At 68.2% G+C, this 56,642-nt stretch carries 49 protein-coding genes (2 of these 49 only partly in view); 27 read left to right on the forward strand and 22 right to left on the reverse strand.

Annotated elements, in window-relative coordinates:
• Window positions 1–1,299, reverse strand: partial view of an MFS transporter gene (locus tag CFB82_RS24185; RefSeq protein WP_089485582.1) — the 5' portion only. It extends 9 nt beyond the left edge of the window; the window shows 1,299 of its 1,308 coding nt (coding positions 1–1,299); it begins with the start codon at window positions 1,297–1,299; its stop codon lies off the left edge, out of view.
• A gap of 44 nt (window positions 1,300–1,343) precedes the next feature.
• Window positions 1,344–2,528, reverse strand: a complete 1,185-nt coding sequence (locus CFB82_RS24190) for a M20 aminoacylase family protein (protein WP_089485583.1) — start codon at window positions 2,526–2,528, stop codon at window positions 1,344–1,346.
• A gap of 182 nt (window positions 2,529–2,710) precedes the next feature.
• Here CFB82_RS24190 and CFB82_RS24195 point away from each other — a divergent pair, with 182 nt between their 5' ends.
• Both CFB82_RS24195 and ppnP read left to right on the forward strand, forming a co-directional pair.
• Complete coding sequence (locus CFB82_RS24195) at window positions 2,711–3,613, forward strand: LysR substrate-binding domain-containing protein (protein ID WP_046548027.1); 903 nt, start codon at window positions 2,711–2,713, stop codon at window positions 3,611–3,613.
• A gap of 209 nt (window positions 3,614–3,822) precedes the next feature.
• A complete protein-coding gene (gene ppnP, locus CFB82_RS24200; protein WP_006478890.1) occupies window positions 3,823–4,143 on the forward strand; it encodes a pyrimidine/purine nucleoside phosphorylase in 321 nt (106 codons plus the stop codon).
• A gap of 89 nt (window positions 4,144–4,232) precedes the next feature.
• Here ppnP and CFB82_RS24205 read toward each other — a convergent pair whose 3' ends face one another.
• The 4 genes from CFB82_RS24205 to CFB82_RS24220 form a co-directional block, all read right to left on the reverse strand.
• Window positions 4,233–4,568: a hypothetical protein gene (locus tag CFB82_RS24205; protein WP_021162025.1), complete on the reverse strand. Its 336-nt coding sequence runs from the start codon at window positions 4,566–4,568 to the stop codon at window positions 4,233–4,235.
• Between the two features lie 451 nt (window positions 4,569–5,019).
• The gene (locus CFB82_RS24210) at window positions 5,020–6,807 is read right to left on the reverse strand and encodes a chloride channel protein (protein WP_089485584.1); all 1,788 of its coding nucleotides are present in this window, start codon (window positions 6,805–6,807) and stop codon (window positions 5,020–5,022) included.
• 20 nt (window positions 6,808–6,827) lie between these two features.
• Window positions 6,828–7,241, reverse strand: coding sequence for a MarR family winged helix-turn-helix transcriptional regulator (locus CFB82_RS24215; protein WP_043184389.1), 414 nt, complete (start codon window positions 7,239–7,241; stop codon window positions 6,828–6,830).
• A 131-nt stretch (window positions 7,242–7,372) separates the two neighbouring features.
• On the reverse strand, window positions 7,373–8,548 hold the full coding sequence (locus CFB82_RS24220; RefSeq protein ID WP_089485585.1) for an HPP family protein: 1,176 nt from the start codon (window positions 8,546–8,548) through the stop codon (window positions 7,373–7,375).
• A gap of 363 nt (window positions 8,549–8,911) precedes the next feature.
• Between CFB82_RS24220 and CFB82_RS24225 the strand changes: the two genes are divergently transcribed.
• Window positions 8,912–9,880, forward strand: a complete 969-nt coding sequence (locus tag CFB82_RS24225; protein ID WP_089485586.1) for a LysR family transcriptional regulator — start codon at window positions 8,912–8,914, stop codon at window positions 9,878–9,880.
• A gap of 49 nt (window positions 9,881–9,929) precedes the next feature.
• On the opposite strand, the gene CFB82_RS24230 is transcribed toward CFB82_RS24225, so the two are convergent.
• A complete protein-coding gene (locus CFB82_RS24230) occupies window positions 9,930–11,294 on the reverse strand; it encodes an MFS transporter (protein ID WP_089485587.1) in 1,365 nt (454 codons plus the stop codon).
• A gap of 73 nt (window positions 11,295–11,367) precedes the next feature.
• Window positions 11,368–12,306, reverse strand: coding sequence for a 2-hydroxyacid dehydrogenase (locus CFB82_RS24235; RefSeq protein ID WP_089485588.1), 939 nt, complete (start codon window positions 12,304–12,306; stop codon window positions 11,368–11,370).
• Between CFB82_RS24235 and CFB82_RS44105 the strand changes: the two genes are divergently transcribed.
• The 9 genes from CFB82_RS44105 (at window position 12,299) to CFB82_RS24275 (ending at window position 22,061) form a co-directional block, all read left to right on the forward strand.
• Window positions 12,299–12,427 (forward strand): hypothetical protein, encoded by a 129-nt coding sequence (locus CFB82_RS44105; RefSeq protein ID WP_256990456.1) that lies wholly within the window; start codon window positions 12,299–12,301, stop codon window positions 12,425–12,427. The two genes, CFB82_RS24235 and CFB82_RS44105, sit on opposite strands and share 8 nt — an antisense overlap.
• Entirely contained in the window at window positions 12,420–13,328 is a 909-nt protein-coding gene (locus CFB82_RS24240) for a LysR substrate-binding domain-containing protein (RefSeq protein ID WP_089485589.1), read from the forward strand. The genes CFB82_RS44105 and CFB82_RS24240 overlap by 8 nt, the downstream gene beginning before the upstream one ends.
• A gap of 285 nt (window positions 13,329–13,613) precedes the next feature.
• On the forward strand, window positions 13,614–14,642 hold the full coding sequence (locus CFB82_RS24245) for a TRAP transporter substrate-binding protein (RefSeq protein ID WP_089485590.1): 1,029 nt from the start codon (window positions 13,614–13,616) through the stop codon (window positions 14,640–14,642).
• Window positions 14,643–14,645: 3 nt separating this feature from the next.
• On the forward strand, window positions 14,646–16,532 hold the full coding sequence (locus CFB82_RS24250; protein ID WP_089485591.1) for a TRAP transporter large permease: 1,887 nt from the start codon (window positions 14,646–14,648) through the stop codon (window positions 16,530–16,532).
• A gap of 22 nt (window positions 16,533–16,554) precedes the next feature.
• Window positions 16,555–17,625: a LacI family DNA-binding transcriptional regulator gene (locus tag CFB82_RS24255; protein ID WP_089485592.1), complete on the forward strand. Its 1,071-nt coding sequence runs from the start codon at window positions 16,555–16,557 to the stop codon at window positions 17,623–17,625.
• A complete protein-coding gene (locus CFB82_RS24260; protein WP_089485593.1) occupies window positions 17,622–18,644 on the forward strand; it encodes a hydroxyacid dehydrogenase in 1,023 nt (340 codons plus the stop codon). The genes CFB82_RS24255 and CFB82_RS24260 overlap by 4 nt, the downstream gene beginning before the upstream one ends.
• The gene (locus CFB82_RS24265; protein WP_089485594.1) at window positions 18,641–19,465 is read left to right on the forward strand and encodes an amidohydrolase family protein; all 825 of its coding nucleotides are present in this window, start codon (window positions 18,641–18,643) and stop codon (window positions 19,463–19,465) included. The genes CFB82_RS24260 and CFB82_RS24265 overlap by 4 nt, the downstream gene beginning before the upstream one ends.
• A 668-nt stretch (window positions 19,466–20,133) precedes the next feature.
• Window positions 20,134–20,907, forward strand: a complete 774-nt coding sequence (locus tag CFB82_RS24270; protein WP_046548017.1) for a hypothetical protein — start codon at window positions 20,134–20,136, stop codon at window positions 20,905–20,907.
• Between the two features lie 20 nt (window positions 20,908–20,927).
• Entirely contained in the window at window positions 20,928–22,061 is a 1,134-nt protein-coding gene (locus tag CFB82_RS24275; protein ID WP_089485595.1) for a transporter substrate-binding and LysM peptidoglycan-binding domain-containing protein, read from the forward strand.
• Between the two features lie 94 nt (window positions 22,062–22,155).
• Here CFB82_RS24275 and CFB82_RS24280 read toward each other — a convergent pair whose 3' ends face one another.
• Window positions 22,156–23,244, reverse strand: a complete 1,089-nt coding sequence (locus CFB82_RS24280; protein ID WP_069251773.1) for a calcium:proton antiporter — start codon at window positions 23,242–23,244, stop codon at window positions 22,156–22,158.
• Between the two features lie 550 nt (window positions 23,245–23,794).
• On the opposite strand from CFB82_RS24280, the gene CFB82_RS24285 reads away from it, so the two are divergent.
• The 5 genes from CFB82_RS24285 to CFB82_RS24305 all read left to right on the forward strand — a co-directional run bounded on the left by CFB82_RS24285 (window position 23,795) and on the right by CFB82_RS24305 (window position 29,574).
• Window positions 23,795–25,351, forward strand: coding sequence for a 3-hydroxyacyl-CoA dehydrogenase (locus CFB82_RS24285; protein ID WP_089485596.1), 1,557 nt, complete (start codon window positions 23,795–23,797; stop codon window positions 25,349–25,351).
• Between the two features lie 59 nt (window positions 25,352–25,410).
• Complete coding sequence (paaK, locus tag CFB82_RS24290; protein WP_089485597.1) at window positions 25,411–26,733, forward strand: phenylacetate--CoA ligase PaaK; 1,323 nt, start codon at window positions 25,411–25,413, stop codon at window positions 26,731–26,733.
• Window positions 26,734–26,771: 38 nt separating this feature from the next.
• Window positions 26,772–27,572 (forward strand): enoyl-CoA hydratase-related protein, encoded by an 801-nt coding sequence (locus tag CFB82_RS24295; protein ID WP_089485598.1) that lies wholly within the window; start codon window positions 26,772–26,774, stop codon window positions 27,570–27,572.
• Window positions 27,573–27,732: 160 nt separating this feature from the next.
• A complete protein-coding gene (locus CFB82_RS24300; protein WP_069251769.1) occupies window positions 27,733–28,404 on the forward strand; it encodes a MarC family protein in 672 nt (223 codons plus the stop codon).
• Between the two features lie 189 nt (window positions 28,405–28,593).
• Complete coding sequence (locus tag CFB82_RS24305; RefSeq protein ID WP_069251768.1) at window positions 28,594–29,574, forward strand: aldo/keto reductase; 981 nt, start codon at window positions 28,594–28,596, stop codon at window positions 29,572–29,574.
• A 20-nt stretch (window positions 29,575–29,594) separates the two neighbouring features.
• Here CFB82_RS24305 and CFB82_RS24310 read toward each other — a convergent pair whose 3' ends face one another.
• From CFB82_RS24310 to CFB82_RS24335, 5 genes are all read right to left on the reverse strand, one after another.
• Window positions 29,595–30,461, reverse strand: coding sequence for a CPBP family intramembrane glutamic endopeptidase (locus CFB82_RS24310; RefSeq protein WP_089485599.1), 867 nt, complete (start codon window positions 30,459–30,461; stop codon window positions 29,595–29,597).
• Between the two features lie 74 nt (window positions 30,462–30,535).
• Entirely contained in the window at window positions 30,536–31,192 is a 657-nt protein-coding gene (locus tag CFB82_RS24315) for a VC0807 family protein (protein WP_089485653.1), read from the reverse strand.
• Window positions 31,193–31,343: 151 nt separating this feature from the next.
• Complete coding sequence (locus CFB82_RS24320) at window positions 31,344–33,281, reverse strand: sensor histidine kinase (protein WP_089485600.1); 1,938 nt, start codon at window positions 33,279–33,281, stop codon at window positions 31,344–31,346.
• Window positions 33,282–33,728: 447 nt separating this feature from the next.
• The gene (locus CFB82_RS24325) at window positions 33,729–34,793 is read right to left on the reverse strand and encodes a 2,3-butanediol dehydrogenase (protein ID WP_069251765.1); all 1,065 of its coding nucleotides are present in this window, start codon (window positions 34,791–34,793) and stop codon (window positions 33,729–33,731) included.
• A 348-nt stretch (window positions 34,794–35,141) separates the two neighbouring features.
• Window positions 35,142–35,882, reverse strand: coding sequence for a GNAT family N-acetyltransferase (locus tag CFB82_RS24335; RefSeq protein ID WP_089485601.1), 741 nt, complete (start codon window positions 35,880–35,882; stop codon window positions 35,142–35,144).
• A gap of 205 nt (window positions 35,883–36,087) precedes the next feature.
• Here CFB82_RS24335 and CFB82_RS24340 point away from each other — a divergent pair, with 205 nt between their 5' ends.
• Window positions 36,088–36,528 (forward strand): DUF3331 domain-containing protein, encoded by a 441-nt coding sequence (locus tag CFB82_RS24340; RefSeq protein ID WP_069251763.1) that lies wholly within the window; start codon window positions 36,088–36,090, stop codon window positions 36,526–36,528.
• A 24-nt stretch (window positions 36,529–36,552) separates the two neighbouring features.
• Here the strand turns inward: CFB82_RS24340 and CFB82_RS24345 are convergent, their stop codons facing one another.
• The gene (locus tag CFB82_RS24345; RefSeq protein WP_089485602.1) at window positions 36,553–37,755 is read right to left on the reverse strand and encodes a GNAT family N-acetyltransferase; all 1,203 of its coding nucleotides are present in this window, start codon (window positions 37,753–37,755) and stop codon (window positions 36,553–36,555) included.
• Window positions 37,756–37,957: 202 nt separating this feature from the next.
• Between CFB82_RS24345 and pdxR the strand changes: the two genes are divergently transcribed.
• The 6 genes from pdxR to CFB82_RS24375 all read left to right on the forward strand — a co-directional run bounded on the left by pdxR (window position 37,958) and on the right by CFB82_RS24375 (window position 45,739).
• Window positions 37,958–39,430, forward strand: coding sequence for a MocR-like pyridoxine biosynthesis transcription factor PdxR (gene pdxR, locus CFB82_RS24350; RefSeq protein ID WP_089485603.1), 1,473 nt, complete (start codon window positions 37,958–37,960; stop codon window positions 39,428–39,430).
• A 427-nt stretch (window positions 39,431–39,857) separates the two neighbouring features.
• On the forward strand, window positions 39,858–40,703 hold the full coding sequence (locus CFB82_RS24355; RefSeq protein ID WP_089485654.1) for a CPBP family intramembrane glutamic endopeptidase: 846 nt from the start codon (window positions 39,858–39,860) through the stop codon (window positions 40,701–40,703).
• 87 nt (window positions 40,704–40,790) lie between these two features.
• Complete coding sequence (locus CFB82_RS24360) at window positions 40,791–41,693, forward strand: hypothetical protein (RefSeq protein ID WP_089485604.1); 903 nt, start codon at window positions 40,791–40,793, stop codon at window positions 41,691–41,693.
• A gap of 335 nt (window positions 41,694–42,028) precedes the next feature.
• The gene (locus tag CFB82_RS24365; RefSeq protein WP_089485605.1) at window positions 42,029–43,612 is read left to right on the forward strand and encodes a trypsin-like peptidase domain-containing protein; all 1,584 of its coding nucleotides are present in this window, start codon (window positions 42,029–42,031) and stop codon (window positions 43,610–43,612) included.
• Window positions 43,613–43,839: 227 nt separating this feature from the next.
• Window positions 43,840–45,051, forward strand: coding sequence for an MFS transporter (locus tag CFB82_RS24370; protein WP_089485606.1), 1,212 nt, complete (start codon window positions 43,840–43,842; stop codon window positions 45,049–45,051).
• 148 nt (window positions 45,052–45,199) lie between these two features.
• Window positions 45,200–45,739 (forward strand): DUF4303 domain-containing protein, encoded by a 540-nt coding sequence (locus CFB82_RS24375; protein ID WP_089447829.1) that lies wholly within the window; start codon window positions 45,200–45,202, stop codon window positions 45,737–45,739.
• Window positions 45,740–45,809: 70 nt separating this feature from the next.
• Here the strand turns inward: CFB82_RS24375 and CFB82_RS24380 are convergent, their stop codons facing one another.
• The 7 genes from CFB82_RS24380 to cobA all read right to left on the reverse strand — a co-directional run bounded on the left by CFB82_RS24380 (window position 45,810) and on the right by cobA (window position 51,851).
• Window positions 45,810–46,508 carry a fumarylacetoacetate hydrolase family protein gene (locus CFB82_RS24380; protein WP_089485607.1) on the reverse strand — a complete coding sequence of 233 codons (699 nt, stop codon included), beginning with the start codon at window positions 46,506–46,508 and terminating at the stop codon, window positions 45,810–45,812.
• A gap of 125 nt (window positions 46,509–46,633) precedes the next feature.
• Window positions 46,634–47,575 (reverse strand): helix-turn-helix transcriptional regulator, encoded by a 942-nt coding sequence (locus tag CFB82_RS24385; protein WP_069252956.1) that lies wholly within the window; start codon window positions 47,573–47,575, stop codon window positions 46,634–46,636.
• Window positions 47,576–47,694: 119 nt separating this feature from the next.
• A complete protein-coding gene (locus tag CFB82_RS24390) occupies window positions 47,695–48,489 on the reverse strand; it encodes a YkgJ family cysteine cluster protein (protein ID WP_089485608.1) in 795 nt (264 codons plus the stop codon).
• A gap of 61 nt (window positions 48,490–48,550) precedes the next feature.
• Window positions 48,551–49,150 carry a uracil-DNA glycosylase family protein gene (locus CFB82_RS24395; RefSeq protein ID WP_089485609.1) on the reverse strand — a complete coding sequence of 200 codons (600 nt, stop codon included), beginning with the start codon at window positions 49,148–49,150 and terminating at the stop codon, window positions 48,551–48,553.
• A gap of 122 nt (window positions 49,151–49,272) precedes the next feature.
• Window positions 49,273–50,325 carry a CmpA/NrtA family ABC transporter substrate-binding protein gene (locus CFB82_RS24400; RefSeq protein ID WP_089485610.1) on the reverse strand — a complete coding sequence of 351 codons (1,053 nt, stop codon included), beginning with the start codon at window positions 50,323–50,325 and terminating at the stop codon, window positions 49,273–49,275.
• A gap of 5 nt (window positions 50,326–50,330) precedes the next feature.
• Complete coding sequence (locus CFB82_RS24405) at window positions 50,331–50,927, reverse strand: ANTAR domain-containing response regulator (RefSeq protein ID WP_089447824.1); 597 nt, start codon at window positions 50,925–50,927, stop codon at window positions 50,331–50,333.
• Between the two features lie 153 nt (window positions 50,928–51,080).
• Entirely contained in the window at window positions 51,081–51,851 is a 771-nt protein-coding gene (gene cobA / locus CFB82_RS24410) for a uroporphyrinogen-III C-methyltransferase (RefSeq protein ID WP_089485655.1), read from the reverse strand.
• Window positions 51,852–52,514: 663 nt separating this feature from the next.
• Between cobA and CFB82_RS24420 the strand changes: the two genes are divergently transcribed.
• The 3 genes in view from CFB82_RS24420 to nirD are tightly spaced (at most 38 nt apart) and all read left to right on the forward strand, a layout consistent with a single transcriptional unit that may run on beyond the window.
• Complete coding sequence (locus CFB82_RS24420) at window positions 52,515–53,840, forward strand: MFS transporter (RefSeq protein ID WP_089485656.1); 1,326 nt, start codon at window positions 52,515–52,517, stop codon at window positions 53,838–53,840.
• A gap of 20 nt (window positions 53,841–53,860) precedes the next feature.
• A complete protein-coding gene (nirB, locus tag CFB82_RS24425; protein WP_089485611.1) occupies window positions 53,861–56,434 on the forward strand; it encodes a nitrite reductase large subunit NirB in 2,574 nt (857 codons plus the stop codon).
• 38 nt (window positions 56,435–56,472) lie between these two features.
• Window positions 56,473–56,642 carry the 5' end (the start) of a nitrite reductase small subunit NirD gene (nirD, locus tag CFB82_RS24430; RefSeq protein WP_089485612.1) on the forward strand. 178 nt of this gene lie beyond the right edge of the window, so 170 of the gene's 348 nt are visible here — the first part of the coding sequence; the start codon lies at window positions 56,473–56,475; its stop codon lies off the right edge, out of view.

Raw genomic sequence — 56,642 nt, forward strand, 5'->3', positions numbered from 1 at the left:
TGCCTTCCCGGCCTTCTCGTCCATAAAGCGCACGGCAAGCAGCGTCATCGCGCCACAGCCGATCGCGTACCACGCGGGTGCGTTCGGGTTGCCGGTCGCCGCGATCAGCCACGTGACGAAGAATTGCGCGAAGCCGCCGAAGATCGCGACGCCGACGCTGTACACGAGCGCACCGCCGGTCGCGCGCACCGCGCGCGGGAACAGTTCGCCGAGCATCGCGCCCGTCGCGCCGATGTTGATCGCATGCACGATCGACAGCGCGGCGATGATCGACAGCAGCGATGCGGCGCCCGGCCAGCGGTTCAGCGCGATGAACGCCGGGTAGATCGCGGCCATCAGCACGATCCGCGTCCACCAGACGATCCGGTTGCGTCCGTAGACGTCGGACAGGTGGCCGCCGATCGGCGTCACGAGCATCAGGATCGCGCCGGCGACGCAGCCGGCCGTCATCGACAGCCACGTCGGCAGGTGCAGCACCTGCACGCCGTAGATCGCCATGTAGAACACGATGATGTAGTGGATCGACGTGCCGCCGATCGTCACGCCGAGGCCCGCGAACACGGCCTTGCCGTGATGGCGCAGCACGTCGGCGAGCGGCAGCGAGGCGACCGGCTCGTCGTGCGCGGCGGCCGGCACTTCCTCGACGGTGCGGCGCAGCCAGTAGCCGAGCGGCACGAACAGCGTGCCGATGATGAACGGCACGCGCCAGCCCCAGCTTTCGAGTTGCGCGGCATTCAGCGTCGACGTCAGCGCGACGCCGGTCAGCGCACCGGCGAGCGCGGCGAGCCCCTGGCTCGAGAACTGGAACGATGCGTAGAAGCCGCGACGATGCTGCGGCGCCTGTTCGAGCAGCAGCGTCGTCGACGCGCCAACTTCGCCGCCCGACGCGAACCCTTGCAGCAAGCGTGCGAGCACGAGCAGCAGCGGTGCGGCGAGCCCGATCTGCGCGAAGGTCGGCGCGACCGCGATCGTCGCGGTGCCGAGCGCCATCAGCAGCAGCGTGAGGATCATCGCCTTCTTGCGGCCGGCGCGGTCGGCATACATGCCGATCACGAGCCCGCCGAGCGGCCGTGTGACGAAGCCGACACCGAAGCTTGCGACCGCAAGCATCAGTTGTCCGAATGATGAATGCACGGGAAAGAACAGCTTGCCGATCAGGATCGCGAAGAAGCTGTAGACCGTGAAGTCGTAAAACTCGAGCGCGTTGCCGACGGCGGCGGCCGCGATCAGCCGGCGTTTCTTCGCGGCGGTGCGTGCATCGACCGGCGTGCCGGCGAACGAAAGGGCGGACGTTTCCATGTGGGGCTCCCCGGTTGGGCGCGAAACGATGGGATGAAGGGCCGTCAGGCCGCGAGCCAGGCTTCGGCGATGCGGACCCAGTAGCTCGCGCCGATCGCGAGGATGTCGTCGTTGAAGTCGTAGCCGGGGTTGTGCACCATGCAGCCGCCCTTGCTGCCGATCCCGTTGCCGATGAACGCGTAGCAGCCGGGGCGTGCTTCGAGCATGAACGCGAAATCCTCGCTGCCCATCAACGGCGCGGTGTCGGTTTCGACGCGTTCGGCGCCGAGCATCTGGCGCGCGATGTCGGCCGCGAACGCGGTCGGCTCCGCGTGATTGACGAGCACTGGGTAGCCGTAGTCGTAGTCGACTTCCGCCGTGATGCCGAAGCTTTCCGCCTGGCCTTTCGCGAGCGCTTCGATGCGGCGCGCGAGCAGCGCGCGCACGTCGGCGTTCAGCGCGCGCACCGACAGCTTCATCGTGACGGTTTCGGGAATGATGTTGAACGTCTCGCCGGCCTGCACGCTGCCGACCGTGATCACGGCCGCATGCTGCGCATCGACCTCGCGTGCGACGATCGTCTGCAGCGCGACCATGATGCTGCCCGCGGCCGACATCGGGTCGCGCGCGAAATGCGGCATCGCGCCGTGGCCGCCGACACCGCGCAGCGTGATCGTCACGCGGTCGGCCGACGCCATCGCGGCGCCGGTGCGGAAGGCCATGTCGCCGGCCGCGCGGCCCGGCATGTTGTGGATGGCGAAGATCGCGTCGCACGGGAAACGGTCGAACAGGCCGTCGTCCATCATCGCCTTCGCGCCGCCGAAGTTTTCCTCGGCCGGCTGGAAGATCAGGTTCAGCGTGCCGGAGAACTGACGCGTGGCCGCGAGGTGGCGCGCCGCGCACAGCAGCATCGCCGTGTGACCGTCGTGGCCGCATGCATGCATCTTGTTCGCATGGCGGCTCGCATACGGCAGGCCCGTGGCCTCCGCGAGCGGCAGTGCATCCATGTCGGCGCGCAGCCCGATCGTGCGTGTGCCTTGCCCTTCGCGCAGCACGCCGACCACGCCCGTCTTGCCGATGCCGCGATGCACTTCATACCCCCAGCCGGTGAGCAACTCGGCGACGAGATCGCTCGTGAGCGTTTCCTCGAATGCGAGCTCGGGGTGAGCGTGGATGCGGCGGCGCACTTCGACCAGCTCGGGCGCGATCGCGGCGATACCGGGGATGACGGGGTTCACGGCTTGCAGCATGGTCTCTCCTGTGGGGCAGGTGGGGCGTTTGACGCACCTATGACGAGCAAGCATATAAATTTCTTTTGTGTACCAGAAGCTGATAAATTGCTTTGGTGCTCACCATCGGTTGCCGCTCGGGAATACCCTGAGCCGGCTTATGCCGCGCAGCACAGGGTTTCCACGGATCACGCGTCGCCGCCATGAAATACCATCAGCTGAAAGCGTTCGTCACCGTCGCGGAAGAGGGGAGCATTCGCGCGGCCGCGCGGCGCCTGAACGTGTCGCCGGCGGCGCTGACGAAGGCGGTCAAGGAGCTGGAGATCGCGCTCGGCGTATCGCTCGTCGTGCGCACCGCACGCGGCGTGCAGCTCACCGCGTTCGGCCAGCAGTTGCAGGTGCGCGCGCGGCTGATCGTCGCCGAAATGCAGCGCGCCCGCGACGACATCGAGCAGGCGCAGGGTGCGATGACGGGCTCGGTCGCGGCGGCGATCACGCCGGCCGCCGCGGTGACGATCCTGCCCGACGCGTTTCGCGCATTCCGGCGGCGCTTCCCGGTGGCGCGCGTCAACCTGATCGAAGGGTTTCCGGGCGTCGCGCTGCCGCGCCTGCACGATGGCTCGCTCGATTTCGCGGTGGCCGTCGTCGTGCCCGAACTGCTGGCGGCCGAATTCGATCACGCGGAGCTCTATGCGAGCCGGTCGCTGATCGTCGCGCGCAAGGGGCATCCGCTCGCATCGGCCACGTCGCTCGCCGATCTCGTCGAAGCCGACTGGCTGATGAACCCGTCGCCGGAAAGCTCGACGCAGGTGCTGTTCAATTCGTTCGTCGCCTACGGGCTGCCGGTGCCGGCGCGTGTCGTCGAATGCCCGAGCTTCGGGCTCGCGCGCAGTTTGATGATGGAATGCGACCTGATCGCGTCGATGCCCGAGCAATTGTTGCAGGCCGAGTGGGCGCGCGACCAGCTCGCGGTGCTGCCGATCCGCGAGCGCCTGCCGGGCGTCTCGGTGCAGGTCATCACGCGCCGCGACAGCCCGCTGACACCGGCAGCGGCGATGTTGCTCGACTGCCTGCGTGATTCCGCGCGGCGCAAGGGGCTGCGGTGAACCGTCGCCCGCGGCTGGCGATCTTCAATGCATCGTTATCCTGACGATTGGCCGTGCGGCATTGTCATCATCCGGCGGGCACGTGGCTTGCGCCGCGGGCACGCCATTCGGGCGCATGCCGCGCGAGCCGGTATCATAGCGGCCGGCCCGCCGCTTCGGCCGGCCTCCAACAACATCGCCATCCGGCATCCAGCAATCAGAGGCATTTCATGACCAGTGCAACCCAATTCGACAACGTATCGGTCGTCAAGCGCGCGAACGTCTATTTCGACGGCAAGTGCGTGTCGCATACCGTGCTCTTCCCGGACGGCACGCGCAAGACGCTCGGCGTGATCCTGCCGTGCGCGCTCAACTTCGGCACGGACGCCCCCGAATTGATGGAAGTGCAGGCCGGCAAGTGCCGCGTGAAGCTCGACGGCAGCAGCGAATGGCAGACCTACGGCGCGGGCGAATCGTTCTCGGTGCCGGGCAAGAGCCGCTTCGACATCGAAGTGCTCGAGACGCTCGATTACGTCTGCAGCTACCTGTAACACGCAGCCGCGCAGCAAAAGAAAAGCCCCGCCGAAGCGGGGCTTGTCGCAAGCGGATGGCGCAAGGCCATCCGAAGCGCCTGTTCTCGTTACAGGCAGGCGTTGATGTCGCCGGCCGACGATGCATCGCCACCGCGGAAACCCACCCAGGTCTTCGCATTGGCGGCGTTGGCCGGGCGCACGACGGCCGCGGCGCCATTCGGCGGCTGCTGGCCCGGCGCATACACGGCCATGGCGAGGCCGTTCGCGAGTTCATACTGCGACGTCACTTGTTGCTGTGACTTGTCGGCCCAGGTCTTGGCGATGCACTGCGCGACCTGGTCGGCGGGTTTCTGGCTTTGTCCCACGTTTTGCAGGGCAGAATCGGCTGCATGAGCAGAAAATGCCACGGTCAATGCGATGAGCGGTAAGTATTTCGCGTTCACGTTATCTCCCTCGAGTCGTGATTGATTGAGTGGGATGCGCAGCAGGACTGCGTAACAGTGAGATCGCATTGGGCGAGCACGGTTCCGGCTATTCCGAAACAAGTTGTTAACGCGCTTGCCAAACGGCGGCTCCGATGCTGTGCACTTTGCTGCGGCGCGGCATGCATCGTGTGCGGCACGATGTCATGCGCTGCATGGTCGACGCGCTGCCCGGTCGTGTGGTGCCGGTCGCGGCGATCGGCATGCGTGTGCATGCCGTGCCGCTACTCTTTATTTGATCGCGAAGTGGAATGGCTAATTGATGGCCCCGTCGCATGAGCACCATGATGACAAACTTTCGTCAGTCGAATTGTTAACCAACTTTAAACACGAGAATGGGCAGGTGCGATGCGGCACGCGAGGGCGTGCCGCATCGAGCGGAAGCGGTGATGCGAGGGTGCCGCGCGGTGGGTCAGCCGGCCTTGCGCGTGCCGATGTCGCGCAGGTTGGCCGGGACGATCGGGCGGAAGCGCTCGCGCTTCTGTTCGTCGTCGAAGTGCTGGAGGGCGGGCTTGATCAGGTCGCTGCGCGACACGATGCCGGTGATGCGCAGCGATTGCTCGTCGGCGACGACGGGCAGGCGTTCGAGGCCGAGCATCGCGAGTCGCGACGCGACGACGCGGCACGTTTCATGCGCCTGCGCCACCGCAGGCGCGCGGTTGGCGAATGCGTCCGCGATCGGCGTGTCGGCTGCGGCCTGTGCGCGCTGCGCATCGAGCGTCGCGCGATCGACGAGGCCCAGCAGGCGGCCGTTCTGCACGACCGGGTACGCACGGTGCGTCTGCTTCGCGCCGAAGTACTGCGACTCGACGGCATCGAGCGTCGCTGCGCCGTCGATCGCGACGAGCAGGTCGGCCGACGTCATCACTTCGCCGATGTCGTGCCGCTCGAGCGGATCGACGCCGTATTCGCGATAGATGTGATAGCCGCGACGCGCGATCTTTTCCGTCATGATCGAGCGCTTCATCACGATGGTCGCGAAACCGTGCGCGACGAGCGTCGCCGCGAGCAGCGGCAGCAGTGCATTCGCGTCGTGCGTGAGGCCGAATGCGAACACGATCGCGGTCAGCGGGGCGCCAAGCGTCGCGCCGAGCGTCGCGGCCATGCAGACGAGCGGCCACAACGCCGGGTCGCCGCCCGGCAGCATCGGCGACAGCACGGTGCCGAGGCCGGCGCCGAGCATCAGCAGCGGGGCGAGCACGCCGCCCGACGTGCCCGAGCCGAGCGCGATCACCCACATCACGGCCTTCACGATCAACAGCGCGAGCGCGATCTTCAACGCGATGTGCTGATGCAGCAGGTCGCCGATCACGTCATAGCCGACGCCGAGCGCGCGCGGCTCGAGCCAGCCGCCGATGCCGATCACGATCGCGCCGAGCGCGGGCCACCACATCCAGTGCACCGGCAGCTTCGCGAAGGTGTCCTCAACGCGATAGAGCGCCGCCGACAGGCCGCACGTGAGCATGCCCGACAGCAGGCCCGCGACGATGCACGACAGCAGCGCGACGGGCGTCGGTGCGGCGGTGGTCAGCGGAAACAGCGGATCGACGCCGAAGAACACGGCGCGGGCGAAACCGGCCACCGCGCAGGCGAGCGCGACCGGCAGGAAACTGCGCGGACGCCATTCGAACAGCAGCAGTTCGACCGCGAGCAACACGGCGGCGACCGGCGTGCCGAACACGGCCGTCATGCCGGCGGCCGCACCGGCGACGAGCAGCGTCTTGCGCTCGGCGGCCGTGACGTGCACGCACTGCGCGATCAGCGAGCCGAGCGCGCCACCCGTCATGATGATCGGGCCTTCGGCGCCGAACGGGCCGCCGCTGCCGATCACGACGCCGGACGACAGCGGCTTGAGGATCGCAACCTTCGGCGACATGCGGCTCTTGCCGAACAGGATCGCCTCGATCGCTTCGGGAATGCCGTGGCCGCGGATCTTTTCCGAACCGAAGCGCGCCATCAACCCCACGATCAGCCCGCCGATCACCGGCACGACGATCACCCATGCGCCCAGCGCGTTGTTCGCCGGCGAGCGGTCGGCGAACGAGAACTGCTGGTAGAAGAACAGGTTCGTGAACAGGTGGATCAGGCTCAACAGCACGAATGCGGCCAGCGTGCTGAGCAGGCCGATCCCGGCGGCGAGCAACGCGATCCTGGGCAGGCGATCGTTGGTCGCGAAATCGCGTTTGTGTGGTGCGTTCATCGGAGTGGAAAGAGCAGGGGTCAGTAATCGATCTGGGGAACCTGGAACGCGTCCTTGAGTGACTTCAGCTCGGCGCGATGCATGGCCGCGAGACGCGCGAGCAGCGTTTCGCCGGCTTGCTCGAGGTGAACCTCGACCTGCCGGCGGTCCGCTTCGCTCGTCTTGCGCTTCACGAGGCCGAGCGCTTCGCAGCGCGTGACCAGCGCGACGACGCCGTGATGCTGCGCCTGCAGGCGTTCCGCGAGCTCGCCGATGGTCGCCCATTCGCGATGCGGATAGCCCTTGATGTGCAGCAGCAGCAGGTATTGCAGCGGCGTCACGCCTTCGCTTTGCGCGGCGCGTTCGGAGAAGCGCTCGAAGCGGCGCATCTGGTAGCGGAACTCGGAGAGTTGCTGGAAATCGCTTTTCGCCAGCGCGCGTCGGGTATCGTTCATCGGGGCGGTCGGACAGTCAGTTTCGGTGGCGTAAAATATATCACAACATGATATAAGCGGCCGAAATTTGGCGAGCAGAACGCACTCCGCGCTGCACTAGCCGTTACATGGCGTTACGTGCGCCGCATGCGTTACGCGGCCTCGCGCATTTGCGTTTGCCGATAGAGGCCCGTGACGAGATCCGTCTGGGTAATGATCCCGACGAGCCGGCGCGATGCATCGACGACCGGAATATGGTGGTGGCCCGAATGCGTAAACAGCGGGACGAGCGCGGTGATCGGCATCGTTTCCGGCACGCACGCGACGTCGCGCGTCATCACGGTGGCGACGCTCGCCGGCTGGCCGCCGAACGATTGCGGCAGCCGCGCCGACAGGCGGTGCCACAGCGGGGTCGGACGGCGCAGTTGGCGCGTGAGGTCGGCGCGCGTGACGATGCCGGTCAGGCGGCCTTCGCCGTCGACGACCGGCAGCGCTTTCACAAGATGGCGGTCGAGCAGCGCGAGCGCGGCCGTCACCGACGTCGACGGCGCGACTTCGATCGCATTCTTCGTCATCAGGTCGGCGCACGAGAGCTGGCCGAACGTGCGCGTATAGGCTTGCATCTCGGTTTCGCGCAGCAGCGCTTCGAGATCGTCCGGATCGACGTCGAGCCATTCGCCGCGGCGCTTCAGCACCGCATCGAGGTCGCCGCGCGTGAAGCCGCCGCGCGCCGGTGCGGCGCCGCCTGCCTGCGGTTTCGCTTCGGGGCGCACGCCGCCGTGCGGGTAGCGGTGCCCGGTCAGCGCGTGATAGGCGAGCGCGGCCGACAGCAGGATCACCGATTGCAGCGCGATCGGCTCCAGCACGAAGCTGAACCCGAGCGAATGGATCGCCGGGCCGCCGACCACGGCCGTGAGCGCGACGGCGCCCGACGGCGGGTGCACGCAGCGCAGCACGAACATGCCGCCGATCGCGCACGCGATCGCGACCGCGGCGGCCGTGATCGGATCGGCGATCCATTGCGCGCACGCGACACCGACCGTCGCCGCGACGAGATTGCCGCCGATGATCGACCACGGCTGCGCGAGCGGGCTCGCCGGCACCGCGAACAGCAGCACGGCCGATGCGCCCATCGGCGCGACGAGCAGCGGCACGAGGCCCGGCACGCCGGGCAGCAGCCGCATCGTCGCGCCGACCGTCGCGATGCCGACGAGCGCACCCATGCACGAGCGCAGGCGCTCGCGCCAGCCCAGCGACATCGGATGGGGAATGAAGCTGTGCAGCCATTGCCGCAACGTGCGGCGCGACAAAGGGGAGCCTGACGACATGAACGGTAAGCGGTAAAGGTGACGGCGCGGATGCGCGCAGCGACGAGCCGCGAATTATATCGTGTTGTGATACAAATTGTCGCGCTGCATCCAGCCGTTGTCCGCGCACGACGCGCGTTGCTTGCAAAAACCTTTCATCGGATGAAAGTTTGCGGGCCGGGCAATCGCGCAAATTTGTCTGCAGCGGCGTACAATTCGGGCCACTGAATCCCCCGTCATGCCAGAACCCCGTACGCGATGCCCGCTCTCCCGCCTTTCTCCCGGCACGGTGATCGATTCGACGTGGTTCGCGGCTGCGTTCCGTTCCCCACCTGACGCGAGCGCCGCCGACGCCTCCCTACTGACTCTCCCCAAGCCAATTCAATGGACATGCTCGAAAACATGCGCCTGTTCGTGCGCGTTGTCGAAGCCGGCAGTTTTACTGCGGTCGCGAAGGAAATCGACGCGACCACCGCGCAGGTGTCGCGCGCGGTATCGAACCTCGAAGCGCACGTACAGACGCGGCTGCTGCATCGCACGACGCGCCACCTCGGCCTCACCGAAAGCGGCGAACGCTATTTCGAGCGCGCGAAATCGATCCTCGCGGAAATCGACTACGCGAACGCGGAGGCGCGCAATGCATTGCTGCGGCCGAGCGGCAAGATGCGCATCCATGCGATGACGGGGCTCGGGCAGAGTCATGTCGTGTCGTCGATCGTGCGCTACCAGGAGGACAACCCCGACGTGTCGGTCGAACTGACGCTCGCGCAGCGGATGCCGAATCTCGTCGAGGAGGGCTATGACGTATCGATCGTGACGGCGTCGCAACTGCCCGATTCCGGCTATGTCGCGCAGACCTGCGGCACGAGCTGCAGCGTACTCGTCGCATCGCGTGAATACCTGGCGCGCCACGGCACGCCGCAGTCGCCCGACGAATTGCCGAACCACGTGTGCCTGCGCCTCGATACGCCCGCATCGCCGGCAGGCGAATGGCGGCTCGAGCGCAGCGATGGCGAGGAGGCCGTCTACGAGCTGCAGCCCGCGCCGTTCCAGGTCAACGTGCCGGACGCGCTGTGCGTCGCGGTGCGCGCCGGGCGCGGGATCGCGTGCGTCGCGCTGTATACGGTGCTCGACGACATCCGCGAAGGGCGGCTGATCCGCGTGCTGCCCGAGTACCGGCTGCAGACGGTGAGCGTGTATGCCGTCTACGCGACGCGCCGCTATCTCGACGCGAAGATCCGCACGTTCCTCGACCACCTGCGCACGACGCTCACGCCCGCGCTGGAGAATGACCTGCGCGAACTCGACCGGCTGACGACCGAACTGATGCCGGGCGGCCGCAAGCGCGCGTGACGATCAGCGCGGCCGTGCGCCGCGCGAACCGCACGGGCCGCGGCGCGGTTCATGCGCGCGGCGCGATGCGAATCCGCTCGAAGCGGCCCGCGAGCCATCCGTACGCGGCAATGCCGAGCAGCCCGTGCGCGGCGACGAACCACAATGCGCCGGCGAACGAGCCGGTGCGGGCGACGAAATAGCCGATCACGAGCGGCGTGACGATCCCGGCGATGTTGCCGAGGCCGTTGAACACGCCGCCGCTCAGGCCGACCATCCCTTCCGGCGCTGTGTCGGCGAGTACGGCCCAGCCGACCGCCGCGAGCCCCTTGCCGAAGAACGCGATCGTCATCAGCGCGATCACGACCGCGTTCGACGATGCGCCGTTCGCAAGCACGAGCAGCGTCGCCATTGCCATCCCTACGACGAACGGCGTCTTGCGCGCCTTCGACGGATGCATGCCGCGCCGGATCAGCCAGTCCGACAGCACGCCGCCGAGCACGCCGCCCGTGAAGCCGCAGATCGCCGGCAGCGCGGCGACCCAGCCGGCCTCCATGATCGTCATCCCGCGCCCCTTGATCAGGTAGATCGGGAACCATGTGATGAAGAAGTAGGTGAGTGCCGTGATGCAGTACTGGCCGACGTAGATCGCCCACAGGTTCCGGTGGCGGAACAGTTGCGACACGTCATGCCACGACACGCGCGGCCGATGGCGCACGCGGTTCGCTTCGAGATCGACGAGCGCGCCGTGCGCGCGCAGGTAGTCGCGCTCCGCGTCGCTCACGCGCGGGTGGCCGTGCGGCTCGCGATACCACGCGAACCACAGCGCGGCGAGCGCGATGCCGAGCATCCCCATCCACAGGAACACGTGCTCCCAGCCGAGCGCATGCGTGAGCCACGCCATCGCGGGCGTGAACAGCACGACGGCCATGTACTGCGCCGAATTGAACAGGGCCGATGCCGTGCCGCGTTCGGCGGTCGGGAACCAGCACGCGACGATTCTCGAGTTGGCCGGAAACGCCGGCGATTCGACGAGGCCGAGCATGAAGCGCATGACGAACAGCGCGAGCGTGGCGGACGCCCCTTGCACGGCGAGCCAGCCGACCGTGCCCTGCAGCATCGTGAAGACCGACCACAGCAGCAGGCTCAGGCCGTACACGCGCCGTGCGCCGAAGCGGTCGAGCAGCCAGCCGCCCGGGATCTGGCCGATCGCGTAGGCCCACGCGAACGCGGAAAAGACGATGCCGAGCTGCACGGGCGTCAGCCCGAGGTCGTGCGCGACGCCGGTGCCGGCGATCGACATCGTCGCGCGATCCGCATAGTTGATGACGGTGACCGCGAAAATCAGCGCGAGGACCGCATAGCGGACGCGGCCGATCGTGCGCGAGGCGGTGGGTGACGCGGCGAGGGCGGCGCCGCTGGATCGGTTGGGCATGCGTGTCTCCTGGCCTCCGTCGAGCGGAGGCATCCGGTGTTGTAACGAGGGGCGGCCGTGCGGTGCGCGGTGATCAGCGCGTGACGCTGGTCGGCGGGCGCTGGCCCGCGAAGCACGCGGCGAGGTTGGCGAGCACGATCCGGCCCATCTCTTCGCGCGTTTCGCGGGTCGCGCTCGCACGGTGCGGCTGCACGACGACGCGGTCGAGCTCGAGCAACCCGGCCGGCACGTGCGGTTCGTGCGCGAATACGTCGAGGCCGGCGCCGGCGATCGTGCCGTCGGCGAGCGCGCGAATGAGCGCGGCTTCGTCGACCAGCTTGCCGCGTGCAACATTGATCAGGAATCCTTTGGGGCCGAGCGCGGCGAGCACGTCGGCGGTTACGAGCACGTTGCCGTGATCGGCCGATGCCGCGATCACGAGTACCTCGCTGTCGCGCGCGAGCGCGGCGAGGTCGGGCACGAAGCGATAGCCGCTGTCGCGATGCTCGCGCGGGCCGAAGTAGCTGACGGGCATCCGGAACGCCTGCGCGCGCTGCGCGATCGCGCGGCCGACGCGGCCCAGCCCGACGATGCCGAGCCGCTTGCCGGTCACCTGCGTCGCGAGCGGCTGGGCCGTCTTGCCCCAGCGGCCGGCACGCACGATGCGCTCGCCGGCACCGAGGTCGCGCAGCGTCATCAGGATCAGCCCCATCGCCATGTCGGCGACGTCGTCGGTCAGCACGTCGGGCGTCGTCGTCACGTGGATGCCGCGTGCCCGCGCGCGGTCGAGATCGACCGCGTCGGTGCCGATGCCGTTGATCGCGACGATCTCGAGCGCGGGCAACCGGTCCATCAGTGCGGCGGACAGGCCGTTCGCGCCGCCGGTCACGACACCGCGAATGCGTGCGGCCACGCGATCGAGCAGTGCGTCCGGTTCCTCGGCCGCATACAGCCGGTGCACCGCGTAACGGGCGGACAGTTCGGCGTCGATGGTGTCGGGGAGCGGCTGGGTGAGGAGGATGTCGATGGTCATGAAGGTCTCGGTCGTCGTGCGCGGCGCGGGCCGTGCATCAGGTGCAACCGAGTATAGAAATCGCATCGATATGCGTCTAACATCAAAAGACTATCGATTGATTCAAGAATTGGATGATTGAACTGCACCAGCTTCGCTGCTTCGTCGCGGTCGCCGAGGAACTGCATTTCGGTCGCGCGGCCCGGCGGCTCTTCATGACCCAGCCGCCGCTCAGCCGGCAGATCCAGTTGCTCGAGCATGCGCTCGGCATCGCGCTGCTCGAACGCAGCAGCCGGCAGGTCAGCCTGACCGCGGCCGGCGAGCGGTTTCTGCGCGACGCGCGGCACATCCTCGAATTCTCCGCACGGGCCGAGCAGGCCGCGCAGCGCGTGGCACATGGCGGCGCCGGCCGTATCACGCTCGGCTTCACGGCGGTCAGCGCATACCGGATGATCCCGATGCTGCTCGCGCATGCCGCGCACGCGCTGCCCGACGTGGACATCGAATTGCGCGAGATGGTGTCGACCGTACAGATCGATGCGCTGGCGTCGCGGATGCTCGACGCGGGCTTCGTGCGCCAGCGTGCCGCGCGCCAGCCGCTCGAATACCGGCTCGTGCAGCGCGAGCCGATGCTGGTCGCGGTCGCGGAGGGCGCGCCGCTCGCCGCGTGCGAGCGCATCGGCCCCGACGATCTCGACCGGCAGCCGTTCATCGCGTATTCGCCGAACGAGGGGAAATACTTCCACGACCTGATCTCGGGCCTGTTCGCGAACGCGGGACGGCTGCCGAACTACCTGCATTACGTCGGGCAGACGCATACGATCCTCGGCCTCGTGCGCGCGGGGCTCGGTGCCGCGCTCGTGCCGGCGTCGGCGCGCGAACTGCATGTCGACGGCGTGGTGTTCCGGCCGCTGGCGGGCGCCGACGTGGCGGCCGAACTGTATCTCGCATGGCGTGCGGACAACGACAATCCGGCGCTGCCGGTGTTCAACGCGATGGTCGAGCGGTTTCTGACCGAGAGCGCTGACGAAGCGGGCGCATAGAGGGGGCGGCTCGCGCGAGCGTCCCGCCCGCATGCTTGCTTGATTAAAAGTCTGTCGTCTGATGATTCGAGGCGCCTGCCCGAATCGTTTTTCGGGTCGTCGGGAATCGGCGGGTATCCCGTTTATTTACAAAGAAAGCGGCCGGAAATCGACGGCACAGATCGCCCGTTTTCACCCTTGTCACGGGAAAACCCTCATTTTTATCTCATCGGTCGTCGTATTACTGTATCGATACACTAAATCGATACAGCGCGTCGTAAGACGCCATCGCAAAGGAGACGGCCCATGAATACCTACACCCGGCGGCGCTTTCTGCAGACGGTGTCCGCCGCGACGCTGGCGGCCGCAGGCGGCTTGCCGGAAGCCGTGCGCGCGCAGCCGGTCGTGACGCTGCGTTGCTCGTCGTCGATGCCGGCCGACCAGAACGCCGCGCATTACGTGTGGTATGAGCGTCTTGCCGCGAACCTGAAGGCGAGTGTCGGCGACGCGATCCGGGTCGACTACTTTCCGAACAGCCAGCTCGGCAAGGAGAGCGATGTCGTGCAGCAGGTCAAGATCGGCGCGATCGACATGATGATCGCGGGTTCGTCGATCTGGGCGACGGTGGCGCCGGAGCTCGGCATGCTCGATCTCGGCTATCTGTTCGACAGCTATGCGCATGTCGCGAAGGTGCTCGACGGCCCGGTCGGTGCAAGCCTGAACGCGTTGCTGCAAAAGCGCGCGGGCTGCTCGGTGCTGACCTGGGGTTCGCATTTCGGCGGGCGCTGCGTGTTCACGAAGCAGCCCGTGCTGGCGCTGCAGGGGCTGAAGGGCACGAAGCTGCGCGTGCTGCCGACGCCGGCGTTCATGGACACCTTCAAGGCGATGGGAGCGGTGCCGACACCGATTCCGTTCGGCGAGCTGTACATGGCCGTGCAGACGGGCGTCGTCGACGGGCTCGAGCACGATCCGGCCACGGTGCTCGCGAGCAAGTTCGACGAAGTGGTGAAATCGTGCTGGCAATCGCAACACGTGTTTGCCGCGATGACCGTCGTGATGGGGCGGCGTGCGCTCGACCGGATTCCGGCGAACCTGCGACCCGCGTTCGATCGCGCGGTGGCCGACGCCACCGCGCAGCAGCGCGCGATTGCCGCGCAGAAGGCCGACCAGGCCGAGCAGGCGCTGAAGCAGCACGGCATGCGCTTCCATCCGATGGCGCCGGCCGAACGCGCGGCGTTGCGGCAGACGATGCGCGACCGGCTCTATACGGCATTCGCCACGCAGTATCCGGCGACCGCGCCGCTGTTTCCGGCGATCGCCGCCGTGCGGGGCTGAACGATGGAGACCTGTTCCGTTTCGGGCGCCGCGGTGGCGCCTGGCGCCGGCCGCCCGGCACGCCTCGTCGCGCGCGTGCTGGACGCGATGCTGCGCGCGATCGAATACGTGTCCGCGGCCGTGCTGGCCGTCGATGTGCTCGTCGTGTTCGTGTCGGTCGTGTGCCGTTATTTCCTGCACGACCCGCTCGACTGGACCGAAGAGGTCGCGAGTGCGCTGATGATCGTGCTGGTGTTTTTCGGCGCGGCGACGGTGCTCGGGCGCAGCCAGCACGTCGGCATCGACCTGTTTCGCGGCGGGTTCCCCGCGCGCTGGCAGGGCGCGCTCGTGCAGATCGGCCACTGGATCGTCGCGGCCGTCTCGCTGAACCTGCTGGTGTCGTCGTGCCAGCTGCTGGCCGATTCGTACGACCAGTTGACGCCGGGCGGGCTGCCGGGCTGGATCAACGTGTACCCGATGATGTTCGGCGCGCTGTTCATGACCGTGTTCGCGCTCGCGAACGCGCTCGACGCGCCGCGCCGCCGGGTCATCGGCACGCTCGCGTGCTGCGCGGCGTTCGCGGCCGCGCTGTACGGATGGAATGCGCTGGTGCCGGCGCACGCGATCGCGCCGGGCATGCTGCTGGCCGCCGGTTTCGTCGGCGGGCTCGTGCTGGGCGTGCCGATCGGTTTCGTGCTCGCGTTCTCGGCGCTGCTGTATTTCCTGGCCGACCCGACCCTGCCGCTGCTCGTCTATTCGCAGCAGGTCATGGCCGGCGCCGATCACTTCGTGCTGCTCGCCGTGCCGTTCTTTGTGCTGGCCGGGCTGCTGATGGAATCGAACGGCATGTCGGCACGGCTCGTCGAACTGCTGCTGCGGATTTTCGGGCGCGTGCGGGGCGGGCTCGGGCTGATCGTGATTCTCGCGACGGCCTGCTTTTCCGGTGTGTCAGGCTCCAAGCTCGCCGACATCGCGGCAGTCGGCGGCGTCGTGATGCCGGCGGTGCGCCGTGCGCGCCAGGATCCCGACGAAACGGCCGCGCTGCTCGCGTGCAGCGCGGTGATGGCGGAGACCATCCCGCCATGCGTGAACATGATCATCATGGGCTTCGTCGCGAACATCTCGATTGCCGGGCTGTTCGTCGCGGGTATCGTGCCGGCCGCGGTGCTGGCCGCGTCACTCGCCGTGGTCACGGTGGTCACCGGGCGCAGGATCGACGTGTCGGCGGTGTTCACGGAACGCCGCGCGTGGTTGCCGCTCGCGGGCGGCGCGCTGGTCGCGCTGGTGATGGTCGCGATGATCGGCAAGGGCGTGACGTCGGGGATCGCGACGTCGACCGAGGTGTCCGCGTTCGCGGTGGTCTATGCGCTCGTGGCGGGCTGGCTCGCGTTTCGCGAGTTGACCTGGCGTTCGGTCGGGCGCGTGTTCGTGCGTGCCGCGTCGATGGCCGGCGGCATCCTGTTCATCGTCGCCGCGGCGTCGAGTGTGTCGTTCGCGCTGTCGATCGAGCAAATTCCGGCGCTGGTCTCGGGCACAATGACCGCGTTCGCCCACCAGTACGGTGCGACGATGTTCCTGCTGCTCGCGGCGCTGGTCATGATCGTGTTCGGTGCGGTGCTCGAGGGGGCGCCGGCGCTGATCATCTTCGGGCCGCTGCTTGCGCCGATCGCGCTGCAGCTCGGCATCAACCCGCTGCATTTCGGCACGGTCGTGGTGGTGGCGATGGGGCTCGGCCTGTTCGCGCCGCCGGTCGGACTCGGTCTGTTCACGACCTGCGCGATCACGGGCACCGAAGTCCGGCACGTTGCGCGGCCGATGGTGAAATATCTGCTGGTGCTGGTCGCCGCCCTCGTGGCGCTGATTCTCGTGCCGGCGTTTTCGTTGTGGCTGCCGGCCCATTTCGGCCTGTAGCCGCCTTTTACAGCAAGACGACATGAGTACGATTCAGGACGTGGCCCGTCATGCGGCCGTATCGGTCAGCACGGTTTCGAACGTGCTCAACGGCCGTACCGACCAGATGAAGCAGGAAACGCTCGAACGCGTGAAGGCCGCGATGGAAGTGCTGCAGTACCGGCCCAGCACGCTCGCGCGCCAGCTCAAGACGGGGCAGACGCCGCTCGTCGGGCTGCTGGTGCCGTCGATGGCGAACCCGATGTACGGCTATATCGCGCGCGAAGTCGAGGCCTGCGCGCAGGAACGGTACGGTCATCGCGTGCTGATCGGCAATACGTATCGCGATGCGAAGAAGGAGGCGTCGTTCTTCGACGACCTGTTCGCGCATGGCGTGCGGCGCGTGATCGTGATCTCGTCGCTGGCCGACGAGCGCCACCTCGAGCGCGCGGCCGAGCGCGGGATGACGGTGGTGAGCTACGACCGGCGCGCGACGCCCGGCGAGTTGTCGAAGGTCGAACACGTCACGGCCGACAACGAGGCCGCCGCGCGGCTCGCGACGCGTTGCCTGGTCGATGCGGGACACCGGTGGCTCGCGTTCGCGACGGTCGCCGGCATGACGGTGAGCCGCAGCGACAAGATCCGCGGCTTTCTCGAGACGGCGCGCGAGGCGGGCGTCGACACACGCGCGCGGGTGCTCGACGGCGGCCCCACGAACGAGTACGGCGACGCCGTGATCGTCGACGTGGGGCGCGCGCTGGGCGTCGCGCTTGCCGCCGATCCGGCGCGGCCGACCGGCATCGTCGCGGTCAACGACCTGTTCGCGCTCGGCCTGATGGCCGGATTGCGCGACGGCGGCCTGCGCGTGCCGGACGACGTGTCGGTCGTCGGGATGGACGGTCACTTCCTGTCGGCGATTTCCAATCCGGCGTTGACCACGGTGCAACTGCCCGTCACCGAGATGGCCGAGGAAATGGTCCGGCGCGTGATGCGGCCGGACGGCGATACGCCATTGGCGCACGAGCCGCACGTATTCTCCGGCGTGACCCTCGTCGAGCGCGCATCGGTTGCGCCGCCGCCGCAAGCGGATCACTCGCACGGAGGGGCCGCATGACGCGCGTCTTCGTCACGCATCCGTCGGGGATGCTCGACCGCTATTTCGGCGCGAAGGCCATGCATGCGCTGCAGGCGATCGCGGACGTCACGTGCAACCCGCTCGATCGCGAGCTGGGCACGGACGAACTGATCGCGGCCGCGCAGGGTTGCGATGCGATGATCGCGTACCGGCAGACGCCCGCGCCGCGGGCGCTGTTCGCCGGGCTGCCCGCACTGGCGGCGTTCCTGCGCTGCGCGGTCGATATCCGCACCGTCGACGTCGACGCGGCGAGCGCGTTCGGCGTGCTGGTCACGCAGGCGAGCCCCGGTTTCGCGCCGGCGGTCGCCGAGTGGGTGATCGGCGCGATGATCGATCTCGCGCGCGGTATCGGGCGTTATGCGTCGGCCTACCACCAAGGGATGCCGCCCGTGCCGCAGATGGGGCGCGAATTGCGCGGCAGCACGCTCGGCCTGATCGGTTACGGACAGATCGGGCGCCACCTGGCGCCGATCGCGGCGGCGCTCGGGATGCGTGTGCTCGTCAGTGATCCATACGTGCGCGTCGACGCACCGGGGCTCGAACAGGTCGAGTTCGCGGCGCTGTTGCAAGCGGCCGATTTCGTCGTGTGCCTCGCGCCGGCGACGCCGGCCACCGCGAACCTGATCGATGCGGGCGCGTTCGCGGCCATGAAGCCGGGCGCGTATTTCATCAATGCGTCGCGCGGCGAACTGGTCGACGAGCAGGCGCTGTCCGAGGCGCTCGACACCGGCCGGCTCACCGGCTGTGCGCTCGACGTCGGGCGCGCGGCGGACCAGATGCCGACGCCCGCGCTCGCCGCCCATCCGCGGGTGATCGCGACGCCGCATGTCGGCGGCCTGACGCTGCCCGCGGTCGAGCACCAGGCGCTCGAGACGGTCGATCAGCTCGCGGCGCTGCTCGCCGGAAGCGTGCCGCGCGGCGCCGTCAACGCGGAGCACGCAACGCGGCTGGCGCGCTGGCGCACGGCAGGGGCCGATACCGGGCCGGGCGCGCGATGAGACACGACGTGCCCACCGGGCGGGTGACCGACGCGTGCGATTGCCACATCCACATTTATGACGACGCCTATCCGCTCGCGCCGACGGCGACGTTCCGTCCGCCCCACGCGCCGGTGGATGCGTATCGCCGGGTGCAGCAGAGGCTCGGCCTTGCCCGCGTCGTGATCGTGCAGCCGACCGGCTATGGTGTGGACAACCGTTGCCTGCTCGACGCGCTGGCCGCATTCGGCGAGCAGGCGCGGGGCGTCGCGACGTTGCCGGTCGACGTGCCGGATGCGGAGCTGGCGCGGTTGCACGCGGCGGGCGTGCGCGGCGTCCGGTTCATGATGTTGGCGGGCGGCCTCGCGCGGTGGGACGAACTGGAGAGCGTGGCTGCGCGGATCGGGCCGCTTGGCTGGCACGTCGACCTGCAGCTCGACGGCCGGACGTTGCCCGAGGTCCTGCCGTTGCTGTCCTCGCTACCGGCGCGTGTCGTGATCGATCACACGGGCAAGTTCCTGACGCCCGTCGCGCCGGACGCGCCGGCGTTTCTTGCGCTGCGGCGCCTGCTCGACCGTGGTCACGCATGGGTGAAGCTGTCCGCGCCGTACGAGACGTCGCGCTCGGGCGCACCCGGTTACGACGATGTCGCGCGTCTCGCCGCCGTGCTGGCGCGCCACCATTCGGCGCGGTGCGTATGGGGCAGCAACTGGCCGCACCCGAACGCGTCGCCGATCCCCGACGACCTGCGCCTGCTCGGCTGGCTGGACGACTGCACGGCCGACGATGCGGTCAGCCGCGCGATTCTGGTCGACAACCCGACCGTACTTTACGGATTCTGAGTCGGCCGCAAGGACGAGGCCGAGCGTGACAAGCTTTCAATCCGGAAGCTTGCGCAAGCGATGCCTAGCAATCCTGACCGAGCGCGACAGGTCGCAGTCCTGCGAATCCTTACCGTGCTGAAAGCTGGTTCGCTGCCGGTGTTCCAACGGAGGAGCGCGGCAGCTTCGCTGCACTGCGACAACTGCTTGACGCTGCATGCCGGTCGGCGCAGGATACGTCCGTGCATTTGGAGCGGGACGCGCCGGCCGCGCGGTTCCTGCACCCGCGATACGCAGAAGAACAACGATGAGCCTTTACGCACTCGTACCGGAATACCGGCCCCGCGTTTGTCGGCCCGCCGGAACCACGCTTCCCCCGACGCCCGTCGCGTCACGTATCCGTCATCCTGTTTCGTACCGTGCATCGGTACACTTTCCCGTCCGCGCGCGAGCCGCGACGATGAACGGCGCCCGTCTGGCGCGCCGCATCGCAGCGTCGTCTGCCGCTCCTCACCACCGCATCCTGAACGGCGCCTACACCGGCGTCTCGTGACGTCCGTCGCGCCCATCCTTGTATTGCGCCGCCGGCTTGCCTGACTGCCCGGCGGCACCGGAGTCCGAAGCATTTCGATTGAGCCTGAAAAAGGCAAACGCAAGCAGTTCGGTTCGAGGTTCAAGGAGAAAAACTCATGTCGCAGCTTTCGAATGAAGAAGCAAACGGCAGTTCGGGGAGTGGCAAGGTCAAGTTGATCAAGTGGGCGATCATCATCGCCGGCGTCGCGATCGCGGCACCGGCGGCGTTGTTCATCCTGAAGGGGGTGATCGCGCTCGTCACGGCGGGCGTGATCGGCCTCGGCGCGATCTATTTCGCGCCGGTCGTCGCGATGAAGTTCGCGAACCAGAAGGTGAAGATGATCGTCCAGGAGGCGCAGGCCAATCCGATCGAGACGCTGATCAACCAGCTCGCGGAAAAGCGCCAGGCGGCCCAGAAATTCGCGGACAGCATCACGGCGTTCCGCACCGAGGTGAAGAACTTCGAGAACAAGACGGAGCTGTTCGAGAAGCAGTATCCGGACGATGCGCCGCGCTTCCGGCAGCAGCTCGACACGATGAAGCAGCTGCTCTCGTTTCGCGAGGGGCGTTACAAGCAGGTGCAGGCCGAACTGAAGAACTTCGCATCGGCGATCGATCGTGCGAAGGCGATGTGGGACATGTCGCAGGCCGCGCAGCAGATGAACAAGCTCGCGGGCCGGCAGGCGTCCGACACGTTCGAACAGATCAAGACCGACGTGGCCGTGGATTCGGTGATGCGCTCGGTCAACAAGGCGTTCTCCGAAATGGAGACGTCGCTGATGGATAACCCCGAGGTCAAGCAGGCACAGCAGCAGGCGGTGATGAACGCGCCGCACGCGCCCGGGCTCGATGCGACGACCCCCGCGCAACTGCCGTCGAAACAACAATAACTTCCTGCAGGCTCGCAACCATGAAAAAATTGCTTGGCGCCATCGCATTTCTGGTCGTGCTCGTCGGCGTATGGATCGTGCATCAGGGCGGCCTGTCGACGCTGATTCCCGCGCACGACGCGCCCCCGGCCTCGACGTCCGCGCAAGGTGGCGACAGCGGCCCGTCCACGCAGACGTCGCCGTCGTCCAACGTGCTGCCGGCCGGCTTCACGCCGCAGGCCAGCGCGCTGAAATCGATCGCCGAAAACGGCATCGTGCGGATCTCCGTGCAGAACCCGAGCGAACCGTTCTTCGGCGAGGACAAGGGCACGCCGCACGGCTTCAACGTCGAATTCGCGCGGCTGCTGTTCGCGGATCCGTCGTTTTCGCACGGCGGCAAGCCGGTCGTCGTCGATACGCGTCACGAGGTCGACACGTACCCGGGCGTCCCGAAGCAACTGCTCGATACGGATGCGAAGGGGAACCACGTGGTCGACGTGGCGATGGACGGGCTGACGTTCCCGGACAACACGCCGTCGGGCGTCGTCTATTCGGTGCCGTACGTCGACGATTTCGGCTACTCGCTGATCGTGCGGCAGGGCTCCGCGATCCGCTCGACCGACGATCTCGCGGGCAAGACGGTCGGCATCCTGAAGGGTGACCCGGACGTGCGTGCGTTCGTCACGCGCCAGTACCCGAACGTGAAGTTCGTCGAGGTCGACGATTCCGATCCGGCCTTCATCGCGAAGAGCATCGATGGCCATACGGTCGACGCGTTCATCTACGACTATCCGTTCGCGGTCAGCTCGATCAAGAACACCGACCTGAAGTTCGCGGTGACCAAGCTCGACGGCTCGAATATCGCGTACAAGATCGGCGTGCGTGCCGACGACCAGGATCTGCTGATCTACCTGAACGCCGCGATCGCGAAGCTCAAGCAGTCGCCGCAGTATCTCGACCTGCTGCGCAAGTACTTCGTCAGCGACCAGGCGGTGACGACCGCGGCCGCGTCGGGCGAGCACACGTACGTGGTGAAGGCAGGCGACACGCTGAACCTGATCGCCGCGAGCAAGCTCGGCAGCGGCCAGCGCTATCGCGAGATTCAACGCCGCAACAACCTCGCCAACCCGAACCTGATCCTGGCGGGCCAGCATCTGGTGATTCCGGTGCGGTAACGGCGGCGCGACGTGAACGAAGGAAGCTGAAGGGACGTGAAGGACGGCGCGCGGCCCGGCGGAGAGGATCCGCCGGGCCGCGCGCTTTTCTGCGTCAGTGCGTGATCGACAGGAACAGGTAAGCAGCGAACAGCGACAGGTGCACGACGCCGTGCAGCACCGTCGTGCGCCCCTGGCTGAGCGTCAGCGTGCTGACCAGCAGGGTGAGCGCCAGCAGCACGGTTTCCATCGGGCCGATGCCGAGCGTGAGCGGCTGGCCGACCCAGATGAACACGGCCGCGACGGTCGGGATCGTGAGCCCGATACTCGCGAGCGCCGAACCGAGCGCGAGGTTCATGCTGGTCTGCAGGCGGTTCGCACGCGCGGCGGTGACGGCCGCGAGCCCTTCCGGCAGCAGCACGAGCGCGGCGATCACGATACCGACCGCGGCCTCGGGCGCGCCGAGCTGCATCACCGCATGCTCCACGGCCGGCGACAGCAGCTTCGCGAGCAGCACGACCGCGACGAGGCTCGCGAACAGCAGCAGCATGCTGATCACGGCGGTGCGGTTGCTCGGCGCCGCCGCGTGAACGGCTTCGTTCGCGCTGTCGTGCGCGGCGAGGAAGTAGTCGCGGTGGCGCACGGTCTGCACGAACACGAAGGCGCCGTACAGCACGAGCGACGACACGCCGGCGAACGCGAGCTGCGATTTCGAGAAGAACGGGCCCGGCGCGGCGTTCAGGTAGTTCGGCATCACGAGCGACAGCACCGACAGCGACGCCAGCACCGCGAGCGCCTTGCTGGCGCCACGGCCCTGGAAGTCCTGTTCGCCGTGCTTCCACGCGCCGACCAGCAGGCAGATACCGACGATGCCGTTGCAGATGATCATCACGGCGGCGAACACGGTGTCGCGGGCGAGGCCCGATTTCTCGGGGCCCGCGCCGAGCATCACCGACACGATCAGTGCGACTTCGATGACGGTCACGGCGACCGCGAGCACGAGCGTGCCGAACGGTTCGCCGACGCGGTGCGCGACGACTTCGGCATGGTGGACGGCGGCGAACACGGCGCCGGCGAGGGCGGCGGCGAACACCGCGATGACGAGGCCTTCGGCCGGTACGACGCGCGACAGCGCGAGGACCAGCCAGGCGGCAAGCGGGGCCACGAGGGTCCAGCGCGGGAGCTGGTTGGACGAGAGCGGCATGGAGGGTTTCCTTATGCGAGTGGCGGCGCGCGACGCGCCGTCACGGGTTGACGAAGCCCGGCCGTACTATCTGCCGAACGAGGATGATGAAACCGAAGGGGGGCGGCACGCAACGGTGCTGCCCTTGGTTCGCCGCCCTGAAGCGGCGGGGGGCGCGGGCAGGCCGGAGCCCGTCGCGGGATGAAACGATTCGATGCGGCCGGCCGCGAACGACGAGGCGAGCACGTGTGACGACGCACGGGCCGGCGGCTCGGTTCCGACCCCGGAAGGGCGGCCGGCGATGGACGGCGGTGCGACGTGTCACGCGGTTTCCCCCTGAAATCCGGCGATTTGTCGAATTTTATCAGGCGTTCGGGGGTCACTATCTCATATTCGAATGCTTTCATAGACCTTTCGGTTTACAAAAAGTGCCCCGACCTTTCGATTTTTTTGTCTTTACCGTTTCCGTAACGGTCTCTTGCACGACAAATTCGGGCTCGCCCTGACATAAATCTACCGACCGGTCGGTTTATAATCGCTCGCACCTCCACTTCATGACGGATCGCAAGCGATGGCTGTTTCTTCTGCACATTCGGTGAACTCGGGCGCGCTGGCGCCGTCGGCCGTCGTCGGCGTGATCGGCGCCGGCGCGATGGGCGCGGGCATTGCGCAGGTCGCGGCGGCGGCCGGCCATACGGTGCTGCTGTACGACCTGAACGAAGCCGCTTGCGACAAGGCGCTGGCCGGCATCCGCGCGCAGTTCGCGCGCCTCGCGGAGAAGGGCCGGCTCGAACCGGCTCAGGCCGACGCGGCCGGCGCCCGGATTCGCGCGGTGCGCGAACTGGCCGACTTCGCGGGCGCCGCGCTGATCGTCGAGGCGGCGGCCGAGCGGCTCGACGTGAAGCGCGAGATCTTCGCGACGCTCGAGCGCCATGTCGACGACGCGTGCCTGCTGGCGACCAACACTTCGTCGATCTCGATCACGTCGATCGCGGCCGGGCTGCGTGTGCCGCAGCGCGTCGCCGGCCTGCATTTCTTCAACCCGGCGCCGCTGATGGCGCTCGTCGAGGTGGTCAGCGGGCTCGCGACCGCGCCGGAAGTCGCTCAGGTGCTGGTTGCGACCGCCGCTGCGTGGGGCAAGCGGCCCGTGATGGCGAAATCGACGCCGGGCTTCATCGTGAACCGCGTTGCGCGTCCGTACTACGCGGAGGCGCTGCGCGTGCTGAACGAGCAGGGCGGCGCGCCGGCATCGATCGACGCGGTGATGCGCGAGGCCGGCGGCTTCCGGATGGGGCCGTTCGAGCTGATGGACCTGATCGGCCACGACGTGAACTTCGCGGTGACCGAATCGGTGTTCCGCGCGTATTTCAACGATCCGCGCTACACGCCGTCGCTGATCCAGCAGGAACTCGTGAACGCGGGCTTCCTCGGACGCAAGTCGGGCCGCGGCTTCTATTCGTATGCGGACGGCGCGACGCCGCCCGCCCCCGATCTCGAAGCACCGCGCGATGCGCCGGCCGACGTCGTGCTGTTTGCGCAGGACGGCCCGGCCGCCGCGCTGCATGCGCGCTTCGCCGAACGCATTCCGGGCGCCCGGCAGGCCGGCGCGCATGCCGACGACCTGCTCGCAAAGGCCGGCCGCGCTTCGATCGCGCTGACCGACGGCCGTACCGCGACCGTGCGCGCCGCGCAGACGGGCGTGGCCGATCTCGTGCTGGTCGACCTTGCGCGCGATTACGCGCAGGCCGGGCTCGTTGCACTGACGCGCGCGCTCCAGTGCAGCGATGCGGCCTATGCGGATGCGGTCGGCCTGTTTCAGCAGGCGGGGTTTCGCGTCGTCGGCGTCGCGGACGTGCCGGGCATGGTCGCGATGCGCACCGTCGCGATGCTCGCGAACGAGGCGGCCGACACGGTGAACCAGGGCGTGTGCTCGGCCGCCGATCTCGATCTCGCGATGGAGAAGGGCGTGAACTACCCGTGCGGCCCGCTCGCGTGGGCCGATGAGATCGGCATCGGCCGCGTGCATCGCGTGCTGTCGAACCTGGCGGCGAGCTACGGCGAGGACCGCTATCGCGTGTCGCCGCGCATCGCCGCGCTGCATGCGGCCGGCCGCACGTTCCGGTCGTAGCCGTCGCCCCCGTTACCTCGAACACGATAACGACATCACTCCATTGGAGGAGCACCCCGATGACTCACCCGACGCATCCCGCCGCCGCCCTCGAGCCGATCGAGACCGCCAGCCGCGACGAACTGCAGGCGCTGCAGCTCGAGCGCCTCAAGTGGTCGCTGCGCCACGCATACGACAACGTCCCGCACTATCGCCGCACGTTCGATGCGGCGGGCGTGCATCCGGACGACCTGAAGTCGCTCGCCGATCTCGCGAAATTCCCGTTCTCGACCAAGAACGACTTGCGCGACAACTATCCGTTCGGGCTGTTCGCGGTGCCGCGCGAGCAGGTCGTGCGCGTGCACGCGTCGAGCGGCACGACGGGTAAGCCGACGGTGGTCGGCTACACCGCGCGCGACATCGACACGTGGGCGAACGTGACCGCGCGCTCGATCCGCGCGGCCGGCGGCTGCCCGGGCGACACGCTGCACAACGCATTCGGCTACGGGCTCTTCACCGGCGGCCTCGGGATTCACTACGGCGCGGAACGGCTCGGCTGCATGGTCGTGCCGATGTCGGGCGGCCAGACCGAGAAGCAGGTGCAGCTGATCCGCGATTTCGAGCCGAAGATCATCCTCGTCACGCCGTCGTACATGCTGAACCTGATCGACGAGATGGTGCGGCAGGGGATGGACCCGGCCGAATCGTCGCTGAAGATCGGCATCTTCGGCGCCGAGCCGTGGACGCAGGCGCTGCGCGAGGAAGTCGAGACGCGCGTGGGCATCGACGCGCTCGACATCTACGGGCTGTCGGAAGTGATGGGCCCGGGCGTGGCGTGCGAATGCGTCGAGACGAAGGACGGCCCGGTGATCTGGGAAGACCATTTCTACCCGGAAATCATCGACCCGGTCACGGGCGAAGTGCTGCCCGACGGCAGCCAGGGCGAGCTGGTGTTCACGTCGCTGACGAAGGAGGCGATGCCGGTGATCCGCTACCGCACGCGCGACCTCACCGCGCTGCTGCCGCCGACCGCGCGCGCGATGCGCCGGCTCGCGAAGATCACGGGCCGCTCCGACGACATGCTGATCGTGCGCGGCGTGAACGTGTTTCCGAGCCAGATCGAGGAGATCGTCGTCGCGCTGCCGCAGTTGTCGGGCCAGTTCCAGATCACGCTGTCGCGCGACGGTCACATGGACCGGCTCGACCTCGCGGTCGAACTGCGCTCCGAAGCGGCTGCGTCCGTCACTGAAAGCGATCGCGCGGCGCTCGCGCGCGAGCTGCAGCACCGGATCAAGACGATGGTCGGCGTGTCGTCCGGTGTGACGGTGCTGGCCGCGGGCGGCATTCCCTCGACCGCGACCGGCAAGGCCCGGCGCGTGATCGACCGCCGCCAGGCCGCCTGATTCCCCTGTTTGCCGTTCAACCCGAGGAAACCTGTTCGATGGATGGATTGAAGACCCTGGCCGTCACGGTCGATGCGCGCGGCGTCGCAACCGTCGCGCTGCAGCGCGGCGACGTGCTCAACGCGTTCGACGAGACGATGATCGCCGAACTGACCGACGCGTTCACCACGCTCGGCCGGCGTGACGACGTGCGTGCGATCGTGCTCCGCTCGGATGGCCGCGCGTTCTGCGCGGGCGCCGACCTGCAGTGGATGCAGCGCGCGAGCGCGAACGACGCGGCCGCGAACCTGCGCGATGCCGAGCGGTTCGCCGCGATGATGCGCGCGATCCGGCAATGCCCGAAGCCGACGGTGGCGCGCGTGCAGGGCCATGCGTTCGGTGGCGGCGTCGGCCTGTGCGCGGCGTGCGACATCGTGATCGCGAGCGATCACGCGCGCTTCTCGGTCAGCGAGGCACGCTTCGGGATCCTGCCGGCCGTGATCGGCCCGTATCTGGTCGAGGCGGTCGGCCAGCGCCAGGCGCGCCGCCTCGCGTTGACGGCGACCCAGCTCGCCGCAGCCGAAGCGGTCGCGATCGGCCTGATCCACCAGGCCGTGCCGCTCGAGTCGCTCGACGAAGCACTCGACAAGACGCTCGCCGAACTCGGCCGCAACGGCCCGAATGCGCTGATGGAGATCAAGCGCTTCTTCGATGCGATCGGCGAGTATCCGCCGTCGGACGAGCGCGCGGCGTTCACCGCGCAGACGATCTCCCGCGTGCGGGCGACGCCGGAAGCGAAGGAAGGCTTCGCCGCGTTCTTCGCGAAGCGGCCGCCGGCCTGGGAGGCGGGCGCCGAGTAAGGGGCAACCACGGGGAAACCAAGAGGAAACCAAGGGGAAACGGCGACGATCGACGGCACGGCGGGCCCGGCCGAATTTTGCGGCTCGGGCGCGGGCGCTTGCTCTACAATGCGTGACCTCCGGCGCGCTGCCGGCCCAGCCCCGACCGATTCTTCATCCGATGATCGTCAACCGCCTTATCTCCGAGATCCTGTTCGGCTTCACCGGCCTGATCGGCATCATCAACCCGATCGGCATCGCGTTCCTGTTTCTCGAACGGACCGAGGCGCTCACCGAGCAAGAACGCGATCTGCTCGCGAGGAAGGTCGCGTTCAACGCGTTCGTCGTGCTGATGGTCGCGTTCTTCGCCGGCACGCCGGTGCTGCATTTCTTCGGGATCTCGATGGAAGCGCTGCGGATCGGCGGCGGCTTCGCGGTTGCGGTGGCCGGTTGGCAGATGCTGAACGAGCCCGACGGGCCGGGCGGCGGCGACACGCCGGTCAAGCCGATCGACGCGAACGCGATCATGACGCGCGCATTCTTCCCGCTGACCATGCCGCTGACGGTCGGCCCCGGCTCGATCGCGACCGCGATCGCGCTGAACGCGAACCGCACGCACAAGCTGTCGGAGTTCGCGCTGTCGAGCATCGTGTCGATCGCCGTCTCCGTGCTGGTTGCGATCGTGATCTGGCAGGTCTACAGCCGCTCCGCGCTGCTGTCGCGCTACCTCGGCAGCGAAGGCACCAAGGTCGCGAAACGCGTGTCGGCGTTCCTGCTGCTGTGCATCGGCGTGCAGATCATGCTGACCGGCTTTTCCGCGTTCCTGCAGCCGATCGCCGACCAGGTCAAGTAAAGCGGCCGGCGCCGCTGCGCACGCCCCGCGCAGCCGACGCCGCGCGCGCGCCCTCGCGCTCGCGGGCACTTCCTTCGCAACTTGCGGCGACGCCGCACGCATTTTTGCCGCCCGGGATACCATGCGACGGTCCGGCGGATGCGCGGTGCGCATCCGGCCGTCAGCTCAACTTCAATGGCGAGGCGTGCAATGGAATACGTGAAATTCGGATCGACAGGGCTGGACGTGTCGAAGCTGGTGCTGGGTTGCATGACGTTCGGCGAACCGTTACGCGGCACGCATCCGTGGACGCTGCCGGAAGCGCAGAGCCGTCCGATCATCCAGCGGGCGGTCGAAGCCGGCATCAATTTCTTCGATACCGCGAACATGTATTCCGACGGCACGTCGGAGGAGATCGTCGGCCGCGCGCTGCGCGATTTCGCGAAACGCGACGACATCGTGATCGCGACCAAGGTGTTCTACCGGATGCGGCCCGGGCCGAACGGCGCGGGGCTGTCGCGCAAGGCGATCATGACCGACATCGACCAGAGCCTGAAGCGGCTCGGCACCGACTATGTCGATCTCTACCAGATTCACCGCTGGGACGACGGCACGCCGCTCGAGGAGACGCTCGAGGCGCTGCACGACGTCGTGAAGGCCGGCAAGGCGCGCTATATCGGCGCGTCGTCGATGTTCGCGTGGCAGTTCGCGAAGGCGCTGCACACGTCGAAGCAGCACGGCTGGACTCGCTTCGTCAGCATGCAGAACCACCTGAACCTGCTGTATCGGGAAGAAGAGCGGGAAATGCTGCCGCTGTGCGAAGACGAAGGGATCGCGGTGATTCCGTGGAGCCCGCTCGCGCGCGGCCGCCTGACGCGCAACTGGGACGAATCGACCGAGCGGCAGCAGAGCGACGCGGTCGGCCAGCGGCTTTACGATGCGACGGCGGAGTCGGACAAGGCGGTCGTCGATGCCGTTGCGACGATCGCGGCCGCCCGCAACGTGCCGCGTGCGCAGGTTGCACTCGCGTGGGTCGCGCAGAAGCGCGGGGTCACCGCGCCGATCGTCGGCATTTCGAAGCCGCAGCAGCTGGACGATGCACTGGCCGCACTCGAACTGAAACTGACCGACGACGAGATCGCCACGCTCGAACGCCCGTACGTGCCGCACGCGGTCGCCGGGATCAACTGAGCGGCGGCGCCGCGCGGCCGTCAGCGCGCGGCGTCGAGCATCGGGTAGGTGAACAGGCCGAAGTGGACGACGTTCAACCCCGCATGCGCGAGCGCGGACGCGAGCAGCCCGCCGCGCCGCCAGGCGAGGCCGTAGCCCACGCCGGCCACCGTGCCGAGCACGATCCATTGCCAGCCGCCGGCCGCATGCGCGGCGCCGAACAGCACCGCGCCGATCGCAAGCGCGGCCCACGGCCCCCATGCGAACGCGCGCAGCGCGCGCGTCAGTCCGCCTTGCACGTAGCCGCGGAACAGCGCTTCCTCGGCGAGTGTCACGATCAGCAGGTTGTTCACGAGCCACAGCCAGCCCGACGGCGGCCATTTGGGTGCCCAGCCGACCATCCCGAACGCGAGCGCGCCGGCCAGGCACGCGGCCGCCGTTGCGACGGCCGCCACCGCGCCGGTGCGCAGCGCGCGCGACAGCGGGACGTCGGGGGCGACCCACGGCAGCACCCACACCAGCCACAAGCCGACGAGCGGTTTGTCGAGATTCAGGTACATCGTGAACGGCACGGCATCCGGCGTGAAGCGAGTCGGGCCGATCACGCGCGGATTGTGGAAGCCGGGAATCAGGTGCAGGCTGAGCGCGATCGCGACGGCGGCAAAGACGACGTGCGCGGCGATGCGCACCGCGCGCGGGCGCTCGGGCATCACGCCCCAGGCGGCCGCGGCCAGCAACGCGAGCGGGGCCAGCGCGAGCGGCCCGAGCTTGCCGAACGCCAGCGCGCACGCATAGCCGAGCGCGGCGAGGCCGGCGCTCAGGCCGTGCTGCGGGCGATGCCACGCGAACGCGGCGGCCGCGAACAGGGCGAGCCAGATCGTGGCGGACGGAAGGAGCGAAAGGGACATGACAGGAGCGGCATTCGTCGGACGAGACGCCGCGCATCATACAGCAGCCCTCTTGCGATGCCGGTGGAGAGCGGTCAGCGGCCGGCGGTTTCGGTGATGCTGTCGCGGCCCGGGACGTGGACGCTGTTGCGCTCGCGCATCCGCCGCCGGTACCAGAACGTCCACAGCAGCAGACAGCCGAACACGGTGTAGCCCATGACCGGCGACACGACCAGCACGCGTTCGACCGGCCAGGTCACGACCATCCAGAGGCGCAGCAGCATTTCCAGCGTCATGAACGCGCCCCACACGAAGGTCATCCGCCGGAGCATCTGCCGCAGCCCCGGCTGGGCTTCCCAGACGGTTTCGAAATGCGCGGCGCCGCCATCCATCTCGCGGGCGACCGTGGCGCGGGCGAGATAGAAGATCAGTGGGCGTTCGCGGAACAACGACAGCAGGAACACGACGCCGATCGTGCCCGACGCGAGCGATTCGCGCATCAGCAGCGTGCGCGCGTTGCCGCCGAGCGCCATCCCGAGGATCGACAGCGCGATGCCCAGCAGCACGATGGCCGCCACCGCATCGACGCGGCGCGAGCGGATGAATTCGACGACCGACCAGATGATCGGCGGGACCGCCGACGCGTACAGCGCGCCGGTTTCGCCGAAATACGGCTGCGCGCCCCGGTAGGCAACCCACGGCAGGACCAGGTTGACGAAGAGTTCGAGGATCAGTCCGGCTCGCGGTTTCACGGTGAGCAATTCCACGCAGGTTGGGGCGAACCTGCAAAGGGCGTGTTGGCCTGCGGTTGCCCCGAAAAGGGTTCGATTGAGTATATCTAAAAAGCGGGCGGGGTTGCGGTGCCGCGTCGGCTGCTTGCCGCCGGCGTCGCCGGCGCCATCGTCATGAAAGCGCCGCGGCCGGCAGCGTGATCGTGACCGTGGTGCCCTGCAGCATGACGCTGTGCACGTGGATCGTGCCTTCGTGCCGCTCGACGACGGTCTTGACGAACGCCATGCCGAGCCCGACGCCGCTGGTTTCCGGCTGGCCGGCGGTGCGGAAGCGCCGGTAACGCTCGAACAGCCGCGTCTGGTCCGCGCTGCTGATCCCGCACCCGCTGTCGCGGATCGTGCAGCGCACGGTCTTGCCGTCGGCGCCCGGCTCGACCCTGCATTCGACGCTCGTCAGCGACGCGCTGTACTTGATGGCATTGTCCAGCAGGTTGATCAGCGCGCGCGACAGCAGCGCCGGGTCGCCGAGCACGATCGTGTCGTCGCGCCGCGGCACGTCGTCGATCGACATGGATTTCCGGTGCGCGAGCGGCCACACCGCGTCGCGTGCCTCGTTCATCAGGTCGGCGAGGTTGACCGGCACGCGTTCGTAGTCGCTGGCCTCTGCACGCGAGAGCTGCGCGAAGCCGTCGGCCATCGCCAGCGTGTGCCGCGCCAGCTTGCCGATTCTCGCGAACTGCTGCTTCATCTGCACGTCGCCCGCCCGTCGCGCCTGCGTGTCGATCAGGATGATCAGCGACGTCAGCGGGGCGCGCATGTCGTGCGAGAACAGCGTCAGCATGTCGTTGCGCTGGCGCTCGAGCATGTCACGGCGGACGGTCGCGGTGCGCAAGGTTTCCAGCGCGTCGTGGATCTGCGTGATTTCGGGCCCGATGCCGCGCGGCATCGCGACGTGCGACGTATCGCCATCGCTGAGCGCGACGATCCGGCGGCCGAGCGCATCGAGCGGCTTCGACAGCAGTCGCTGCACGCCGCGCGCGAGCGAGGCCAGGATCGCGATGCACAGGGTCGTGGCGCATGCCGACAACGCGACCTTGATCCGGGCGGTGTTCCGGTCGCCGATCGCGCGACGCCGGGCCAGGTCGATCACGCGGTCGCGCAATAGCTCGCTCGGCCGGAAATGCGGCACGATCGCGCGGGAAAAGTCGGCCGCACTCATCGCATAGACGCCGTTCTTGCCGCCGGCGACGGCCGCGTCGACGAGCGGCAGGATGTGCGCGTCGAAGGCTCCGTTGAGCTGCGCGTATTCGCGTGCCACGTCAGGGTCGTCGAGCTGTGCGCCGATCGAGCTGTCGATCAGCGCGCGCAATTGCTCGATGCGGCCGCGCATCCGCATGATGTCCGCGAACTGCGTGCGGTCGAGCGCCTGCCGCGCGAACATCGGCGCGATGAGCAGCGAGCCCGTGCGGCCCGCGTATTCGCGGAGATCGCCGAGAAGCCGCGCGAGCAGGATCGCCCCCGATGTGCGCGGGTCGCCCATCGCGGTGTCGGTCATTGCGCCGTCGATCAGCAGCGACAGCGTGTCGACGATCCGGAACAGGCGCGCTTGCGCGTGCTGGATATCGTGAACGCTGCGTGTCGCGAGCGGCCGCATGCCGAGCGCATCGACTTCCGTACGCGCATCGGCGAGCGTGATCCGGACCGAGTCGAGTGCATGCAGCAGGTTGCTGCGTTCGCGATCGTCGAGCACGGTCGCCTGCGCGATGCCGCCGCGAAAACGCTCGAGCGCCTGGTCGGAACGCACGCGCGCGGCGAGCAGGTTGCGGACCTCGGTGGCACCGTCGTCCTGCGGGCGCACCAGCAGGTCGTTCGTCGGGCCGCGTTCGGCCGAGATCACGTTGGCGGCGCTCATCGCGCCGCGGACGAATTCGAAGCTCTGCAGGTCGGCGTTCTCCTGCCGGTATTGCCGGAAACTCCCCCAGATGATCGTGCCGCACAGCAAGGCCAGCAGCGCGGTGACGAGTGCGAAGCCGATATGGGTCTTCTGCTGGATCGTCAGCGATCCAATGTTATATGCGCGTTCCCGGCTAAACGAGAATGAACGATTCATGACACACCATGTTTGCAAGCTATCCCGGGTGGGCCCGTATTCTCGGCCTGTCGGCGCCGTGACACCGTAAGGTTTTGTGGGGGGGGCGGGGGCCGCCTTCAAAGGGGGCGGAAACAATCCCGGCAGGGAGGCCGGATCGTGCCCTGCACAGGATCACCTTGCGTCAGTGTCCTGTCGACATCGGACGAATCGCGCTCGATCCGGAGAAACCCTAGGCACGCACCGGACCGGTGGCGCATGACGACGGATGGTCTGGATTGCGAATGTTTCTGATCGTCGTGTTCGATCGGTGCGCGGCACGAAGTTCGCGACGGACGACGGCGACAAGGAGGGGGCGCTGGGAGGGAATGGCAGGCCGGCGCGCCGCCCGTGCACGGGCGACGCTTCAGGGTGACACTTGCCGCACGCGTGCCGTGGCGCGAATCGCTGCCGCGGCCGCGCGCGCGCTCAGGCGATGGCGGGCTGAACGATGATCTTCACGTTCCGGTCCTTGTGGTTGACCAGTTCCTCGAAGCCGTGCGAGACGATGTCGCCGAGCGCGATGCGCCCGGTGATGAGCGGCTGCACGTCGATGCGGCCGTCCGCGATGAAGCGGATCACGTCCGCGAATTCGCCGTTGTACGCGAGCGAGCCGATCACTTCCTTCTCGGTCGACACGATGTCGAAGAAGTTGAACGGCGCCGGCTCCTCGAAGATGCCGACCATCACCGACTTGCCAGCCTTGCGGATCACGTCGATCGCGAGCTTCGCGGTGGTGGTGTGGCCGATGCACTCGAACGACACGTCGGCGCCGTAGCCGCCGGTCAGCGCCTTGACTTCCGCGATCGCGTCGGACGTCTTCGGATCGATGACGACGCTCGCGCCGACTTCCAGCGCCTTCTGCTTGCGCGCGGCCGACATTTCCAGCGCGATCACGCGCCCGGCACCCGCGGCCTTCGCGCACATGATCGTGCACAGGCCGATCGTGCCCGCGCCGACCACGACGACGGTCTGCCCGACGATGTTGCCGGCCTTCTTCACCGCATGCAGCCCGACCGCGAGCGGCTCGATCAGCGCGCCGGCCTCGGTCGGGAAGTCGTCGGGCAGCTTGTACAGCAGCTCGGCCGGCACGTTCACGTATTCGGCGAATGCGCCGTTGTTCATCAGCCCGGTGAACGCGAGGTTCTCGCAGATGTTGTACAGCCCATGCTTGCAATACCAGCAGGTGCCGCAATGCTGGCAGGCGTCGGCCGTCACGCGATCGCCGACCGCGTAGCCCGTCACGCCCGCGCCGAGTTCGGCGATCTCGCCGCTGAACTCGTGGCCGAGGATGCACTGGCCCTTCAGGCCCGTCAGCGGATGCGGCGCGTCCACCGGGATGAATACGGGGCCCGCGACGTATTCGTGCAGGTCGGAGCCGCAGATCCCGCACCAGTGCACGCGAATCGTGACCCAGCCTGCCGGCGGGCGCTCGGGAACGGGGACCTGTTCGACGCGGATGTCGTGGCGGCCGTGCCAGACGGCGGCTTTCATGCTGGGAGCGGTGGTCGATGCCGGTGTACTCACGTTGCTGTCTCCATCAGGTTGTCGTCGGGCGCGAGGCGTGGCTGCCGGTGCGCCCGTCGCGCGAGTGCGCGAACGACCGGTATGCAGGAACGGGGCCAGCGTGAATCAGGGCGGTGCGTGGCGATCGGACGTGTGCGAAGAGTGCGATGCACCATGTCGTTTTCTCCCAACCGGTAAGGATCGGGTGGAAATGGAGTGTCGGATTTGCTGCGACAGCGAAACGGTGGGTGGAGTGAGACGCCGGGACGTTCGTCTCAGCGCAATGAGACGAATCACGAGACGAACGGTGATGGGGCGACGCGGCTCGCTTCGCGTTCAGGCGACGACTGCGTCCACGGCGACCGCGGCGAGCGGCGTGAATCCAGCGGCGCGGTACAGCGGCTGGCCGGCTTCGGTCGAGATGAGCCACACGCGGCGCGCACCGCGGTGCCGCGCGTGCGCGACGATCGCGGCGAGCAGTTGCGTCGCGAGGCCGCGGCGCCGGTAGGCGTCGGCCGTTCCGACGCGGTCGACGACGATATCGCGCGGCGACGCGAAGCCATAGCGCGCGGTGGCCGCGATCTGTCCGTCGAGCCGGTGCGCGAACAGGAACGCGGCCGGATTCGGCTGGAACGGCGGGAAGGCGCCACTGGCGTTGAACGCGTCGATCGCGTCCGCAGTGTCGCAGGCGAGGGCTTGCGCGAGCGCGTCGTCGCCGGACAGCCCGTCGATATTGGCGGCCATGAAGTGCTCGTCGGTCAGCCGGCGCGTCCTGCCGTGCAGTGCCGGCGGCAGCGGCGCCGCGCCGTAGCGCGTGATCCACGCGCCGACGGCAAACGAGCCGGTGCCGGCCAGCGGCGCACCCTCGATCATGAAATGCTCGAAAGGCCGGCCCATCGTGTCGTCGAACTGCACGACATGGCCGTCCGGGCCGTCGTGCAGCGGCGCATCGCGCCTGTCGCGCGCGGCACAGTACCCGGCGATGAAAGTGCGCACGGCCGCCTTGCGGCGGGAGAAGGTGGACCACGCTTCGTCGAGCGGGAACAGCGTGGCCGGTGCGGGGAAGGCGGTCGGCATGCGGGGGTGCGTTGTCGAGGCGAAGCCATCAGCTTAGACCAGGATGCCGTCGCGTGCCGTGCCGGCCATTGCCGCCATCGCCGAAACGGATCGTTGCACTCACCCCTTTACTTGAAGTTAACTTCAATTTGTATCATGTGCGCCAGTCCCGATTGCGCTCGCGTGAGACATCCCGTTGCACGCGGGCGCTTCAACGGAGGTGAAGATGACCGAAGCGCCTGTCGCGGCCGATGCAGTTGCGATGCCGTCGTGCGGCGGCGTGGTTGCGCATCCGCTCGTGACGATCGGCCGAGCGCCGATTCCGGAGCACGCGGCGGCCGCAGCGTCGCCGTTGCGCCCGCAACTGTTCGTCACGGTGCTGGAGGCCGACGACCATGCGTTGCTGATTCGCTGGGTCGAGAGCGGCCGGTGCCATTACGGCGAGCAGCGCTGGCGCTTGCGCGTCGCGTTGCAGCCGGGCCGCTGCGCGATCTCGGGGCAGCCGATCGAGCCGGGCGAGCCGGTGTTCCGGCCGGTGCGAAGGCCCGTGCCGGCCAATGGCGATGAGATGATCTGCCCGGCGGCGGTGCCGGGTGCGGCCGGCGTGGCATGTGACGCCGCCCCGGAGGGCGACGACGCACGCGAGCCGGCCGACGTTTCCGGTTGAATGCCGGCCGGCTGCGACGCCGCGTTACTTCTTCACGTCGTGCCGGTACTGGATGAACCCGGCGTTGTTCGCGAGCTTGTCGTACAGCGCGCGTGCGGTCGTGTTGGTTTCGTGCGTGAGCCAGTACACACGGCTCGCACCGGCTTCACGGGCATGTTCGTACACGGCCTCGATCAGCGCGCCGCCTGCGCCTTGCCCGCGTGCGTCGGGCGCGGTGTACAGGTCCTGCAGGTAGCAGTACGGCCCTTCGGTCCAGCACGAGCGGTGGTAGATCGAATGCACGATCCCGACCAGCGCACCCGATGCGTCGAATGCGCCGAGCACGAACATCGGCTCAGCCGGATCCATCAGGCGGGCCCACGTCGTCGCGAACACCGCGTCGCTCAGCGCGGTGTCGTAGAACTTCTGATAACCCTGCCACAGCGGGCGCCACGCGGCTTCGTCGGCGGCGACGAGCGGGCGCACCGTGACGCGCGTCGCGTCGTTCGCGCGGCTGGCCGCATCGCGCGCGCGTGCCTGCGCGTGGCGGATCGCGGTGAGCGACTGGCGTTGCCCGCCCTGCGCGTCGAAGTTTTCCGGTGCGAGCCACGCGTCGAACGCGGCGCGCACATCCGGCCATTCGCCGTCGATGATCGAGAACCACGCGGTGTCGCGATTGCGGCCGCGGTAGATGATCGCCTGCCGGAACGTGCCTTCGTAGCGGAAGCCGAGCCGTGCGGCGGCCTTGCGCGACGGGAGGTTCAGGTCGTCGCACTTCCATTCGTAACGCCGGTAGCCGAGCGTGTCGAACGCGTACTTCATCAACAGGAACTGCGCTTCCGTCGAAACGGGCGTGCGCTTGAGCAGCGGCGAGAACGTGACGGAGCCTACCTCGATCACGCCGTTGGCCGGATCGATGCGCATCAGCGCGAGCGTGCCGACCGCGCGACCGGTGGCGCGGTCGATCACCGTGTAGTGCAGCGGATCCGGGCTCGCCTGCGCGGTACGCGTGTAGTCGCGATAGCTCGATTCATCGGCGTACGGGCCGTGTGCGAGATAGGTCCAGTCGCTGCCGTCCGGCGCCTGCGAGTAGGCGGCGTGCAGGTCGGCCGCGTGGCGCTCGGCGTCGAGCGGTTCGAGCCGGCAGTAGCGGCCTTCGAGCACGATGCGCTCCGGGCGCGGGCGTGCGGACCAGTCGGGAACGGGGTGGCCGATGGGTTGCTGGAAAGCGTTGGTGAGCGTGGACAAGGTCGATCTCGCTTCGGTTGGCGGCCGGCGACATGCCGGCATGCAGATGATCGTAGTCGCGACGAGGTACCATGAGAAGCGCCAGAGATTGACAAATTTATGGTGCCACGAATTTCGGGGGCCGAACCGCGAGCCGGCGCTCACTCGCCGTGCGCCACTAGCCGTGCGCCACGTTCCGACATTTTCACGCTGCGATGTTCCGATGACGACTGTCCTTCCTTCCGGCGATGCGCCGTTGCTGCCGCTCGACGCGCCGCTGGCGCGCACGCCGGGCGCGCCTTCGCTGCAGCGCCAGTTGCTGCGCCGCGTGCGTGACGCGATTCTCGGCGGCGCGATGCCGGCCGGCACGCGGTTGCCCGGCACGCGCGCGCTGGCCGAAACGCTCGGCGTGTCGCGCAACACGACGGCCGCCGTCTACGAGCAGCTCGTCGCCGAAGGCTTCCTGCAGTCCGACCGCCGCGGTACGCGTGTGGTCGGGCTGTCGCGGCCGGCGCCGCCGCGCCGGCGTGCCGCGCCGCCGGCCGTCGCGCAGCGCCTCGGCCGGATTCGCCCGAGCCGCATCGGCACCGGCGAATCGGAGGGCTTCCGGCCGGGCGTGCCCGCGCTGACGCATTTCCCGGCGGACGCATGGCGCCACGCGATCGACCGCGCGCTGCGCCGCGCCGGCCGTGACCTGCTCGGCTATGGCGACCCGCTCGGCGAGCCCGCGCTGCGCGAATCGATCGCGCGCCACCTGGCCGTGACGCGCGGCGTGCGCTGCGATCCCGAGCAGATCGTGATCACGGAAGGCGCACAGGGCGCGATTGCGCTATGCGCGCAGTTGCTGACGAACCCGGGCGATACGGTGTGGGTCGAGGAGCCGGGCTATCGCGGCGCGCGCACCGCGATGCAGGCGGCCGACCTCGACGTCGTGCCGATGCCTGTCGACGGGGAAGGGCTGCGCACCGACGAGGACGACTGGCGCGAGCGGACGCCGCGCCTCGTCTATACGACGCCGTCGAACCAGTTCCCGACCGGCGCCGTGCTGTCGATCTCGCGCCGGCTCGCGCTGATCGATGCCGCGTGCCGGCATCGCGCCTGGATCATCGAGGACGACTACGACAGCGAATTCCGTCACACCGGTGAGCCGATCGGCGCGATGCACGGGCTTGCGCCCGATTCGCCCGTCGTCTATCTCGGCTCGTTCAGCAAGACGATGTTTCCGGCGCTGCGGATCGGTTTTCTCGTGCTGCCCGACGCGCTGCTGGCCGCGGTGCGGCCGGTGCTGCCGGAGATGCTGCGCGGCGGGACGCGCCACGTGCAGCTTGCGCTGGCCGATTTCATCGAGACGGGCGAGTACGGCCGCCATCTCGGCCGCATGCGCCGGCTGTATCGCGACCGGCGGCGGTTGCTGCTCGCCGCGCTGGACGGCAACCTGAGCGTGCCGCATCAGATCGAGGGCGGGCCGTGCGGGCTGCATCTCGCGCTGCGGCTGCCGGCGCGCTACCGCGATCGCGCGATCGTCGACGCCGCGCGTGCGCACGGCATCGGGCCGTTTCCGCTGTCGGGTTTTTCGATCGATGCGGCCTCGGCGGGTAACGGGCTCGTGCTCGGTTTCGGCAATACGTCGGCCGACGCGTTCGAGCCGATGTTGCGGATGCTGTCGGCGCTCGCGGAGCGGGTGGGTAGGGAGTGAGGCGGGACTCGCCGTTCAATCACGAAAATATATTTCCTTAACCTTTTAAGTGTTAAATTTTTAAAACAAGGTGGATATTCATCGATTTTTGGTCTTGCTCACCGAGCTGAACGTGCTGCGGTCTTGATCGTCAAAAATGGTCAACGGTGCTTGCAAGTGCTAATGGGATGAGCGACGATGAATTCGTCGTAACAAACGGTTACTTTCATGGAATAATGCGCGGCGCGTTCGCGTCGCCTTGGTCTTGGATTCCGTGATCGATGGTTTCCGTAATGGATCGACTCCAGAAGACGATGATCTGGAGAGCCGTGAAGAGCCCTGTTGGCAATGCCCGGAGAAACAATAATACTGAGCATCGCGAGATCCGCGGCAGACAACCGAAACCGTGGTTATCACGGAGGCCGTTAAAAAAACTATATCAATCTCGATGAGATCCGATTCACACCGCTATTGCTTCCCGAGTTTGCTGGAAGCATTTTTTATCGTCGTCGTGCTGATCATGATCGAGTACCTGATGAATTCGATCATCTGGTCCATCAGCCGAAGCGCCGGGCTTCAACCCATGGCGATTGCCAGCATCGGCCGGGTTCTCGCGAACGGGCTCGTATTTACGGTGCTGCTTCACCACGGTAAATTGACCTACCGAAGCCTGCTGCATGACAGCGTCGATTCCTGGCGATCGACGCTCGGACGATTTTTCGTCCCGATTTTGCTGATGACACCGGGATTGATCGTGGCGGTCAGCGTGATCGAAGTCGGCGTCGGGCAGTTGTTCCCTTGGGGCGGAAGCGGATATGACGCCCGCGAGGTTTACACGAACGGCGGGCTTGGCCTGATCGTGTTGACCTGCCTGATTGCGCCGCTACTTGAAGAAATGCTGTTTCGCGGCGTGATGCTGCGCAGCTTTCTGCAACAGTATCCGACGGGAACGGCCATCGCGCATTCGGCCGCCGTGTTCGGTCTTGCACACCTGAATGTGTATCAGTTCGTCCTGGCATTCGGACTCGGATTGTTGATCGGCAAACTGTACGCGGCCACCCGGTCGCTGCTGCCGGGCATCCTGATCCACGCCTGCTACAACACCGCCGTGGTGATCGTCGCACTGAAAACGCCATTCGAATTTTCCAGGGAGAGCCTTGTGGCCGTCTGGCCCACATCGTGGTGGTTCGGCGCGCTTGCGGCAGGGGTGATCGGCGCGTGTCGTCTGGTCAAGTCGCTCGATGCGCTGAGATTGGCTCAGGCAAGCGCGTCGGGCAGCAACGGCTTGTGTTGAGAACGTTGTATTGGCAAGCGTTCCTGTGAATTCACGGGATGCTGGTGTTGCGCAGTAGTTGTCCAAAACGAGAAAACGAGGTAAGTCATGTGGGGAAAGCAGGTCTGGTTGGCAGGTGTGGCAAGTACTGCGTTGCTGCTCACGGCATGCGGCGGTGGCGATGACAGCGCCGCCAATATGGGAAGCAACGCATCGAGCAACAATACAGGCGGGACGCCGGCTACCACGTCGCCTGCGGTTCCACCGGCGAATGCTTCCCCGCAACCGTCAGTCCAGGTGGCATGCCGACCGAACGGCAACTTCAGCTACTCGGGTGCTGCGTCTCCGGTCACGGCGAACAACGGCCAGCTGGCGGTGCTCGTGGTGCCGAATCTGCCGAGCGAATACGCGAAGAACCGCAACATGACGGCGGCCGGTGTGCCTGTCGCGAGCCTGGTGCAACAGGGAAGCGGCGCGTTCACGACGCTGGCATCGTCGTCTGCGGCGACCGATTGTCTCGGGCTCGACCATGGCGCCGTCACAGATATCCAGGGTGTCGGCACCGATGTAGCGATCGGCCGCTGGAATCGAGCGATGGATACCGACGGCAATACCTATACCGATACGCAAGGCGTTCACTACGCGGTCGGTACGCCGCTGTCGTTACCTGCAACGGGTGGCCCGCTTGCATGTACCCAGGTGATTGCCGACACGGTGGCGAGCAACGACGGCAGCACGGACGGTACCCTCGTTTCGAGTTCGGCCACGCTGGATCCGGGCACCCGCCAGCTCACCACGCTGAACCTGTCGATCAAGCAGGGGACGGCTCAATACGGGCTGACGTACACGCAGGTGCCATTGAACGGTGTGCTGAAGACCACCGGGCCCGCGACGATTCAGTCGATCGTCGTCGGACATGACGCGACGCAGCCGCTGGTGGCTGTGGGTTACTCGGCTGCGTTGCCGAACACGCAAGGGGTTGGCGGGGTGGTGATCCTCTCGTGCCACTGAACCGGGCCGGCGCACGCGTGCGTGCCGCCGGTCGGTGACGCGTGCAGGCGGACGATCCGTAGCAGACCGCAACGATGACGCTCGCGGGTGCCGGCAATGATCCGGCGCTTGCGCGCGTGTCGATGCGTGGTGGATGTGCGGATTGACGAACCGCCCACTTTGTTCGAAACGGCCACCGTCGCGGCTCCGCGCCAGCCGCGCCGCCCGGCATTCGGGTTTCGATTCGTATGTTCGAACAGGCCGCGTGGACTATAAATGGATGGGTGTACCGGGCCTTGTCGAGCGCCTGCGCGTCTCGCGCATGTCGGCGCCGTGACTCCCGGGGGAGGTGCACCGTGGTTCGCCAGACGCTTGCTCGCGCCGTGCTTCGCACCGCGTTGATCGGGGGCGTGTTCGCCGGCTGTTTGCAGGCCCCGCCGGCCGCCCTTGCCGGAACGCTCTCGCCGCCTGTCACGCCACACCCGATGAAGCAGCGGCCGGCTGCCGCGCCTTACGCGATGCCGGTCGATTTTCCGGCGATCGTCGACCGCTACGGCCCGGCGGTCGTGACCATCATGACCGCCGCTCCCGACCAGCAGGCGAGCGGCCCGTCGTTCGCGATCCTCGATACCGACGATCCACTCGCCGCGTTCTTCAGGCACGACGTACCGCCGTCGGCACAAGGCGCACCGGCACAGGTACAGGCACCCGAGATGTTGCCGCGCGCGGTATCGGGCAGCGGCTCGGGTTTCATCGTCAGCGCCGACGGCCTGATCCTCACGTCGGCGCATGTGGTCGACGAAGCGACCGATGTGACGGTACGGCTCACCGACCGCCGCGAATTCAAGGCGACGGTGCTGGCCGTCGACCCGCAAAGCGACGTCGCGGTGCTACGGATCGACGGGAAGAAGCTGCCGTTCGTGCGCATCGGCGATTCGTCGAAGGTACGCGCGGGCGAGCCGGTGATGACGATCGGCGCGCCGGACGGGTCGGGCAACACGGTCACGGCCGGCATCGTCAGCGCGACGTCGCACCGGCTGCCGGACGGCGGCGCGTTTCCGTTCTTCGAAACCGACATTGCGCCGAACCCCGACAACTCCGGTGGCCCCGTGTTCAATCGTGCGGGCGACGTGATCGGCATCGCGGTGCAGGTCTATACGGGCAGCGACCGCTATGCGAGCACGACGTTCGCGATCCCGATCGCGTTTGCCGCAAAGGTGCGTGCGCAACTGCAGAAGCAGATGCAGATGCAGGCGCAGGCGCAGGCGCAGCAGTCCCAGGCGCCGGGCGAGTCGTCGTCCGGCAATGCGATCGGCGTCGACGTGCAGGATGTCGGCATCGGGCTGGCCGCGGCGTTCGGGCTGCCGCGTCCGGCGGGTGCGCTCGTCAACGGCGTCGCGCCCGGCTCACCGGCCGCCGCGGCCGGTGTGAAGCCCGGCGACGTGATCGTGAAGCTGGGCGACAGGACGATCGGCCGCTCGGCCGAACTGAACGACCTGGCCGCCGCGCTGCCGCCGGGCCAGAAGGCGCCGCTGCGGCTGATCCGCAACCGCGTGCCGGTGATGCTGACGATCACGGGTGCCGACGAGGCCGCCGGCAACGCGGGTGCGACCGTCGGCATGGCCGCGCCGAAGGCGGCTGCACGACCGGGGGCGGGAGCAGCGGCCGCCGACGGCGGCGACCGCCTCGGGCTGACGATGCATGCGCTCAGCGACGACGAGCGCCGCTCGACCGGGCTCGCGGTCGGGATGATGGTGGACGCGGTGCACGGCCCGGCAGCCAAGGCCGGCATCCAGCCGGGCGATGTCGTGCTGGAGCTCAACGACACGCTGCTCGAGACGCCCGATGACATACCGGCGCTCGAAGCGAACGGCAGCGTGTTCGCGGTGCTGATCCAGCGCAACAACGCCCGCAAATTCGTGTCGGTGCGTGCACGTTAGGACGTTGACGCGCTCGGCATCGTCCGCCTACCATCGTCCGATATCGCAACCGGTCAGCCAGGCCATCAGGAGCCATCCGGCATGAAAGCAGCACGCTTCATCGTAGTCGTCCACAGGCGCAGGGTCCGGTAGCGGCACCGCGCCGGCACCCATGCGCCCCCGATTCGTTCGGGGGCTTTTTTTTGCATTGCGCACGGCCGTGCGGCACGTGCGCGGAGGGCATCCGCTTGCAATCGAACCTGCCGATCGCTTCCGAACGGGCGTCGCCGAGACTCGCGACGCTGATCCTGCTGTGTGCGTGCTCGGTGCTGCCGCTAAGCCTGTTCCTGCCGTCGCTGCCCGCTATCGCGCGCGACCTGCGCGCCGACTATGCGCTCGTCGCGCTGTCGCTCGGCGGTTACGCGGCGGTGGCCGCGTCGCTGGAGTTCGTGATGGGGCCGTTGTCGGACCGGTTCGGGCGGCGGCCGGTCGTCATGGCGAGCGTCGGCGTGTTCGCGATCGGCTCGCTCGGCTGCGCGATGGCGACCGATATTCGCGCATTCCTGGCATGCCGGCTGATGCAGGCGGCGATCACGTCGGTCTATCCGGTATCGATGGCGACGATCCGGGATACCGGCGGCGGCACGCACGCGGCGAGCCGGATCGGCTATGCGGCGATGGCGGCCGCGTTCGCGCCGATGCTCGGCCCGACGCTCGGCGGCGCACTCGATCAGGCGTTGGGCTGGCGCGCGAGCTTCTGGCTGCTCGGCGCGGCGGGCATCGCGCTGTTCGTCTGGTGTGCGTTCGATCTCGTCGAAACCCATGCGAACCGGTCGTCGAGCCTCGGGCAGCAGCTTCGCGCGTATCCGGCGCTGCTCCGCGCGCGCCGGTTCTGGGCCTATGCGCTCTGCATGGCGTTTTCGACCGGCGCGTTCTACGCGTTCCTGGCCGGCGCGCCGCTCGCCGCGCAAACGGTGTTCGGCATCGCGCCGGCGGAGATCGGCTTCTATATGGGGACCATCACGGCCGGCTTCGTGTGCGGCAGCTTCCTGGCCGCGCGTTACGCGCGCCGCTATGCGCTGGCCACGATGATCCTGTTCGGACGGGTGGTCGCGTGCGCGGGGCCGTTGATCGGCCTCGCGCTGATGTGCGGTGGGGCGACGCAGGCGATCGCATGGTTTGGCCCATGCGTGCTGGTCGGCATCGGCAACGGACTGACCAATCCCGGGGCGCATGCCGGCGCGGTGTCGGTGCGCCCGGAACTGGCGGGCAGCGCGTCGGGGCTGGCCGGCGCGATGACGATCGCCGGTGGCGCCGCGCTTTCGTCGCTGACGGGGGCGGTGCTGACGGCCGGCAACGCGGGCTATGCGCCGCTCGCGATGATGCTGCTGTCGGCCGCGATCGCACTGGCGGCGGCCGTCTGCGTGCGGGTGTTCGATGCGCGGGACGCGGGGCGGTGAACGCAGACGCACGGCATCGGGCATGGGGGCTGGCACTGCTACCGTGCCGTGAACGATTGGCGGACAATCGATCGATTATCGGGAGACGACGAACCCGCCGCGCGCCGGGCATGCTCCGACGCGAGAAGGGCGACTGGACGAGGATGCGATGAGCGACTTTTCTGATTTCCAGCGAGACATTGCCGACGCCGCGAGAGCGACATTCAGGGCGTTGCGGGCGCAACATCCGGACGAGCATTTCTATGCGTTCGCGCTGTATACCGACAGCGGCGCGATGACGGTGGTGCCGGCGGCCAATTCGGTCGAGGGGCTGCGCCGGATCCGCGAGCAACAGGCCGTCCCGGACGACGACCCGTGGTATGCGTGGGGTTTTTCCGAATGGGCGTACGCGGCGGCGGAAGCATCGCCGTTCAATGCGATCTGCGGCAAGCTCGCCGATGACGTGCTGAGCCCGCAGTTCGTCCGCTCGAGATTCCCGGAACATGCGCGGCAACTGCACGCCGACATGATCGCGGCGTTGCGCCTGCTCGACCGCGAAGGCCTGTTCGGCACGGGCGACGAAAGGGCGGCGATCACGCTGTTCGTGTCGATCAGCGACGACGATGCGGCCGAGGCGCTGGAAAACGAATCGGCGAAGGCGCTGAATCCGCCGGCCGTCGCCGACGCATTCCTGCGCCGCTACGACTGACCGAAATCGGGACATCGCACGGCGGCCCCGGGCAGGCGGCCGCCATGCGTGCTGCGTGTCGGCTTGTGGCTTACGGCTTCGCGCCCACGACGAATTCGAACGTCGCGACGCCGTCGACGCCGCCGGTGACGCGATCGCCAGGCTGCAGCGCGCCGACACCCGCCGGCGTGCCGGTGAAGATCAGGTCACCGGCCTTCAGCTCGACCGAGCGCGACACATACGCGATGACGTCGGGTACGGCCCAGATCATGTCGGCCAGGTCGCCTTGCTGGCGCGTGTCGCCGTTGACCGCGAGCCAGATGCGGCCCGTCGCCGGGTGGCCGGTGGCCGTTGCCGCGCGCAGCGGGGTCACGGGGCCCGATGCGTCGAAGCCCTTCGCCCAGTCCCACGGACGGCTCAGCTTCTTTGCTTCGGCCTGCAGGTCTCGGCGCGTGAGGTCGACGCCGACGCCGTAGCCCCACACGTGCGACAGCGCGTCGGCCGGGTCGATCGACCGGCCATCCTTGCCGATCGCGACGACCAGCTCGATTTCGTGATGAAGGTCGTTCGTCAGCGGCGGATAGGCGACGGTGCCGCTGGCCGGGACGATCGCATCGGCCGGCTTCGCGAAGAAGAACGGCGGTTCGCGGTCGGGATCGGCGCCCATTTCGCGCGCGTGGTCGGCGTAGTTGCGGCCGACGCAGAAGACGCGGCGCACCGGAAAGCGCGCGGACGACTGGTCGACTTCGACGGAAGGACGCTCGGCGGCGTCGATGACATAAGCGGACATCGGATGGCCTCGTTCGGTGATAAGACGGATGCCGCGCCCGTGCTGTGCACGGGCCGGCATGCGTGCAACGATACCCGACGCCGGTGCGGCCGGATGTGACGCAACTGCGTTTTACCGGGACAAAACTACGCGTCGGCTGCCGCCGGTGTGTCATCGCCGCCCGGCAGCGCGGCGTTCGCGTCGCGGTATGCCTTCGGCGACACGCCGACCCGCGCGCGGAAGCGCCGCGCGAAATACCCTTCGTCGCGGAAGCCGACCGAGCGCGCGATATCGGCGATGCGCCGGCTGGTATGGGCCAGCAGCGACTGCGCGAGCGCGATCCGGCGCTCGGTCACGAGATCGGTGAAGGTGCTGCCGGTTTCCTTGCGGACCAGGTGCGCGAGGTAGTTGGGCGACAGGAACGCGGCCTCGGCGGTCGCGGCGAGCGTCAGGTCCTCGCGGGTCAGGTTGGCGCGCACGTGGCGCAGCACGCGCGCGAGCGCGTCGCGCCGGCCCGCGCGCTGGGCGCCGCGCTGCGCGAGTTTGTCCAGCGCACCGGCGTATTGCGTGCAGACGAGCCCGATCAGTTGCAGCAGGTAGCCGCGCAGCAGCGTGGTCGAGCCGAACGTGCGCACGCGATCGGTGTCGAGCATGCACAGCGCGAGGCGGCGCGCTTCTTCGTAGGTGTCGCCGGTCAGGATGAAGTCGAGGTGTTCCTGGAAACGGAATGGCGTCAGCTCGGGAAAGCGGTGCGCGGGCACGTCCTCGAGATCGAGCGGATCGACGTCCAGATCGGCGCGCAGGAACGCCTGGCTGAAGTTGATCACGATGAAGTGCGCGCCTTCCGGATGCGGGATCAGGTGCTCGCGGTGCGGCAGCACGAACGCGAGCGCGCCGCGCGGAAACGGCCGCGTGACGCCGCCGATCCGCTGCTCGGTGTCGCCGCCGAGATTGAACTGGATCTGGAAATACGCGTGCCGGTGCGGCTCGGTGATCGCCTGGCGCGACGCCTGGTCGCGGATGTAGAAGTCGAGCCGGTCGCTGCGTTCGGGCATCCCGTACAGGCGCGGCGGGGCGGTGGAGGGCATGAAGGATTCTGCTGTTCGTGACGCGGTTGAGCCGCGATGGTACAGCGAACCGGGCGCGGCGGCGATCCGTGCGGCCGCACGGCTTCGCCCGGTGTCGCTCGCGGCGTGCTGCGCGGCGATCATTCGTCCGGATGGAAGCCGAGATAACGGGCGTGCGGACTGCCGCTGCCGGCTCGCTGGCTCACCGCGCCGACCGACACGAGCGCGTTCATCGTCGACGCACGGTTCGACACCAGCGTCCACGCGATGGCATCGTCGGCGCTGGCCGGGGCCGACTCAGACGCGCGCTGCGCCGTCAAAGCCGTCAGCGCGGCGAGCAGCGCGGCGGCCGGCGGCGCATGGACCGCGAACCCTTCGTTGGCGACCGCCGCCGTATCGATCCCCAATGCCGCGCACAACCGCGCCCGCAGCGGCGTCTCGGCTTCGCTCGCCGCACGCGAGCGCGCGATGTTCTCGCGGGTGGCCGCGTCGACGATCGTGCCGCCGCGGACGAACGGCGTCTGCTGCCACGCGTCGGGCGTGCATTGCTTGCCGTCCGGCACCAGCGGCACGAACGGATTCACTTCGGCGGGATAGATCCGGCACACGAGCGGGCGCGCGTCGTAGATCGCGCAGCGCAGGTCGTCGAGCAGGTTCGGGCATGGCCCGGCATGGGTCGCGGTGAGCATGACCGTGATGCGGACCGGCAGCGAGCCGCTGAGCGCGGCCGTCGAGCGCACGCGCTTGTACGCGGCGAACGCGTTGTCGGGCTCGGGCTCGACGAGCCACGGCATCGCATCGCACAGCAGCTCCACGTGGCCGCCGCGCTGCAGCCACGCGGTGGCCTCGTCGATCGTCAGCGGAATGCGCAGGTCGTGGCAGCATCCACCGCAGCCGTTGCAGGCAAAGTCGAGGTCGGTGGGGGTGTCGTTCATGCTTGATTCGATACGGATGACGGGGATGTCGCGACGCGCCGCGACATGTCGGTGGTTGCGCTTATCGGGCGATCAGCGGCGCGACCCGGCGGCGCAGTTCGGGCACGACCTCGGTGTCGAACCATGGGTGGTGCTTGAACCACGCCTGGTTGCGCGGCGACGGATGCGGCAGCGGCAACACGTCCGGGCCATAGTCGCGCCACGCGTGCACGGTGTCGGTCAGCGTGGCCTTGCGCGACTCGCGCAGGAAATGCCGCTGCGCGTACTGGCCGATCAGCAGCGTGAGCCGGATCGACGGCAGCTCGGCGAGCAACCGGTCGATCCACAGTGGCGCGCATTCGGGGCGCGGCGGGTTGTCGCCGCTTGCGCCGCGGCCCGGGTAGCAGAAGCCCATCGGCACGATCGCGAAGCGCGTCTCGTCGTAGAACGTGTCGGCGTCGACGTCGAGCCAGCCGCGCAGCCGCTTGCCGCTCGCGTCGTCCCACGGAGTGCCGCTCGCATGGACGCGTGCGCCCGGCGCCTGCCCGACGATCAGGATGCGCGCGTCGCGATGGGCCCGCACGACGGGGCGCGGGCCGAGCGGCAGGTCGGCTTCGCAGGCACGGCACGCGCGGATTTCGGTGAGCAGCACGTCGAGCGGCGCGCGCATGGGTTTCGGCATCGAATCTGATCGGGGACGGAGTGGTCATGCGGCGTCACCCGGGGGCCGCGTGCCGGGCGCCGGCGGGCGGCCCGGACTGGCGTGGCGCGGGCGCGCGCGCCGCCTGCATCACGCGGTGCGCATCACGCCTGCGACAGGCCCGGTGCGCCGCTTTCGGCGACGGCAGCATCATACAACGCGGTTTGCGCGATCGCCCGGGCGATCCCCGCGTCGTCGTGCGCACCGTCGAGCATGCCCCAGCGCCGGTATTGGGACAGGAACCACTCGCCTTCGCGCGGATCGGGGCGGTTCACGGCGCCGCCGTCGTGGAAGCGGATCGGCAGCGGCGGCACGGCGAACGGGCCTGAGCCGTAGTCGCCGAGCAGGCGCGGCGCGATCAGCCGGGCCGGTACGCCGAGCGCATCGGGCGACGCGAGCCAGTCGGCCGCCTCGCGACGGTGCGCGGCGCTGTCGAGCCACGCGCAGGCATCGACGAGCGTGCGGATCAGCGCGCGGGCCGTGGCCGGATACAGCGCGACGAAATCGCGCCGGGCCGCCAGCACCTTCTCCGGATGATCGGGCCAGATCTCGCTCGTGACGGCAACGGTCCGCCCCGCGCCGCAGGCCTCGGCCACCGCATGCCACGGCTCGCCGGCGCAGAAGCCGTCGAGTTCGCCGCCGGCGAGCGCGGCCACCATCTCGGGCGGCGGGATCACGACGCTGCGCACGTCGCGCAGCGGATCGACGTCGTGCGACGCGAGCCAGTGGTTCAGCCACATCGCGTGCGTGCCGGTCGGGAACGTCTGGGCAAGGAGCGGCTTGCGGCCGAGCGTCGCGAACGCGTCGCGCACGCTGCCGCTGGCGCGATACGCGTCGGCGAGGCCGCGCGACAACGAGATCGCCTGGCCGTTGCGGTTCAGCACCATCAGCGCGGCCATGTCGGCCTGCGGGCCGCCGATGCCGAGCTGCAATCCGCAGACGAGCCCGTACAGCGCATGCGCGGCGTCGAGCTCGCCGCTCAGCAGCTTGTCGCGCACGGTGGCCCACGACGGCTGGCGGCTGAGTTCGAGCGTGAGGCCGTGCCGTTCGCCGAGGTTCAGGCGCTGCGCGACGATCAGCGGGGCCGCGTCGCTCAGCGCGACGAACCCGAGGCGAAGATGCACGCGTTCCGGTGCGGCGGGATAGGAGGTATCCATGGCAGTCATGACTGGGGTGACGCGTCGAGCAATTGCCGCGCGACGTCGACGATGCGCAGGCCCTGGTCCATCGCGCGCTTGCGCAGCGCCGCGTATGCGTCGTGTTCGGACAGCCTGCGCTCATCCATCAGCAGGCGCTTCGCGCGGTCGATCAGCTTGCGCTCCGCGAGCTCGCGCTCGACGTCGGCCAGCCGGCGGCGCAGCGCGTCGTCGTGCGAGAAGCGGGCGAGCGCGACTTCGAGAATCGGCGCGAGGCGCTCGGCCGACAGCCCTTCGACGAGATACGCGCTGACGCCCGCGCCGACCGCCGCGCGGATCAGCGACTGGTTGGCGTCATGGCTGAACATCAGCACGGGGCGCGGCGCGGTGGCGTGCATCACGGCAAGCTGCTCGAGCGTGTCGCGCGACGGCGAATCGGTATCGATGATCACGACGTCGGGATGCTGCTCCTCGACGGCGGCCGGCAGGCGCGCGGGCGTCGCGACGTCGTTCAGCATCTCGTAGCCGAGGTGCGCGAGTGCATCGCCGAGCTCGCCGATCGGCTTGTCGGTGTCGGTGACGAGCAGCACGCGCAGGCGGGAGGAAGAAGCAGACGTACTCATGACGCGAACGGCGGCGAAAGCCTGGCGCGATGGGCGGATCGGGGGCGGCGGCCCCGTGCGGGCATGGTATCGGTGCCGCGCACGGCGGCCCGCCGGCCGGTGCCGCCGTCTTCATGATGGGTGGGCGGCCGGTGCCGCGTGGCGTCGCGCATGCTACGCGGCCCGGGACAAGGCCGGTTCGATCGCGGCGCCCGCGTCCGGCACGTGCTGCACGGCTGCTTCGCCGATCGCGCCGCCGACGAGGATCACGGCCGGGCTGCCGAGCCGCGCTGCGTCGATGCCGCGCGCGAGACCGCCGAGCGTGCCGGTCCAGCGGCGTTCGTCGGGCGTGCCGGCCCATTGCACGGCCGCGGCCGGCGTCGAGGGCGGCAGCACGGTGAGCAGGCCGGCGGCAATGCTGTCGACGCGGCTCATGCCCATGTAGATCGCGAGCGTGGTGCCGGTCGCCGCGAGACGCGCCCAGTCGGGCTCGCCGTGGTCCTGACGATGCGCGGTGACGAACGTGACGCCGTGGCAATGCGCGCGGTGCGTGAGCGAGATGCCGAGGCTCGCGGCGGCCGCGAAGCCCGACGAGATGCCGTTGACGATCTCGACCGGAATCGCGGCGGCGTGCAGCGTCGCGAGTTCTTCGCCGGCGCGCCCGAACAGCAGCGCATCGCCGCCTTTCACGCGCACCACGTGCGCGCCGCGCAGCGCGTAGCGGCGCATCAGCTTCTCGATGAATGCCTGCGGCGTGGAGCGGCAGCCGCCGCGCTTGCCGACGCGGATCACGCGTGCCTGCGGCGCGAGTTCGACGATGCCGGGCGCGACGAGATCGTCGAGCAGCAGCACGTCGGCAGCGGCCAGTGCCTTCACGGCCTTCAGCGTGAGGAGATCGGGATCGCCGGGGCCGGCGCCCAGCAGCGTGACTTTGCCTGTCGTCATGTCGTGTTCCAGTGCCGCCTGCATGCAGCGGTCGAAAGCGCGTGTGTCTTGCGCGGCGGCGGGCGGTCGAAACGCACCGGCATCCGGCCGTGCCGCGCACGGAAGGACGCCGTTGTCCTGATCGGCCCGCCTGAATGACGGGCATGGTTTGCGGGGACTGCCCACCGGCGCCGTTGCCGGTGTCATGCAGCGGATTCAGCAATATCCGGGCCAACCGGCATGACAGGTTGCGCCGGCGCGGCGGGAGCGGTGCGCAACGTGCCGCGCGATGGCCCCGTGCATGTGTGCAGCCGCCGCGCGCGGGCAGCCGCAATGCCGCGTCGGCGTGCATCGTGCGCCGTCAGCGCGCACCGCGATGTCGCACGGCGACAGTGCTGCAGCGCACCACATCTGTGCCGCGCTGCCTCACGGCGCATCGTGGGTTACGTGGTGCCGCGCGTTGCATGGCACCCGATGCGCCTTGCGTGGCGGGGCTGCGGGCTCGATTCGCATCAACGTGGCACGGCGTTTGCGTGACGAGGTTCGGGCGGATCAATGGCGATTCGTCCGGCAGTACCGATTACCGACGCGCCCGGCAACGGGCTTCATGGGCAACGGCGTCCTACGCATCAGGTCTCGACGAGACCGGGTGCGCAGGACGCCGTTTTTCGTTTGGCGGATGACATGACCGACAAAGCTACCCGTATCGATCTCTTCAGCTTCCGCACCGCGCCGATGCGCGCGTTCCACCTGACGTGGATGGCGTTCTTCGTGTGCTTCTTCGCGTGGTTCGCGTGCGCGCCGCTGATGCCGCTGATCGCACGCGAATTCCACCTGACCGCGGCGCAGGTCGCCAACATCAACATCGCGGCCGTGGCCGCGACGATCGCCGTGCGGCTGCTGGTGGGCCCGCTGTGCGACCGCTTCGGCCCGCGCCGCGTGTACGTCGGCCTGCTGCTGCTCGGCGCGATTCCCGTGTTCGCGGTGTCGTTCACGCACGACTACCTGTCGTTCCTGATCTGCCGGCTCGGCATCGGCGCGATCGGCGCGGGCTTCGTGATCACGCAGTACCACACGTCGGTGATGTTCGCGCCGAACGTGGTCGGCACCGCGAATGCGACGACGGCCGGCTGGGGCAACGCCGGCGCAGGCGCCACGCAGGCGCTGATGCCGCTGCTCGTCGCCGCCGGCCTGATGCTCGGCTTCGGCGAGGATTCGTCGTGGCGCATCGCGCTGGTCGTGCCGGGCGTCGCGATGCTCGTGATGGCCTGGGCGTACTGGCGCTTCACGCAGGATTGCCCGCAAGGCGACCTCATCGCGCTGCGCAAGGCAGGCGTGACGGTCGACAGCGGCAAGAAGGGCGGCTGGGCGAGCTTCTTCGCGGCCTGCGGCAACTATCGCGTGTGGATGCTGTTCGTCACGTACGGCGCGTGCTTCGGCGTCGAGGTGTTCATCCACAACATCGCCGCGCTGTACTACGTCGATCACTTCAGCCTGTCGCTGAAGGACGCCGGGTTCGCGGTCGGCCTGTTCGGGCTGCTCGCACTGTTCGCCCGCGCGCTCGGCGGCTGGCTGTCCGACAAGATCGCCGCGCGCCGCAGCCTCGACGTGCGCGCGACGCTGCTGTGCGCGCTGATCGTCGGCGAAGGGCTCGGGCTGATCTGGTTCTCGCATGCGCAAAGCGTCGGCGTCGCGCTCGTCGCGATGCTCATCTTCGGCCTCTTCACGCACATGGCCTGCGGCGCGACCTACGCGCTGGTGCCGTTCATCGACCGCAAGGCGCTCGGCGGCGTCGCGGGGATCGTCGGCGCGGGCGGCAACGTCGGCGCGGTGGCCGCGAGCTTTCTGCTGAAGGGTGTCGGCGACGTGCAGCACACGCTGAGCCTGCTCGGCCTGGCCGTCACCGCGACCGCGCTGTGTGCGATGGCCGTGCGCTTCAGCGAAGAACACAAGGCGCGCGAAGCCGAGCTGCGCGACCGCGCACTGGCGGCCAGCGGCGTCGCGAACTGATCGACCGAAGGAACGTCACCATGAAACTCATCGTCATCGGCCACGGCATGGTCGGCCACAAGCTCCTCGAATGCGTCGCGGCGGAAGCGGGCGCCGCGGGTGCGCTGCAGGTCACGGTGCTCGGCGAGGAGCCGCGTCCGGCGTACGACCGCGTGCACCTGTCCGAATTCTTCGCGGGCAAGTCGGCGAACGACCTGTCGCTCGTCGAACCCGGCTTCTTCGAACGTCATCCGCAGTTCGACCTGCGCCTGAACGCGCCAGTCGCGTCGATCGACCGCGCCGCGCATACGGTCACGCTCGCGTCCGGCGAAACGCTCGCGTACGACAAGCTGGTGCTCGCGACGGGTTCGCGCCCGTTCGTGCCGCCAATGCCGGGGCACGATCGTGACGGCTGCTTCGTGTACCGGACGATCGAGGATCTCGAAGCGATGCAGGCGTGCGGCACGCACGCGAAGCGCGGCGTGGTGATCGGCGGCGGGCTGCTCGGCCTCGAATGCGCGAAGGCGCTGCGCGACATGGGGCTCGACACGCACGTCGTCGAATTCGCGCCGCGGCTGATGGCCGTGCAGGTCGACGACGGCGGCGGCCGGATGCTGCGCGCGAAGATCGAGGCGCTCGGCGTGACCGTGCATACGGGCAAGAACACGCTGGAAATCGTCGATGGCGAGGAAGGCACGCACCGGATGGCGTTCGCCGACGGCTCGCACCTCGACGCCGACATGATCGTGTTCTCGGCCGGCATCCGCGCCCGCGACGAACTGGCCCGCGCCTGCGGTCTGGACATCGGCCCGCGCGGCGGCGTCGCGATCGATGACGCATGCCGCACGAGCGACGCCGACATCTACGCGATCGGTGAATGCGCGGCCTGGAACGGGATGGTGTACGGCCTCGTCGCGCCGGGCTACGACATGGCGCGCGTGGTCGCGAAGCAGCTTTGCGGCGATGCGGACAGCGCAGCCGAGGCTGCATTCGCCGGCGCCGACATGAGCACGAAGCTGAAGCTGATGGGCGTGGACGTCGCGAGCATCGGCGACGCGCACGGCACGACGGCCGGCAGCCGCACCTACCAGTACGCGGACGAGCGCCGCCAGGTCTACAAGAAGCTCGTGGTGTCCGACTGCGGCAAGTTCCTGTACGGCGCGGTGATGGTCGGCGATGCAGCCGAGTATGGCACGCTGCTGCAGATGATGCTGAACCGGATCGAGCTGCCGGAATCGCCGGAATTCCTGATCCTGCCGTCGTCGGACGGCGTCGCGAAGCCGGCGATCGGCGTCGAGGCGCTGCCTGCGGCCGCCCAGATCTGCTCATGCAACAACGTGTCGAAGTCGCAGATCTGCACGGCCGTTGCCGACGGCGCGACGAGCCTCGGCGCGCTGAAGACGTGCACGGGCGCCGGCACGTCGTGCGGCGGCTGCGTGCCGCTCGTCACGCAGATCATGAAGGCCGAGATGAAGAAGCAGGGCCTCGCGGTCAACAACCATCTGTGCGAACACTTCCCGCATTCGCGCCAGGAGTTGTTCCATCTGATCCGCGTCGAGCGCATCACGACCTTCGACGAACTGCTCGCGAAGCACGGCCACGGCCTCGGCTGCGACGTATGCAAGCCGGCGGTGGCGGGCATTCTCGCGTCGTGCTTCAACGAATTCGTGCTGAAGAAGGAGCACGCGGGGCTGCAGGATTCGAACGACTACTATCTCGCGAACATCCAGCGCGACGGCACGTATTCGGTGGTGCCGCGCATGCCGGGCGGCGAAGTCACGCCGGAAGGGCTGATCGCGGTGGGCCAGGTCGCGAAAAAGTATGGCCTGTACACGAAGATCACGGGCGGCCAGCGCGTCGACCTGTTCGGCGCACGCGTCGAGCAGCTGCCGTCGATCTGGGAAGAACTGATCGCGGCCGGCTTCGAATCGGGCCACGCGTACGGCAAGGCGTTGCGCACCGTGAAGTCGTGCGTCGGGTCGACGTGGTGCCGCTACGGCGTCGACGATTCGGTCGGCCTCGCGATCGACCTGGAGAACCGCTACAAGGGGCTGCGCGCGCCGCACAAGATCAAGTTCGGCGTGTCCGGCTGCACGCGCGAGTGTGCGGAAGCACAGGGCAAGGACGTCGGCATCATCGCGACCGAGAAGGGCTGGAACCTGTACGTGTGCGGCAACGGCGGGATGAAGCCGCGCCACGCGGAACTGCTCGCGTCCGATCTCGACCGCCCGACGCTGATCCGCTACATCGACCGTCTGCTGATGTTCTACGTGCGCACCGCCGACCGGCTGCAACGCACGAGCGTGTGGCGCGACAACCTCGAAGGCGGCCTCGACTACCTGGTCGACGTCGTCGTGCACGACCGGCTCGGGATCGGCGCCGAACTCGAAGCCGACATGCAGCACGTGGTCGACACCTACGAGTGCGAATGGAAGAAGGCCGTGACCGACCCCGACACGCGCAAGCGCTTCCGCCATTTCGTGAACAGCGACGCGCCGGACACGACCATCGAATTCGTCGAGACGCGCGGCCAGATCCGGCCCGCGACGCCGGACGAGCGCGTGCGCGGCAAGCCCGTGGCGATTCCGGTCGTCGCCGAACCCGAGACCGTTTGACCCTGACCGACACCCGCGTCTTTTCCAAGGAGCCCATCATGAACGATCGTCTTCCGCTGTCCTGGACCCGTGTGTGCCCGCTCGACGACATCGTGCCGAACACCGGCGTGTGTGCCCTCGTCAACGGCGAGCAGGTCGCGGTTTTTCACGTCGCGCATGCCGAAGTCGGCGGCGTGTTCGCGATCGACAACGTCGATCCGGTCTCGCA

The sequence above is a fragment of the Burkholderia sp. HI2714 genome (assembly GCF_002223085.1).
GTDB classification, from domain to species: Bacteria; Pseudomonadota; Gammaproteobacteria; order Burkholderiales; family Burkholderiaceae; genus Burkholderia; species Burkholderia lata_D.

Excerpts from the sequence above, each read along its gene's own strand:
- CFB82_RS24400 (WP_089485610.1), bottom strand. The coding sequence starts at position 50,325 with ATGGATACCTCCTATCCCGCCGCACCGGAACGCGTGCATCTTCGCCTC.
- CFB82_RS24325 (WP_069251765.1), bottom strand. The coding sequence starts at position 34,793 with ATGAAAGCCGCCGTCTGGCACGGCCGCCACGACATCCGCGTCGAACAG.
- CFB82_RS24245 (WP_089485590.1), top strand. The coding sequence starts at position 13,614 with ATGAATACCTACACCCGGCGGCGCTTTCTGCAGACGGTGTCCGCCGCG.
- CFB82_RS24240 (WP_089485589.1), top strand. The coding sequence starts at position 12,420 with ATGATTGAACTGCACCAGCTTCGCTGCTTCGTCGCGGTCGCCGAGGAA.
- CFB82_RS24320 (WP_089485600.1), bottom strand. The coding sequence starts at position 33,281 with ATGAATCGTTCATTCTCGTTTAGCCGGGAACGCGCATATAACATTGGA.
- CFB82_RS24235 (WP_089485588.1), bottom strand. The coding sequence starts at position 12,306 with ATGACCATCGACATCCTCCTCACCCAGCCGCTCCCCGACACCATCGAC.
- paaK (WP_089485597.1), top strand. The coding sequence starts at position 25,411 with ATGACTCACCCGACGCATCCCGCCGCCGCCCTCGAGCCGATCGAGACC.
- CFB82_RS24420 (WP_089485656.1), top strand. The coding sequence starts at position 52,515 with ATGACCGACAAAGCTACCCGTATCGATCTCTTCAGCTTCCGCACCGCG.
- CFB82_RS24190 (WP_089485583.1), bottom strand. The coding sequence starts at position 2,528 with ATGCTGCAAGCCGTGAACCCCGTCATCCCCGGTATCGCCGCGATCGCG.
- nirB (WP_089485611.1), top strand. The coding sequence starts at position 53,861 with ATGAAACTCATCGTCATCGGCCACGGCATGGTCGGCCACAAGCTCCTC.
- CFB82_RS24300 (WP_069251769.1), top strand. The coding sequence starts at position 27,733 with ATGATCGTCAACCGCCTTATCTCCGAGATCCTGTTCGGCTTCACCGGC.
- cobA (WP_089485655.1), bottom strand. The coding sequence starts at position 51,851 with ATGACGACAGGCAAAGTCACGCTGCTGGGCGCCGGCCCCGGCGATCCC.
- ppnP (WP_006478890.1), top strand. The coding sequence starts at position 3,823 with ATGACCAGTGCAACCCAATTCGACAACGTATCGGTCGTCAAGCGCGCG.
- CFB82_RS24405 (WP_089447824.1), bottom strand. The coding sequence starts at position 50,927 with ATGAGTACGTCTGCTTCTTCCTCCCGCCTGCGCGTGCTGCTCGTCACC.
- CFB82_RS24360 (WP_089485604.1), top strand. The coding sequence starts at position 40,791 with ATGTGGGGAAAGCAGGTCTGGTTGGCAGGTGTGGCAAGTACTGCGTTG.
- CFB82_RS24265 (WP_089485594.1), top strand. The coding sequence starts at position 18,641 with ATGAGACACGACGTGCCCACCGGGCGGGTGACCGACGCGTGCGATTGC.
- CFB82_RS24215 (WP_043184389.1), bottom strand. The coding sequence starts at position 7,241 with ATGAACGATACCCGACGCGCGCTGGCGAAAAGCGATTTCCAGCAACTC.
- CFB82_RS24275 (WP_089485595.1), top strand. The coding sequence starts at position 20,928 with ATGAAAAAATTGCTTGGCGCCATCGCATTTCTGGTCGTGCTCGTCGGC.
- CFB82_RS24385 (WP_069252956.1), bottom strand. The coding sequence starts at position 47,575 with ATGCCCTCCACCGCCCCGCCGCGCCTGTACGGGATGCCCGAACGCAGC.
- CFB82_RS24295 (WP_089485598.1), top strand. The coding sequence starts at position 26,772 with ATGGATGGATTGAAGACCCTGGCCGTCACGGTCGATGCGCGCGGCGTC.
- CFB82_RS24195 (WP_046548027.1), top strand. The coding sequence starts at position 2,711 with ATGAAATACCATCAGCTGAAAGCGTTCGTCACCGTCGCGGAAGAGGGG.
- CFB82_RS24220 (WP_089485585.1), bottom strand. The coding sequence starts at position 8,548 with ATGTCGTCAGGCTCCCCTTTGTCGCGCCGCACGTTGCGGCAATGGCTG.
- CFB82_RS24210 (WP_089485584.1), bottom strand. The coding sequence starts at position 6,807 with ATGAACGCACCACACAAACGCGATTTCGCGACCAACGATCGCCTGCCC.
- CFB82_RS24375 (WP_089447829.1), top strand. The coding sequence starts at position 45,200 with ATGAGCGACTTTTCTGATTTCCAGCGAGACATTGCCGACGCCGCGAGA.
- CFB82_RS24250 (WP_089485591.1), top strand. The coding sequence starts at position 14,646 with ATGGAGACCTGTTCCGTTTCGGGCGCCGCGGTGGCGCCTGGCGCCGGC.
- CFB82_RS24280 (WP_069251773.1), bottom strand. The coding sequence starts at position 23,244 with ATGCCGCTCTCGTCCAACCAGCTCCCGCGCTGGACCCTCGTGGCCCCG.
- CFB82_RS24270 (WP_046548017.1), top strand. The coding sequence starts at position 20,134 with ATGTCGCAGCTTTCGAATGAAGAAGCAAACGGCAGTTCGGGGAGTGGC.
- CFB82_RS24340 (WP_069251763.1), top strand. The coding sequence starts at position 36,088 with ATGACCGAAGCGCCTGTCGCGGCCGATGCAGTTGCGATGCCGTCGTGC.
- pdxR (WP_089485603.1), top strand. The coding sequence starts at position 37,958 with ATGACGACTGTCCTTCCTTCCGGCGATGCGCCGTTGCTGCCGCTCGAC.
- CFB82_RS24305 (WP_069251768.1), top strand. The coding sequence starts at position 28,594 with ATGGAATACGTGAAATTCGGATCGACAGGGCTGGACGTGTCGAAGCTG.
- CFB82_RS24395 (WP_089485609.1), bottom strand. The coding sequence starts at position 49,150 with ATGCCGAAACCCATGCGCGCGCCGCTCGACGTGCTGCTCACCGAAATC.
- CFB82_RS24255 (WP_089485592.1), top strand. The coding sequence starts at position 16,555 with ATGAGTACGATTCAGGACGTGGCCCGTCATGCGGCCGTATCGGTCAGC.
- CFB82_RS24390 (WP_089485608.1), bottom strand. The coding sequence starts at position 48,489 with ATGAACGACACCCCCACCGACCTCGACTTTGCCTGCAACGGCTGCGGT.
- CFB82_RS24355 (WP_089485654.1), top strand. The coding sequence starts at position 39,858 with ATGAGATCCGATTCACACCGCTATTGCTTCCCGAGTTTGCTGGAAGCA.
- CFB82_RS24230 (WP_089485587.1), bottom strand. The coding sequence starts at position 11,294 with ATGCCCAACCGATCCAGCGGCGCCGCCCTCGCCGCGTCACCCACCGCC.
- CFB82_RS24310 (WP_089485599.1), bottom strand. The coding sequence starts at position 30,461 with ATGTCCCTTTCGCTCCTTCCGTCCGCCACGATCTGGCTCGCCCTGTTC.
- CFB82_RS24335 (WP_089485601.1), bottom strand. The coding sequence starts at position 35,882 with ATGCCGACCGCCTTCCCCGCACCGGCCACGCTGTTCCCGCTCGACGAA.
- CFB82_RS24380 (WP_089485607.1), bottom strand. The coding sequence starts at position 46,508 with ATGTCCGCTTATGTCATCGACGCCGCCGAGCGTCCTTCCGTCGAAGTC.
- CFB82_RS24225 (WP_089485586.1), top strand. The coding sequence starts at position 8,912 with ATGGACATGCTCGAAAACATGCGCCTGTTCGTGCGCGTTGTCGAAGCC.
- CFB82_RS24285 (WP_089485596.1), top strand. The coding sequence starts at position 23,795 with ATGGCTGTTTCTTCTGCACATTCGGTGAACTCGGGCGCGCTGGCGCCG.
- CFB82_RS44105 (WP_256990456.1), top strand. The coding sequence starts at position 12,299 with ATGGTCATGAAGGTCTCGGTCGTCGTGCGCGGCGCGGGCCGTGCATCA.
- CFB82_RS24260 (WP_089485593.1), top strand. The coding sequence starts at position 17,622 with ATGACGCGCGTCTTCGTCACGCATCCGTCGGGGATGCTCGACCGCTAT.